Here is a 57,671-nt window from a genome sequence, read left to right as displayed (position 1 = left end):
AGGTTCTTGACGGGAGCGCCACCCGCCGTCTTCCAGCCCTTGCGTTTCCACCCGGGCAGCCACTCCGACGCGCACTTGATGGCGTATTGGGAGTCGGATTCGATCAGCAGCGGATCGTCGCCGGGATGCGCGGTGATCGCTTCGAGCAGCGCCCGCAGCTCGGCGATCTGGTTGGTCCCGGAGGGTTCGCCACCCGATTGGCTGGGACCCTCGTGATTGACCCATGCCCAGCCGATCGCCCCACCGGGGTTGCGGAGGCAGGATCCGTCGGTACTCACGATGATCATGGCTGGGACTTTACGTGCGCGCTCCGACAGCCGCCGGTAGCGGTCGCCTTCACAGTGGATACGCTGCATTCGATGACGGCTTCGCTCGAGGTGGTCGAGACCACCGTGACCGCGCGGCGTCCCCTGGACGTCGCCATGTCGTTGCAGCCGCTGCAGCGCGGGAAGGGCGACCCCTGCCACCGCCGGACGGCCGACGGCGCGATCTGGCGGACGTCGGTGCAGAAGTCGGGCCCGGTCACCTATCGCCTCACCCAGATCGACCGTCATTCGGTGCGCTGCCAGGCGTGGGGTGCGGGTGCTCCCGAGCTGGCTGCGGGGCTGGGCCGACTCGTCGGCGAGCACGACGAGTGCGCGGACTTCGCCCCCGACCATCCGATCCTCGTCGAGGCGCACCGGCGTTTCCCGCACCTGCGGCTCGGCCGTACGGACCGGGTGCTGGAGGCCCTCGTGCCCGCGATCCTCGAGCAGCGGGTGCACGGCATCGCGGCGTTCGCGGCGTGGCGGCATCTCGTGTGGAAGTTCGGCGCGCCTGCTCCCGGACCGGCTCCGGACGGGATGCGACTTCCCCCGACCGCGGACGTGTGGCGGCGGGTTCCGTCGTGGGAGTTCCACCGGGCCAACGTCGACCCCGGCCGATCCCGCGCGATCGTGCGCTGCGCGCAGGTCGCCGACCGGCTCGAGAAGATCGTCGACCTCCCCCGCGAGGAGGCGAACCGCCGGCTGATGTCCATTCCCGGCGTCGGGGTCTGGACGGCGGCCGAGGTGTCGCAGCGCGCGCTGGGCGATCCCGATGCCCTGTCGGTCGGCGACTATCACCTGGCCGCGATGGTCGGGTGGTCGCTGCTCGGGAAGCCCCTGGACGACGCCGGGATGGTGGAGTATCTGGCGCCGCTGCAGCCGCACCGCCAACGCGCCGTGCGACTGCTGGAGGTGAGCGGGCATGCCGTCAAACCCAAGTTCGGCCCCCGCACGACGGTCGTCGACCACAGCTGGCACTGAACGTCATTCACGCACTCCACGTGGCCGCATTCCGCCACCTGTGAACACCTGTTCAAGTGTTCATACGAACAACTAGACTTCGAAGGATCAGCTGCCGGCCGGAGGAGACGCCGTGGAATCCGTGGCAATGCACATGAGCGACGGCCTGATCAACGCACCGACCTCCCTGCTGTTCGTCGTCGTCGCCGTGGCGGGACTGTCGATCGCCGCCTGGCGCGCGCGCTCGGAACTCGACGAACGCACCGCACCGATGGCCGGTCTCGTGGCGGCCTTCATCTTCGCGGTCCAGATGGTCAACTTCCCGATCCTTCCCGGTGTGAGCGGCCACCTTCTCGGCGGCGCACTCGCCGCTGTCCTGGTCGGCCCGTACACCGGCATGCTCTGTATCTCGATCGTGCTGATCGTGCAGGCCCTGCTGTTCGCCGACGGCGGGCTGACAGCGCTGGGGGCGAACATCACCAACATGGCGATCATCGGGGTGGTGGTCGGCTACGGCGTCGCGGTGGCGTTGCGTCCGCTCGTCGTGCGGCAGGAGCGACTGCGCTTCCGCGTCCTCGGCGGGATGTCGTTCGCCGCGGCCCTGTGTGGAACGGTGGCGGCGGCGATGGGCTTCGTGCTCGAGTACGCGATCGGCGGACACGCCACGTCCGGGGAGTCGACCTCGCTGGGCGCGGTGGCCGCCTACATGCTCGGGGCGCACGTGCTGATCGGCATCGGCGAGGGCCTCATCACGGCCGTCACGGTCACGGCCGTCGCGAAGGCGCGCCCCGACCTTGTGTATCTGCTGCGGACGGCACCCCGGCGGGTGGAGGTGCGGGCGTGATCTCCCTCCGCCGCTTCCTGATCGGCTTCGCGCTGGTGGCGCTGCTCGTCGCCGGCGCGGTCTCCTACCTCGCCAGCTCCAGTCCGGATGGTCTCGATGCCGCGACAACGCGCGGATGCGAGACGGTGGAGACCGACAACGGGGAGGCGCTCGTGGGTGACTGCATCGCCCGGAACGCGTCCGCGCATCACCTGTCGGACTCGCCGCTCGCCGACTACACGGTGGGCGGCCGGGCGCATCTCACCGGGGTCGCGGGCGTCATCGGCGCGACCGCGACGTTCGCCGTCGCGGGTGGCCTGTTCTGGCTGCTCGCCCGCGCGCGGCGCAACCGAACGAGCCCCTGACCGTGGGAGCCGGTCACGCCCATCCGCTCTACCTCGACGGCGCCTCCCCCCTGCACCGACTGCCCGCCGAGGTCGAGATCGTCTGCGCCGTCGTCTTCGTCTTCGCGGTGGTCGCGACACCACGCGAGGCGTTCTGGGCGTTCGCCGGCTACCTCGCCGTCCTGATCGTGATCTGGCGGATCGCCGGTATCGCGCTCAGGTGGATCGGGCCGAGGATGCTGATCGAGTTGCCGTTCGTGACACTCGCGGTGCTGCTGCCGTTCGCCGAGGGCGGCGCCCGCGTCACGGTCGCGGGACTGTCGCTGTCCGTCGCGGGCCTCTATGCGGCCTGGGGCATTCTCGTGAAGGGCACTCTCGGCGTCCTCGTCTCGCTGACGCTCGCTGCGACGACACCGGCCCGGGACCTGCCCTTGGGTCTGGCGCGACTGCGCGTGCCCGCGATGCTCACGACGATCGTGGTTCTGATGCTGCGCTACCTCGACCTGCTCACGGCCGAGATCGAGCGGATGCGCACCGCCCGGCTGTCCCGCGGCGACGACCCCCGGACGTTCCGGCAGATCGGCGCCACCGCCCGGGGCGTCGGCGGTGTGTTCGTGCGTTCCTACGAGCGCGGCGAGCGCGTCCACCTGGCGATGCTGTCGCGGGGGTTCGCGGGTTCGGTTCCCACGATCGGGGCGCCCCCGGCGACCGCTGCGGCATGGCGGGCGGGGCTCGTGCCCGCGGTGTGCGCGGTGGGGATCTGTCTCACGGCGTGGGTGCTCCGATGACCGCGGCCGTGCACCTCGAGGGCATCTCGTTCGCGTATCCGGACGGCCGGGCCGCGCTGCACCGGATCGACCTCACGGTGGAACCCGGCGAGCGGGTGGCCGTCCTCGGCCCGAACGGGGCGGGCAAGACCACACTGATGTTGCACCTCAACGGCATTCTGACGGCCACCGAAGGCAGCGTCACGGTGGGCGGGCTGGCGCTGTCGCGGGGTGCGCCGCGGGACACGGTGCGCGAGGTCCGGCGGCGGGTCGGCATCGTCTTCCAGGATCCCGACGACCAGTTGTTCATGCCCACCGTCGCGCAGGACGTCGCGTTCGGTCCGGTCAATTTCGGCGTCACCGGGTCGGCGCTCGACGAGCGGGTGCGCGACGCGCTGGCGGCCGTGGACATGACGGCGCATTCCGATCGCAACCCCGCGCACCTGTCGGTGGGCCAGCGACGCCGGGTCGCGCTGGCGACCGTCCTCGCGTGCGCCCCGAACGTCCTCGTGCTGGACGAGCCCTCGAGCAATCTCGACCCCGTCGCCCGGCGCGAACTGGCCGAGGTTCTGCTGGGTATCGACACCACGCACCTGCTCGTCACGCACGACCTCCCGTACGCCGCCCAGTTGTGCACACGCGCCGTGATCCTCGACGAGGGTTGCCTGGTGGCCGACGGTCCGATCCTGGACTTGCTCGGCGACCCCGCGTTGCTCGCGCGGCATCGCCTCGAGTTGCCGTGGGGTTTCCGGCTTCCCACCGCCGAGCCTCATTCGCCCGGCGAACGATCCGTGACACCGCCGACCGGGTAGCCCACGATGGGGTGACGAAGCTTCGCCCGCACTCCGACCGGAGGTCAGCGATGTCCACACCCGAAGCCGATGCCGCGACGGTGTCCCAGCGCATTTTCGACGCGTCGCTCGGGGCCATCGACCTTCTCGCCGTCCACCTGGGAGACCGCCTCGGCTGGTACCGCAGTCTCGCGTCGGAAGGCCCGGCGACGGCGGACGAACTGGCGGAACGCACCTCCACTCATCCGCGGTACGCGCGCGAGTGGCTCGAGCAGCAGGCCGTGTCGGGACTTCTCACGGTGGACGCCGCGGATCCACCGAAGTTCACGCTTCCGGCCGGTGCCGCCGAAGTGCTCACGGACGAGCAGAGTCTCAACTATCTGGCACCGCTCGCGCGGATCTTCGTCGCCGCGACCACGCAGATGCCCGCACTGCTGGAGGCGTATCGCACCGGCGGCGGCGTGGGGTGGTCCCAGTACGGTGCGGATGCTCGCGAGTCGCAGGCCGATATGAATCGGCCGTGGTACGAGCAGGTTCTTCCCGGCGCGCTGGCGTCGGTTCCCGAGGTGGACGCGTTGCTGGGGGCGCCCGGTGCCACCATCGCCGACGTCGGATGCGGCGGCGCCTGGTCCACGATCGCACTCGCGCGCGCCTACCCGGACGCCACGCTCCACGGCTACGACATCGACACCGCGACCGTCGAACTCGCGAGGTCCAACGTGCGCGAGCGGCCGGATGTCGCCGACCGGATCACGATCACCGAATCGGACGCCGCGGGAATCCCCGAGGGCAGTTGCACCGCGGCCTTCGCGTTCGAGTGCATCCACGACATGCCCGCTCCGGTCGAGGTGCTGTCCGCGGTCCGCAGGGCGCTGGCCCCCGGCGGTGCGATGATCGTGATGGACGAGGCGGTCGACGACGAATTCTCCGCGCCGGGAAGCGACGTCGAGCGACTGATGTACGGCTTCAGTCTCACCGTGTGCCTGCCCGACGGCATGAACCACACTCCGAGCGCGGGCACCGGAACGGTCATGCGCCCGAGCACATTGCGCGGCTATGCCGAGTCCGCCGGTTTCGGCACCATGGACGTCCTGCCGATCGAGGATTTCGGGTTCTTCCGGTTCTACCGGCTGACGGTGTAATCGTCGCACCGACACCCGATACGTACGTATTTTGCGGAAAGGCCGAAAACTGGGGCGTCCGAAGGGGGAAGATGTCTGCAGTAGGCAGGTTACGGACGCTTTCGCCGGTCGGGGCAACTGTGAAGCGCCAGGTCGAACCAGATTTGTCGTTTGTCATCCGCTACTACGCATGGGAAACACCATGAAACTGCATAGAGTGACAGCGCCGGCAGCGCTGCTGATCGCCACCCTGTGTGTCGGAATGGGTACCGCGTACGCCGCCCCCACTCCCGCCGACCAGGCCGTCATCTCGCACACCAGCCTCAGTGCCGACGGCCGATCGGTCGGCACCGCACTCGACGCGGGATATTTCACCCTGTCGAGGACGGCCGCCGCGGTCGACATCTCCAACGATTCCGGAACCACGGTGGCCACGATCCCACTGCGTTACTCGATCGCCGGCGTGCAGTTCGCGATCGATCCGCTCGTCACCGACGGCGGCCGGTTCCTGAGCCTGACGCCCACGACGACCCCGGTCGCGGGAACACTCGCCCTCACCCCGGTCGACAGGGATTCCGCGTACGCCAACATGATGACGCAGCTCGAGATCGGCTGGGTGAACGGCGGCGGGACCGCGACCGCGATCGGCGCGGGCATCGGATTCGTCGCCGGGTGCATCTTCCTCATCCTCGGCGGATGTCTCCCCGGTGCCGCGGTAGGCGCAGCGATCGGCGCCGTCACCGGTATCAGCAACGCGAACCCCGCTGCGACACCGGCGGTTTACGAATTCCTCGGAACCCTGTAGCGGGGCTTCCGTTCCGACCTCGAGCGACGATTCCGGGAGGACTATGGGTAAGTTCGCACACGGGGAGCATCACCGCGCACCCACATATGCATGTAGCCGTTCCGGTTTTCCAGCGAATATGGTCCACGCACAACGATGTTCGGTGCTCTCAGGTGGGGACCGTGTTCGTCCTACGACATGGTGGGAATTTCCATGAAACTCTTGAGAACTCTGGCATTGTCCATATTCGTCGTGTCCGCGATGGCCGTCGGGGCGGGAACGGCGTACGCCGATCCGGCACCGCAGGGAATCGACTGGTCGCAGCCGCTCATGACCCCGGCCGCCGATGGCGGTAGCAGCCAGGTGGCCGAGCAGTTCTTCCCGGAGAACGAGACCAAGCAGGACGCCTTCGACAAGATGACCAACGAGATCAATACCGGCTGGAACAACGCGGGCCTGCAGGGCATGGCGATCGGTTCCAACGTGGGCATGGCCATCGGGTGCGTGTCGATCTTCCCCAACTTCATCGCAGGCTGCATCGTCGGCGCAGTGGTCGGCACCATCGCCGGCGCCGTCATCGGCATCGGCGTGGGTAACCCCAATGCCCAGCCTGCCGTAGAGCAGTTCTTCGCTACACCCTGAGCGAAGAGCGGGCTGCAGCCCCGGCCTCACTCGGGCCGGGGCTGCGGCGTGTCCGCCCACGACTAGTTGATACATGACCAATTAGTGCGCTAACTGATCTGCTCGGTCAGCCGACGACACCCTCTGCACGCCGGTTCGCGATGTCCTCCGCCGACCAGCCCAACTCGCCGAGGATCAGATCGGTGTGCGCGCCGAGCGCGGGCACGTCCCCCATCCGCATCTCCACGTCGGAGAACGTCATCGGCGGCAGCATCGCCCGGATCGGCCCGGCCTCGGTGCCGACGTCACGCCAGCGGTCGCGCTGGTCGAGTTGCGGATGCTCGATCAGCCCGCCCAGGTCGTTGAGTTCCGCCGCCGGGATCCCGGAGTCCGCGAGCGCCTGGTCGAGAGCGGCGCTCGTGAAACGTTGCGTCTCCTCGGCCACCAGGGCGTCCACCTCCGCCCGGTGCTGCACCCGCAGCATGTTGGTCGCGAACCGGGGATGGTCGGCGAGGTCAGGGCGTTTGAACACGTCCGTCACCAGTTGCCGCCAGCCGCGGTCGTTCTGGACACCGATGAGGATCTGTCCGTCCAGGGTGGGATACGAGTCGTACGGGACGATCGCCGCATGACCGAGCCCGACGCGCGGGATCTGCTTGTCGGCGTACATCTTCATGTACATCGGATGGCCCAGCCACTCCGCGGTCGCGTCGAACATCGACACGTCGATCCGCGCTCCCACACCGGTGCGCTGCCGCCGGAACAGGGCACCGAGCACCGACGTCACCGCATACATTCCCGCGGCGATGTCGGAGACCGGGACACCCGTCTTGGTGGCGGTGTCCGGAGTGCCTGTCACCGAGATCATCCCCGTTTCCGCCTGGACCAGCATGTCGTACGCCTTGCGTTCGCGCCGGGGTCCTGCCGACCCGTAGCCCGACATGTTCACGACGATCAGTTCCGGATGCTCGGCGCGCAGTGCGTCGGCGCCGAACCCGAGACGGTCGGCGGCGTCGGGGGCGAGATTCTGGATGAAGACGTCGGCCTTCTCGATCAGCTTCGCGACGGTGTCCCGCCCGACCTCGGACTTCAGGTCGACGCCGATCGACTCCTTCGACCGGTTCAGCCACACGAAGTGCGAGGCCTGCCCGAACACCGCGTCGTCGTAGTTGCGGGCGAAATCGCCCTCCCCCACGCGTTCGATCTTGATGACCCGCGCGCCCATGTCCGCGAGATGGCGGGTGGCGAGCGGAGCGGCCACGGCCTGCTCGAGTGCCACGACGGTGATGCCGTCGAGCGGCAGCAGTCCGGGGTCGTTCTCCATGTCGGGATTCACCTTTCCTCTTCGGCTCCCGTGTGATTGTGATAGTGCGTGGCACCGATGGTGTGCAGCAGTTCGTGCACGGTGTCGTCGGTGAGCCGGTACCGCATCGAACGGCCGTCCCGAGTCGCCGACACCCATCCCTGGTTACGGAGCAGTCGCAGCGCGTGCGAGACGGCGGTCCCGGTCATGTCGAGGGCCGCCGCCAGGTCGCCGACGCAGATGTCGGGGGCGTGGTGCAGGCACAGCAGCAGCCGGAGGCGGTTGCCGTCCGAGAGCAGTTCGAACCGGTTCGCCCAGCCGTCGATGTCGGGGGTGTGCAGTGCCGCCGCCGCACGCCGAACGTCCTCGGGGTTCAGGGCGGGGGTGGCGGCCATCACGCCAGTCTACAAACGCCGCGAGCCCGCCCGGCCCGGCATCCATAGGCGATTCCTCACTGTCCGTTCGGCTCTGTGACTTTGTTTCGGCACGCACACCGGTGGTCGACTGGCACGACACGTCACCCGGTCCCCCGGCGGCGTCGACGACTCATCGAGGAGCCTGATGTGAGCGGTCTGCATCTTCCCCAGCGCGTGCGGCACCATGCCGCGGAACGGCCGGGAGCACCCGCGGTGACGTGCGGTGACACCACGCTGACGTACGCGGAGCTCGACTGGCGGACCAACCGGATCGCAACAGCGCTGTCGGCGTTGACATCCCGGGGCGGCCGGGTCGGGGCACTGCTCCGGATGCGCACCGAAGGCGTCGAGACGTTCGTGGCCGCCGCCAAGTCGGGGCTCGTGTTCGTCCCGCTGAACTGGCGGCTCCCGGCAGCCGAGGCCGCCGCGGTCGCGGCCGATGCCGGGCTCGAGGTGCTGATCGTCGAATCGGAATTCGCCGCCACCGCCGACGCAGTCCGCGACGCGCTCCCGCGGGTGGTCGTGGTGGTCGTCGACGCGGCCGACGGCGACACCCTTCCGCCCGGCGCCTGGTCGTGGGATCGGCTGGTCACGTCGGGCACCGCCACCGACCCGGGGCTCGCGGACGACCCCGCCGCCGAGGTGCTGCAGCTCTACACGTCGGGCACGACCGGGCTTCCGAAGGGTGTGGTCGCGACGCATCGCAACCTGCACAACGAGCCCGACGGCCTGCTCATCTACCACTGGAAACCCGGTTCGGTGGCACTCGACGCCTTGCCGCTGTTCCACATCGCGGGCGCCGGATGGCTGAGCACCTGCCTGTCCGCAGGCGTCCACGTGGTGCTGCTCGGCACATTCGACGCCCGGCAGGTCGCCGAACTGATCGAACGGCACCGGATCACCCACGCCTTCCTGGTTCCCTCGACCATTCAGATGCTCCTCGACGTGCCCGACCTCGAACGCTACGACGTGTCGAGCCTCGAGCTGGTCGCGTACGGTTCGGCGCCGATCACCACCACGCTGCTCCGGCGGGCGATCGATCGCCTCGGCTGCGGATTCGTGCAGCGTTACGGCATGACGGAGACGACGGGCTCGGTCACCGCACTCGCCGCCCGGGACCACAACCCGTCCGGGGACCGCGCGCACCTGCTGCGGTCGGCAGGCAGGCCCATGCCCGGTGTCGAGGTCGAGATCCGGGACGTGGTGACCGGCGCCCGGCTCCCGGCGGGCGAATCCGGGGAAATCGTGTGCCGCTCACGCAACAACGTCGAGGGCTACTGGAAACGGCCGGACGAGACAGCGAACCTTCTCACCCACGACGGTTTCCTGCGCACCGGCGACGCCGGGCACATCGACGCGGAGGGCTATCTGTTCGTCACCGACCGGGTGAAGGACATGATCATCACCGGAGGCGAGAACGTGTACCCGATCGAGGTCGAAACGGTGCTCGCCGAGCACCCGGCGGTGGCCGAAGTCGCGGTGGTCGGTGTGCCGCACCGGACCTGGGGTGAGTCCGTGACGGCGGTCGTCCGGCTCGCCGACCCGTCGGACGCACCGGACGAGCAGGACCTGATCGCGTTCACCGCCACCCGGCTCGCGTCGTACAAGAAGCCGCGCGAGATCGTCTACGTCGCCGAACTTCCGCGGGGCGCGAGCGGCAAGGTCCTCAAACGCGCCCTACGCGAAGGACTCCGCGACACGGAGGTGCCGTCGTGATCGTCACCGAGGACGTCGGTACCGTCCAGCGTGAGGCCTGGGCCCGCGGCGTGCTCCCACCCGTCGAGCAGGTGCGCCCCGGATTGTGGTCGATCCCGGTGCCGATGCCACGAAACCCGTTGCGGTACGTCCTGATCTACGCGCTCACGATCCCCGACGGTCTCGCGCTGATCGACGTCGGCTGGGATTCCGAGGAGTCGTGGCGGGCGCTCGTCGACGGGATCGCGCAGACCGGGCACCACGTCACCGACGTCCGGTACGCCGCCGTCACCCACCTGCATCCCGACCATTTCGGCCTCGCACCCCGGCTGCGGGAGGTCAGCGGGGCGGCACTCGCGATGCACGGCGCGGATGCCGCACTGCTCGGCCACCGTTCGGCGGCGGACACCACCGCCGACGAACACACGTGGAACACCCAGCTCAACCAGCTCGGGGCACCCACCGGCATCCTCGCCGCCGCCCGCGTCGACCTCGTCCGGCTGGGGCCGGGCGAGTCCATGGACGTCGTACTCGGCGACAACACTCCCCTGGGCCTGCCCGGCTGGGATCTGCGCGCAGTCTGGACACCCGGGCACACGCCCGGTCATCTGACGTTCGTCGACGACACCCACGGGCTCATGTTCAGCGGCGACCACATGCTGCCCCGCATCAGTCCCAACATCTCCACCGTCCCCGGCGAACTGGAGAATCCGCTGCACCGGTACCTGCTGTCGCTGCACGCCACCACCACGATGCCCGACGGTGAGGTGCTGCCCGCGCACGAGTACCGGTTCCGGGGGATCGCCGACCGTGCCCGGCAGCTGATGGGTCATCACGAGGAACGCTTCACCGAGATCGTCGCCGCTCTGGCCGTGTGGCCCGAATCGACGGCGTGGGAGATCTCGCAACACATTTCGTGGTCGCGGCCGTTCGACTCCATGTCCGACCGCCTGCTCCGCCTCGCGGTCCGCGAAACCCACGCCCACCTGCTCGTTCTCGCCGACCGCGGAAGCATCCGCTCGCTCGGCGGCCGCCCCGAACGCTGGACCCCTACCTCCCGTAAGGAAGACACCCCATGAGCGTGGTTCTCACCGAATTCGCCGACGGCGTCGCCGTCATCACCCTCAACCGCCCGGAGGCGAAGAACGCCGTCGACCTCGAGGTCGCGAAGGCGCTCGCCGCCGCGATCGACGAATTCGAGGCGCGGCCCGACCTGACCATCGCGATCCTCACCGGCGCCGGGGGAACGTTCTGCGCGGGCATGGATCTGAAGGCGTTCAGCCGCGGCGAACGGCCGTCGCTGCCCGGCCGCGGATTCGGCGGACTCACCGAGGCCCCGCCGACGAAACCGCTGATCGCCGCCGTCGAAGGATGGGCGCTCGCCGGCGGTTGCGAGTTGGCGCTGTCGGCCGACCTGATCGTCGCGGCCCGCGACGCCAAGTTCGGCATCCCCGAGGTCAAGCGGGGGCTCGCCGCGGCCGCCGGCGGTCTGCTGCGACTGCCGAAGGTGCTGCCCTATCCGATCGCGATGGAGATGGCGATCACCGGCGATCCCCTCACCGCCGAGGTCGCGCACGCGCACGGACTCGTCAACCGGCTCACCGAGCCCGGGCAGGCGCTCGACACCGCCCGCGACCTGGCGGCCCGGGTCGCCGCCAACGGTCCCCTCGCCGTCCGGGCCACCAAGCAGGTACTCGCGATGTCGGCCGCCTACACCGACCCCGACGCGTTCGCCGGGCAACGCCGCTTCCTCGATCCGGTGTTCGCCTCCGAGGACGCCCAGGAGGGTGCGCGTGCGTTCGCGGAGAAGCGCCCGCCGGTGTGGCGTGGCCGATAGCCGCATGACCGGCACGGCCCGCGTCACAGCTTCCGTACGATGACGGCGTGGACCTGCATCTCGTCACCTACTTCGTCGCGGTAGTCGATCACGGCGGGATCACCAGGGCCGCGCAGTCCCTCTACATCTCGCAACCGTCCCTTTCGCAGGCGATCCGCACACTCGAACGCCGCCTCGGTGTCACCCTGTTCGACCGCACCGGGCGACGTCTCGAGCTGACCGAGGACGGCCGCACGCTCGACGTCGCCGCCCGGCGCATCCTCGCCGACGTCGAGCGGGCCAAGGCCAAGGTCGCTGCGGTGCGCGAACTCGTATCCGGCCGCGTCGACGTCGTCACGTACGCGGCGTTCTCGATCGATCCGATCGTCGACCTGGTGCGCCGGTTCCGTGAGCAGTACCCCCGGGTGACGGTCCGCGTCATCGACGCCGACGGCCCCACCGGCGTCCTCGGTGCCCTGCGCCGCGGCGAGGCCGAACTCGGGGTGATCGATTTGTCCGTCGACCACAGTGCACTGCACTCGGTCCCCATCGGCGATCAGGAACTGGTACTGGCCCTGCCGAACGCCCTCGCCGACACTCTCCCCGATCCGGTGCCCCGCTCGGCGGTCCGGGACATTCCCCTGATCCAGGATCTCGGGGACAAGAGCGACGCGGCCCTGATCACGGATCTGGTGGGTGATCCCGCGAACGTGGTCGTCGACTGCACCCACCCGGGCGCCACGTGGGAACTGGTGATGCGCGGCGCGGGGGCCACGGTCCTGCCCCGCCTGGTCGCCGAGGAACAATTGCGCGGGGTCGCGATCCGGTCGATGACGCCGAAACTGACCCGGCCCGTCGGACTCGTCCAGCGGTCCGGCCCGGGATCACCGGCAGCCTCGGCGTTCGTCTCGATCGCGCAGGCCACCCAGGCCACGGGCACCCGAGAGGGGAACTGACCGCATGGAGTTGCGTCAGGTCGAGTACTTCCTCGCCGTCGTGGAACACGAAGGCATCAACGGGGCCGCCGCGTCGCTCGGCGTCGCACAACCCACCATCTCGCAGGCACTGCGCGGGCTCGAGCGGGAACTGGGCGTGCAATTGTTCCACCGCATCGGCCGCGGCATGGTGCTCAGCGCCGCAGGCCGCAGTTTGGTCGGGCCGAGCAGGCAGATCCTGCGCGACGTCACCGCCGTCGAAGACCTCCTCGCCACCTCCGACGGGGCACTGGCCGGCCGGCTCGATGTCATGGCGTTTCCGGCGCTGGCGATCGGTCCCCTCGTCGACCTCGTCACCGAATTCCGGCGAACCCACCCAAATGTGCTGGTGCGCTTGGGTGAATTGAAAGACGAGGCCCAGGCAGCCTCGCTGATCGAGGACGGGCACTGCGAATTCGTGGTGGCCCACCTCCCGCTCGACGACGCCCGGCTGGACGTCCTCGAACTCGGCGAACAGGAGTACTGGCTCGTATACCCGCCGGGCACCGACCTGCCGGAGGGCCCGGTTCCGCTCGCCGACCTCCCCGACGTCCCGATGGTGTTCGTTCCCCGCGGCCACTCCGTCGCGGACGAGATCGAGGAATCGATCCGCCACGCCGGGGCACGACCGCACCTCGCGGCGCTGTCCGATCACCGCGAGGCGCGGCTTCCCCTGGTACTCGCCGGGATCGGCGGGACCCTGCTGGAACGGTCGATCGCGGAGGCGGCCCGGGACCGCGCCGTGGTCCGCCGGGCGGAGCCGACGTTTGCCCGCACCTTCGGGATCGCGTTCGACCCCGACATGCTCTCCCCCGTCGGGCACGCGTTCGTCGAACTGGTGCGGGCGCACACCTCGAAGACCTGAACACAGCTCATAGGTTTCGCCTCATCCTGTGTGTCCCAGAACGACATTGCGATGGAACGTTTCCGGTGATCGACTGACCGGGAGCGGCACGGCGCCGGCCAACCCGGGCGTCGCCGAGAACCGCGCCCACGTCTGGAGCCGCGCATGAGCATCGAATCCCTCCCCTCCACCGCAGGGGCCGCATCCGCAGAATCCGACGTCCTGGTCGGCCGGGACGGCGCGGTCGCGACGATCACGCTGAACCGGCCCACGCGGCGTAATGCGATGACCCTCGACTCGTGGATCGCCTTGCGCGAGACGCTCGCCGAACTCGCCCTCGACGACGCCACCCGCGTCGTGATCCTCACCGGTGCGGGCAGCGACTTCTGCACCGGCGCAGACCTCGACAAGCGCGCCCCGATGCACCCGCTGACCCGGATGCGGCAGATCAACGCGACGGCGCTCGCGGTCGCGGAGTTCCCCAAACCGCTGATCGCGAAGGTGCGCGGCTACGCCGTCGGAGCCGGCTGGAACCTGGCGCTGCTGTGCGATCTGCTCATCGCCTCGCGCGACGCACAGTTCAGCCAGATCTTCGCCAAACGCGGCCTGTCGGTGGATTTCGGAGGCTCCTGGCTCCTGCCGCGCATGGTGGGACTGCACCGCGCGAAGCGCTTGGTCATGCTCGCCGAGATGCTCGACGCCGAGCAGGCGGACGCGCTGGGACTGGTCAGCGAACTCGTCGAACCGGAAAAACTGGATGCCACGGTCGCCCGGTTCGCCGCCGGCCTCGCGGCGTCGCCGACCGTGGCCGTCATGCAGTCGGCGCGACTGATCGAGGACGGCACGACGTCGTCGCTGCGGGACGCACTCGAGAACGAGTCCCGTTCGCAGGCGGTCAACTTCGCGACCGACGCACCGGCCGCATTGCGCGCCTTCGTGGAAAAGCGTCCCCCCTCCTTCAGCGGGGAATGGCAGGTGCCGCAACCGTCGTAGGAACCGCTAGATGATCGCACCGTCGATCGTGCAGAAGCTGTGGCACAGCCGGGTGACGATCCGCGGCCCGCGTTCGGGATCGAACCACCGATCGATGTGCGCCCAGTGGTGTGGGTGCGTCATGTACGGCCCGGACAGTCCGTCGAGGTCGGCGTACTCCTGCTCCCAGACGTGGGTCCACCGCGCGGCGCCGGCCGACTCGTGCACCCGGCTCAGCTGCGAGGTCCCGATGGTGCGGATGTAGTCCGACATCGCCCGCGTCTCGGATTCGAACTGCTGCACCACCGCCGGGTCGGCGGAATTTTCGACCGAGACGAGGAGCGTCCGGTACACGGCCGGCTCGAAAGCGCGTGGGGCGGGAGTGGGAACGCCCGTGTAGCCGACGCTGTCGACGTGCCCGATCTCGGGGACGGACAGCTGTGCGGCGATGTCGGGTTCGACGGCGCGCCAGTCGGATTCGTCGTCGAAGTGAAGGTGCGCGATCACGTCGCCGCCGTCGATGCCGCCGGGCAGGGTCGGTGCCACGAGGACACGCCGGGCCCGGGAGGCCGCGACGTCCTGCAGCCTGCCTGCCACCGACGCAGCGGCGCTGCCGTCCGAGTCCGCGCCGAGGTGAATCAGCTTGGTCACCTTAAACATCGGTCGCGACCTCCACGTCCGCGGGCGAGCAGGACACCGTGCGTCGCCGGGTGGTGAGAAGCTGGTCGGCGTCCTCCCACCAGCCGAGCACCTCCGCGTCGTGGCGCGCGAGAAGGCTCTGATGCCACCAGGCGCGAGCGCCGCGCACGGTCCAGCTGACACTGACGGTGTTGGACTGGTCCTCGAGCCACACCGGCGGGGAGACGAGCACGCGGTCCAATGTCAGGCCACGCGCAATCGCGCCGGGCGCATAGCGTTCCAGGTAAGCGTCGAGAAAAGCGCGCGCCCGACCGGGCGACACCACCATCTCGTCGACGACGTACACGATCGGCTCGGCCGAAACCATCAGCGCTCCCTCCTTCCCGCTACCAGGACGGTAGGGGACGAAGGGAGCGCGTCACAGGGTTGCGTCCACCCAGCGGGAGCTACGTCGCCGCGGTCGCGAGTTGCTCGCGCAGCTTCGTCTTGAGGATCTTCCCGGCCGCGGAGGTCGGCAACTGCTCGACCACCACGACGTCGCGTACCTTCTTGTACGGCAGCACCCGCTCGGCGACGAACGCGGACACCGCGTCCCCGTCGATCCTCACACCGGGCATCGGCACCACGAACGCCACCGGCTCCTGGCCGACGCTGCCTGCCTCCCTGCCGACGACGGCGGCGGAGGACACGTCCGGGTGCGAGACGAGGATCTCCTCGAGCTCACGCGGATACACGTTGTAGCCCTTGTAGATCAGCATGTCCTTGGTGCGGTCGCAGATGAACAGGTACCCGTCCTCGTCGAGGTAAGCGATGTCGCCGGTGTCGAGCCAGCCGTCGACGAACTGCTGCGCCGTGATCTCCGGGTGGTTCAGGTAGCCGTCCGTGACCTGCGGTCCGCGGACCCACAGCTTGCCGCGGTCGCCGGCCTCCAGTACGGCACCGGAATCGTCCTGGGCGCGGATCTGCACCTCGGTGTCGAAGACCGGCAACCCCACGCTGCCGAGTTTGTAGGCGACGGAGCCGGTCAGCGGTGCGGAGGCGACCAGGCAGGTTCCCTCCGTCAGCCCGTACCCCTCGACCACGCTCGCCGACGGGAACGCCCGGCTCAGCGCCTCGAGGGTCACGTGGTCGATCGGTGCGGCCCCCGAGGAGACCACCCGCACCGAATCGGTGTCCCGGGTCGCGGCGTCGGGATGCGTGGCGACGGCGTGCCACATCGCCGGGCTCCCGGTGATGTACGTGGCGCGGTGCGTCTCGATCAACTCCAGCATCCGCCCGGGCTCGAAGCGTCCGGCGAACACCTGCGTCGCCCCGCACAGCAACAGGAACGACATGTTGATCAGCGCGTGCGCGTGGAACAGCGGCGACACGACGACGGTCGCGCCGGCGCCGGGCACCACCCCGCGGTCGCCGAGACTCTCGATGGGACGCAGTTCGATGCCGCCGACGTCGGTGGCGCAGACCTCGTGACCCGCCCGCCAGGCGATCATCTGGGTGACGTTGGCGAGAACGTTGCGGTGCAGCACCCGCACCCCCTTCGACAAGCCGGTGGTGCCGCCGGTGTACGCGAGGTGGGCCACGTCGTCCCCGGACACTGCCGGGGTGAACGGTGCGGCGGCGTACCCGCGGACGAACTCGTCGAACCCGAACTGGCCGCGACCGACGCCCGCGGGGAGGCCGGCCACCACGATGGTGCGCACGGTGGTGCCGCTCGCCGCCGCGGTGAGGGTGTCCAGTTGCCCGGGCTGGGTGACGGCGGCGACCGCCCCCGTGTCGATGATCTGCGAGCGCAGGCCGGGGCCCGGCTGCAACGGGTTGACCAGGGTGACGGTCGCGCCGGCCCGAAGCGCGCCGTAGTAGGCCACCACGAATTCGATGCAGTTGCCGAGGTGCAGGAGCACCACGTCGCGTTCGGTCACTCCCGCGTCCCGCAGCGCGGCGGCGAACGCTCCCGACCGCTGGTCCAGCTCGCGGTAGGTGCACACCGTGTCGCCGTCGACCACTGCGGCCTTGTCGCCGTACAGGTTCGCCATGCCGGACGGGAACGCCGCCAACGTCAGTTCGGGGTAATGCAATACCGGTGCAGCAGAATTCACGTTGGGTCCTTAGTTAGTCAGCGAGGTGCCATGCGGATGGCGCCGTCCAGGCGGATGGTCTCGCCGTTGAGGTAGCCGTTCTCGAGGATCTGGCAGGCGAGCTGTCCGAACTCGCTCGGCTTGCCCAGACGCGACGGGTTCGGCACCGACTTCTCCAGCGACGCCCGCACGTCGTCGCGCAGCCGGGCGAGGAGTGGGGTGTCCATGATCCCCGGGGCGATGGTGCACACCCGGATGTTACGGCTGGCGAGGTCCCGGGCCGCGGTGACCGTCATGCCCACGATGCCTGCCTTCGATGCGGTGTAGTTGATCTGGCCGATCTGGCCTTCGAATGCGGCGACGGACGCCGTCAGCACGACCGCACCGCGCTCGCCGTCGATCTCCTCCTGGCGCGCCATCCGCTCCGCCCCGAGCCGCAGGGCGTTGAACGAGCCGACGAGGTTGAGCCGGATCACGAACTCGAAGTCCTCGACGGAGCCTGCCTTGCCGTCGGAGTCGAGGATGCGCATCCGGCGTCCGGCGCCTGCGCAGTGCACGAGGCCGCGCAGTCCGCCGCGGTCGTCGGCGACGTCGAGTGCGGCCGCGAACTGCTCGGAATCGGTCACGTCGGCGGGGGCGAACTGGGCGGCGCTGCCCAATTCCTTCGCGGCCGCCTCGCCATCGGAGTTCGGCAGGTCGATGAGCGTGACCTGAGCGCCCGCGTCGACGAGCCGGCGGGCCGTCGCCAGACCGAGACCGGACGCGCCGCCGGTGACCGCGGTCGAAATTCCCTCGAGTTCCATCGTGCGTGTGTTCCCTTCGAAAGATGTTGCCGGATCAGAGAAGTTCGAGAATGGTGGCGTTGGCGAGGCCACCCGCCTCACACATCGTCTGCAGTCCGTACCGAATGCCGTTGTCCCGCATGTGGTGGACGAGCCGGGTCATGAGGATCGCCCCGGAACCGCCGAGCGGGTGCCCGACCGCGATGGCGCCGCCGAGCGGGTTCAGCCGGTCGGTTGCGGCGCCGGTCTCCGCCTGCCACGCCATCGGGACGGGAGCGAACGCCTCGTTCACCTCGAATGCGCCGATGTCGTCGATCTTCAGTCCCGAGCGGGACAGTGCCTTCTCCGTCGCGGCGATGGGTCCGGTCAGCATGATCACCGGGTCGTCGCCCGCGACGGCGCACGTGTGGATGCGGGCCATCGGGGTCAGGCCCAGTTGGGCGGCCTTCTCGCTCGTCGTGACGAGCAGCGCACCGGCGCCGTCGGAGATCTGCGAGGAGTTGCCGGCGTGGATCACGCCGTCCTCCTTGAAGACGGTCTTCAGCTTGCCGAGCGATTCGAGGGATCCGCCGCGGCGGATCCCCTCGTCGCCTGCGAGGACGTCGGAGAGCGGTGCGAGTTGCCCGTCGAATGCGCCCCGGTCCGCGGCGTCGGCCGCGAGTGCGTGCGATCGCAGCGCGTACTCGTCGAGCGCCTGACGGGACAGCCCCCACTTCTCGGCCATCATCTCGGCGCCGGTGCCCTGGCTGAACCCGCCGACGCCGTACCGGTCGAGGACGGCCGCCGGGAAGTGTTCGCCGTTCGTGCTGGCGCTGCCCATGGGAACCCGGCTCATCGACTCCACACCACCGGCGACGACGATGTCCTCGTGGCCTGCGATGACCGTGGCGGCGGCGAAGCTCACGGCCTGCTGGCTCGATCCGCACGCCCGGGTGAGGGTGGTGCCCGGCACCGATTCGGGCCAGCCGGCGGCGAGCACGGCGGTGCGGGCGACGTTGCCCGCCTGCTCCCCCACCTGGCTGACGCAGCCCCAGACGACGTCGCCGACCTGATCCGGGGAGAGTCCGGTGCGCGCCGCGAGGGCCTCGAGGACGTGCGCCGACAGATTTGCGGGGTGGATTCCGGACAGGGAACCGCCACGCCGCCCGATGGGCGTGCGGACGGCGTCGACGATCACTGCATCGCGCATGGTGTGTTCCTTCGATCTGAGGGGGTGACTCGAATCAATCACGGGCGAAGTCGTCAGCACAACGACTTTCGGCCGATCGCAGCGTTAGTTCGTGCCTATGCCCGCAGCGTCGCCCCGGACCAGTTTCTTGTCGCGCTCGGGGTTCGCGAAGAGCAGCGCCCCGACGGCGCACACGGCGGCGACGAGTCCGAGGGCCTGGAACGCGGTGGCGTACCCTTCGGCGGGCGAGGCGGCCGCGTCGACGATCAGACCCGTCGCGTAGGGGGCGACGAGACCGCCGATCGCCATGACGGCGAGGAAGACGCCCAGCGTGCCGGCGGTCTGGCGGGGCGGGCAGATCTCCGAGATCGCCGCGTTGAGCAGCGGGAACACCGACGCCGCGAAGCCGTAGCCGACGGAAACGACGAGGACGGCTACCGCGGGTGCGGTGATCGACGGGAGGGCCAGCAGGATCGCACCGCAGATCAGCACCCCGACGGCGGGGACGACGACACGGACCACGCGGGACGTCGAGCCGCGCGCGAGCAGGCGGTCGCCGATCACGGACGACAACAGCATCAGGATCAGCCCGGCGATGCTCGGGAACGCGAACATGGAGCCGGCCTGGAGGCGGCTGTACCCGAGGCCCACCTCGAAGTACGACGGCAGCCACGTCAGAACCACGGCGACCAGTGCGTACACGCTCATGACGAGAAGCGCGCCGAAGATGAACGTGCGGGTCCGGAAGATGCGGCCCCACGGCACCGCCGGTTCGCCCGCGTCACCGGCGGCCGCCGAATCGGCGCCCTTGCCGCTGCGGATGTACGGGCCTTCGCTCCAGACGGTCAGCCAGACGACGCACCACAGAACTCCGATGGCGGCCAGTGCGACCAGCGCGTAGCGCCACCCGAACGTGACGGTCACGAACGCGAGAGCAGGCGCGACGGCGATCTTCGCGATCGATGCGGCACCGGCGAGCAGCGCGCTCGGCAGTCCGCGCTTGGCGGGTGCGTGCCACGAGTACGCACCCGTGTGGAGCAGCGCGGAGCTCGGACCTTCCGCGAGCCCGAGCAGCAGGCGACTGACCAGCAGCACCCCGAAACTCGCGACGACCACGAGCGGAAGAATTGCGACGGACCAGGCGATCGCGAGCAGCAGCAGCGCCCATCGCAGCGACATCCAGCGGTTCAGCGCGCCGGCGAAGAAGCCGCCGACGGTGAAGGTCAGGAAGAAGAGGCTGCCCACCAGCCCGATCTGCGAGGCGCTCAGCCCCAGTTCGTGGGCGAGGGGCTGGGCGATGATGCCGAGGACGGCCTTGTCGGCGTAGTTGACGACGTAGAGCAGCACGAGGAGCGCGGTCAGGCCCCAAGCGCGGCTGCGGGACTCGGAACCGATGGCGACGGTCCGGTCGAGGGTGGCAGTGGAGCGGGTCACGTGGTGATCCCTTCGAAGAATGTGGTGGCGTGGGTCACAGTATCTCGATTCATTGAACGGACCGGGAAGCCGTCGATCAATACGTACTCGGCGAAGGCACCGGCTACGTCTGCCTATGAGTCGCCGAGGTGCGGGTGCATTGGACTGCGCTATCCGACAGATAGCCCGAACGCCCCTAGCCGGGCCCCCGCGGATCGGGCATTCTGAATTCCATGAGCCGCCTCGCCCACACTCTCGATCTGACCGAGTTCCAGACCGAGATCGTCGACACCGTACGCACTTTCGTCGATCGCGACATCATCCCGGCCGCACAGGAACTCGAGCACTCCGACACCTACCCCCAGGCCATCGTCGACAAGATGCGCGACATGGGCCTGTTCGGGCTGATGATCCCCGAGGAGTACGGCGGGCTGGGCGAATCCCTGCTCACGTACGCATTGTGCGTCGAGGAGCTCGCCCGCGGCTGGATGAGCGTGTCCGGTGTGATCAACACCCACTTCATCGTCGCGTACATGATCCGTCAGCACGGCACCGACGCCCAGAAGAACCATTACCTGCCGCGGATGGCGACCGGTGAGGTGCGCGGCGCGTTCTCGATGTCCGAGCCCGAGCTGGGTTCCGACGTCGCCGCGATCCGCACCAAGGCCAAGCGCAACGCCGACGGCGACTACGTGATCAACGGCCAGAAGATGTGGCTCACCAACGGCGGCAGCTCGACGCTCGTCGCCGCGCTGGTGCGCACCGAGGAGGGCGCCGCGAAGCCGCACGCCAACCTGACCACCTTCCTGATCGAGAAGCCCGCCGGTTTCGGTGAGGTCCTCCCCGGGCTCACCGTCCCGGGGAAGATCGACAAGATGGGCTACAAGGGCATCGACACCACCGAGTTGCTGTTCGACAACTATCGCGCGGCCGCCGGCGACGTCCTCGGCGGAACCCCGGGCCGCGGGTTCTCGCAGATGATGGACGGCGTCGAGGTCGGCCGGGTCAACGTCTCCGCCCGCGCGTGCGGGGTCGCGATCCGGGCGTTCGAGCTCGCCGCCCGATACGCACAGCAACGCAGCACGTTCGGCACACCGATCGCGGAGCATCAGGCGGTCGCCTTCAGCCTCGCCGAGATGGCGACGAAAGTGGAAGCCGCGCATCTGATGATGGTGAACGCGGCCCGCCTGAAGGACTCCGGGGAACGCAACGACGTCGCCGCGGGCATGGCCAAGTACCTCACCAGCGAGTACTGCTCCGAGGTGACCCAGGCCAGCTTCCGCATCCACGGCGGCTACGGCTACTCGAAGGAATACGAGATCGAGCGCCTGATGCGCGAGGCACCGTTCCTCCTCATCGGCGAGGGCACCAGCGAGATTCAGAAAATGATCATCAGCAAGGGCGTACTGCGCAGTTACGCACTGTAATCCGAAGGAGAAAACCCGTGCAGCGTACGGTGTTCAACGAAGATCACGACGCGTTCCGGAAGACGATCCGCGACTTCATCGCCAAGGAAGTCGCGCCCGTCCACCACGACTGGGAGGGCGAAGGGCATCCGCCGCGCGACTTCTACCGCCGCCTCGGTGAACTCGGCGTGCTGGGCATCCAGGTGCCGGAGGAGTTCGGCGGAGGCGGTGAGAAGAGTTTCAAGTTCGCCGCGGTGGTCGGCGAGGAGACGGCGGCCGCCGGCGTCACGTTCGGCAGTTACTCCGTGCACACCAATCTGATCCTGCCGTACCTGCTCGAGTACGCCAGCGACGAGCAGAAGCAGCGGTGGCTCCCCGGATTCGCGTCCGGCGACATCATGTTCGCGATCGCGATGACCGAGCCGGGCACCGGTTCCGACCTCGCGAACATCGCGACGTCGGCGAAACTGTCGGCGGACGGGTCGCACTACGTTCTCAACGGCGCGAAGACGTTCATCACCGGTGGCGCGCTCGCCGACCGGATCCTCGTGGTGTGCCGCACTGCGCCCAGCACTCCGGAGGACCGCCGGGCCGGTCTCACCATTCTCGTCGTCGACACCACGTCCGAGGGTTTCGCGGTGGGCCGCAAGATCGAGAAGATCGGCCTGAAGGCGTCGGACACCGCCGAACTGTCCTTCACCGACGTGCAGGTGCCGGTGGCGGACCGCCTCGGCGACGAGGGGGCCGGTTTCAGCTACCTCACCCACAACCTCGCGCAGGAACGTCTGTCCATCGCGCTCGGCGGGTCGGCGACCGCGGCCGCGGCGTTGCAGCACGCGATCGCGTACGTCAAGGAACGCAAGGTGTTCGGCAAGCCCGTCGCGGCGTTTCAGAACACCAAGTTCGTGCTCGCCGAGTGCGCCACCGAGGTCGAGGCGATCCAGCTGATGGCCGACCGCGCACTCGAACTGCACGACGCGGGCGAACTGACGGTCGCCGACGCCGCGAAGGCGAAACTGTTCTGCACCGAGGCCGCGGGCCGGGTCATCGACAAGTGCCTGCAACTGCACGGCGGTTACGGCTACGTCCTCGAATACCCCATCGCGCGCCTGTACGCGGACACCCGCGTGTCCCGCATCTACGGCGGGACGAGCGAGGTCATGAAGACGATCATCGCGAAGGATCTCGGCCTCTGACCCCACACACCAACAGTATGGGCGTACTGTTTGAAGGCGTGGACGACATATGGGATCCGGACAAGTACCTCGCCTTCGCGGACCATCGGGGGCGCCCGTTCTACGAGTTGCTGTCGCGTGTCGACGCGCGGTCACCCCGCCGCGTGGTCGACCTCGGCTGCGGCCCGGGGAACCTGACCGTCAGCCTCGCCCAGCGGTGGCCGGACGCCGTCCTGGAGGCGTCCGACAGCTCACCCGAGATGGTCCGGGCCGCGCGTGACCGCGGCCTCGACGCCGCCCGGCTGGACGTCCGCGACTGGACGCCACAGCCCGACACCGACGTCGTCGTCTCCAACGCCGCCCTGCAATGGGTGCCCGAACACCGGGAGTTGCTGCGCCACTGGCCGGCACAACTGCCGTCGGGGGCGTGGATCGCGGTGCAGGTCCCCGGCAACTTCGACGCGCCCTCGCACGCGATCGTCCGGGACCTCGCCGGGACCGAGCGGTGGTCCCGGTGGTTGACGGACGTGCCGTTCCGGGCGGACAACGTCGTCGACGATCCCGTCGGGTACGCGGGCCTGCTCGCGGACGCCGGGTGCGCCGTCGACGCCTGGGAGACCACGTACGTCCAGCAGTTGACCGGGGAGAACCCGGTGCTGGAGTGGATCACCGGAACGGCGCTCCGACCGGTCAAGGATGCCCTCTCGGCGCCGGACTGGGACCGCTTCCGCGAGGAACTCGTCCCGCTCCTCGACGATGCGTATCCCCGGCGACCGGACGGGAGCACGTTCTTCCCGTTCCGGCGCATCTTCGTCGTCGCCCAGGTGCAGTAGAGACCGGCTCAGCCGTGGTGTCTCCGGTACGCGGCGGCCGCTCCGGGGTGCAGCGGCACACCTGCGGTGACGATCAACGACTGACGGTCCAGGAACTGGCTGCCGGTCGCCTGATCCGGCACCAGTTCCGCGGCGTGGTCGATGAGCACCTCGACGATCGCGCCCGCGGCGCCGTCGGACACGGCGGGGTCGGCGAGCAGCAGGTTCGCGAGACCGATCGTCGCGACCGACGTCTGCTGTCCGTACGTGCCGGGCGGAATCAGCACCGGCTCGTAGCGTGGGCCGAACCGCACCCGCAGTAGTTCCAGTTCGGCGGACAGGTCGAGCAGTCGCAGCGGGATCCCGAGATCCGCGAACGACGGTGTCGGCACCCCGCCCGCCCACAGCACCGCGTCGACGGTGCCGTCGCGCAGCGCCTGCCCCGCATCGGTCATCGACAGGTGCAGTCGCGTCACGTCTCCCCGGCCCGCCAGGCCCAGGACATCGAGGATGCGTTCGCCCGTCAGTTCCGCGCCGGAGCCTGTGGCGCCCAGACTGATTCGGGTTCCCCGCAGCTGCGCGGTGCCCGTGATCCCGGAATCGGCGCGCACCGCGAGCTGCATGTAGTTCTCGTACACCTTGCCGAGGGCGGTGAATGCGGCGCCGGCCTCCATCGCCGACACGGCGGCATCGGCGAGGCTCAACGCCAGTTCCGCGTCCCCGGACGCCAGCGCCGCCAGATTCTCCATCGACCCCGCGGTCCGGACCGGGACGATCCGCACCGGCAGTGCGGCACGTTCCGCGGCCGCGGCCGTCAACTGGGCGAACTCCCAGAAGAATCCGCCCTCCTCACCCGCGGCAAGTCGCAGCGGATCGGTACCGCTGTCCGAGCACGCGGCGAGAACCGCACCCGTGGCCGCGGTCGCACCCGCCGCGAGGACGCCGCGCAGCAGTGTTCGTCGCGTGATCACGGTGCCACCGCCGGGAGTGCCAGCGTCACCCGGAGCCCGTGTGGCCGTTCCGCGACGACCGTCAGAGCCCCACCGGCGCCCTCGACCAGTGCGGTCGCGATGGACAGTCCGAGCCCGGTGCCCTGCTGCGCCGCCCCGGACCCGCGGAAGAACCGCGCAGACAGTTTGCCGATCTCGTCCTCGCTCACCCCGACCCCGTCGTCGCTGACCCGGATCTCGATTCCGGCGGCGGACCGTCCCGTGTCGATCCGGACCGTCGCCCCGCGGCCGGCGTACGCGTGCGCGTTGCTGAGCAGGACGTCCAGGACCTGGGACAGGTGACTGTCCCGAAAGTCCGCGACCAGCGGTTCGGCCGGCGGCCGGAACACGAGGGCCATCCCCGATTCCCCGAGAGCCTCCGTCCAGGCGTCGGCACGGTCCGCGACGACGGCACCGACGTCGCACCCGCCGCGCGCGGACTCGTCCTCGCCGGCGTCGGCGGGTGATTCGGCGACGGCGAGCGCGAGCAGTCCGTCCAGGATTCCGCCGAGCCGATCGACCTCCATCCCCGTCCGGCGGTAGGTTTCGGCGCCGGCCTCGGCGACGTGCGGGCCGAGAGAGTCGAGCCGGATGTGCAGGGCCGCGAGGGGGTTTCGGAGTTGATGGGCGGTGTCGGCGATCAGCTGGCGCTGCGCCTGCCCGGACGCCTGGACGGCGCCCGACATGGTGTCGAACGCCTTTGCGAGTTCCTGCACCTCCGGCGGTCCGCTGTATCGACCGGGCGGCCGCCCGGAGTTGCGACCCGTCCGCGGGCGCGGGGACGGGACCGCCTCGGTGAGGGCGCCGACCCTGGCGGTGAGCGCCCCGAGCGGGCGAACGGTCCACCGGGACAGCGCGATCGCGACGGCCGTGACCGCCGCCAGCGCGCCGAGCGCCCCCGCGACGATCACCAGCCACGACGTCCGGATGGATTCCCGTGCGGCGCGGGTGGACACGTGCAGGACGACGGCGCCGTCCACCTGCGCCCCGGTGCCGACGGGCACGGCCGACAGCACCCGGTTCGCCGACCACGGGGTCAGCGAACCGCTGATCCCCTGCTTCTGGTTGCGCAGTCCCGCCGTGATCGCCGCGGCGACGTCGGAGTCGTCCGGCGACAGTCCCGCCCCGGCGCGGACGTTTCCCCTGGCGTCGACGATGAGGACGCCCTCGCCGTACAACTCGTGGTAGCGGGCCACCTCCTCGCGCAGCAGCGTGGTACTTCCGGGGGCCTGGGTCTGCCCGGCGAGGCTCGCGAAATGCGTCGCGTCCGCCTCCCGGCTCAGCCGCAGGGCCTGGGTCCGTCCGGCACTGGTGGCCAGCGCCAGCGGGACCGCGAAGGCCACCACCGCGACGGCCGCGAACACCAGCAGGACGGCGAGCACACGGCGGCGCACGTCACGTGCCCCAGCGGTAGCCGTACCCGCGGATGGTCGAGATGAGGCCGGGGCGGCCCAGTTTCGCGCGCAGCCCCGTCATGTGCACGTCGAGGGTGCGGGAGATGGCCACGTACGCGTCGCCCCACACCGCGTCCATCAACTGCTGACGGCTCACCGCGGCGCCGGGACGGGTGACCAGTACCTCGAGAAGCTCGAACTCCTTGGCTGTCAACGCAACCGGAGCGCCGCCGACCTCCACCTCGCGTGCCGCCAGATCGACCACCACGTCGCCCTCGGTGACCGTCTGCTCTGCCGAACGTCCGGTCGCGCGCCTGCGCTGGGTCACGACGTCGAGCCGCGCAAGCAATTCCGCGAGCCGCGCCGGCTTGACGAGGTAGTCGTCCGCCCCGCCGCGTAGCCCCCGCACCACCGACCGTTCGTCGTCGCGGGCCGTGAGGATCACCACCGGAACGTCGCTGACGGCCCGCAGCTGCCGGAGCACCTGCAGGCCGTCCGCGTCGGGGAGACCGAGGTCGAGGATCACCGCGTCCATACCGCGATGGCCGAGAAGGAGATCGGAACCGCGGCGCATGCGCACCGCCTCGTGGCCGTGGGTTCCCAGCGCCTCCACGAGTGCGTCGCCGACTCCGTCGTCGTCCTCGACCACCGCGATCTGCACGTCACTTCCCTTCGATCAGCTCCGCGAGTCGACCAGCTCGACGTCGTCGTCCGGGGTGTCCGCCCGGCTGGACGTCCGGTCGAGGGGCGAACCGTTCGAAGTCTCACGCATGAAGACGTAGACGACGAGCGAGATGGCGATGCACCCCGTCACGTAGTAGAAGAATAGCGATTCGTGGCCTGCCCGCTTCAGGGCGAGGGCGACGGTCTCGACGGTTCCACCGAAGATCGCCAACGTGAGGGCGTACGGCAACCCGACACCGAGCGCACGGACCTTGGTCGGGAACAGCTCCGTCTTCACGATCGCGTTCACCGACGTGTATCCGGTGACGACGATCAGTCCCAGCATCATCAGCGCGAACGCGACCAGCGGATTCGTCGTCTTCCCGAGCACCGTCATCAGCGGCACGGTGAGGATGGTTCCGCCCACCCCGAAGAAGATGAGCAGCTTCCGGCGGCCGATGCGGTCGGACAGTGCGCCGCCGATCGGCTGCAACACGATGAACACCAGCAGGGCCGCGAAGTTGATCCACGCCACCGTGTCCTTGGAGATGCCGGACGTGTTGATCATGTACTTCTGCATGTACGTGGTGTACGTGTAGAACGCCACGCAACCACCGAGCGTCAGGGCGCAGACCAGCAGGCACTCGCGGGGGTACTGCAGCAGCATCCGCAGCGAACCCTCCTTCGGCCCACTCGCCGTCGCGTCGTCTTCGCGCTTGGCCTCCACCTCTTCGGTGAACGCCTCCGACTCGTCCATCGTGCGACGGAGCCACATCACCGCGACGGCACCGGCGGCGCCGATCAGGAACGGGATCCGCCAGCCCCACGACTGCATGGCCTCCGCCGGCAGTGTCAGCTGCAGAATGATCTGCACACCCAGTGCGATCAGCTGCCCGGCGACGAGCGTGACGTACTGGAAGCTCGAGTAGAACCCGCGCCTGCCCGGCGAAGCGACCTCGGCCAGGTACGTGGCGCTGGTGGCGTACTCGCCGCCGACCGACAGTCCCTGCAGCATCCGGGCGATCACCAGCAGCACCGGCGCCACGATCCCGATGCTCGCATAGGACGGCGTGACGGCGATGACGAGCGAACCCGCCGCCATCACCGTCACCGACAAAGTGAGCGCCGATCGGCGACCGCGGCGGTCCGCGTACCGTCCCATGATCCAGCCGCCGATCGGCCGCATGAGGAACCCGACCGCGAAAACGGCTGCCGTGGACAGCAACTGCGCGGTGGTGTCGCCCTCGGGGAAGAACTCCTTCGCGAAGTACACGCTGAACGCCGCGTAGACGTACCAGTCGTACCATTCGATCAGGTTGCCGACCGAACCCTTCAAAACATTGCCGATGACTCGGCGCTCACCCGTCGATGTGATGCTCACGCGGGACTCCTCTCGATGCCCTGGATCTCTGCGTTCACACCACAGTGGGTCACGTCACATCGATACGGAAGGGCCGCGGAGCCTTCCTAACACTCCCTTAGGAAAGAGCCCCCGTGAGTACTTGTTAACCGCGGGCGGTTAACAAGTACTCACGGCTGGGGTGTCCTCGCCCAGCCGCGGCGGCGCGCTGCGATAGCTCGCCGGGGTGGCGCTGAGCCGGATCGGGTTCGCCACCTGCCGCACCGGCCGGTCCCTGCGCGGGTCGTCGATCTCGACCACCGGGTTCAGCCCGAGCCGCTCGGCGAGCGCCACCGCGTCGGCGATGTCGTTGAGCGGCCCGCACGGGACGCCCTCGTCGGTCAGCTTCTCGAACCACTCGTCCGCCGAGCCCGCGGACAGCGCCGCGGTGATGTCCCGGACCAGTTGCTCGCGGTGCGCCACCCGTTGCGTGTTGGTCGCGTACCGCTCGTCGTCGGCGAGTTCAGGAACACCGAGAACCTCGACGAGAGAGGCGAACTGACGGTTGTTCCCCACCGCGAGTACCAGCGGACGGTCGCCGGTCTCGAACACCTCGTACGGCGCGATGCTGGGGTGCCGGTTTCCCATCGCCTGCGGGACGACACCGGCGCCCACATACCCCGACGTCTGGTTCGCGAGGGCGGACAGCAGCGACGACAGCAGATTCACCTCGACCCGCTGCCCCTCCCCGCTCCGGTCGCGGTGCCGCAGCGCCGCCAGGATCCCGACCGCGGCGTGCAGTCCGGTGATGATGTCGACGACGGCCACCCCGACCTTCGTCGGAACGCCGGGTTCGGGTCCGGTGATGCTCATCAACCCGCCGACGGCCTGGATGAGCAGGTCGTATCCGGGGAGGTTGTTCTGGCCGCCGAACCCGGTCACGGAGCAGTAGACGACGTCGGGATTGATCTCCCGCACGGCGTCGTAGCCGAGCCCGAGCCGGTCCATCGTGCCGGGCAGGAAGTTCTCCACCACCACGTCGGCCCGCGCGGCCAGTTCCCTCGCCTGTTCCAGGTCGACGGGGTCGCGCAGGTCCCACGCGAAGGACCGCTTGTTGCGGTTGACGGACTGGAAGTAGGTGGACTCGTCGCCCACCCACGGCGGACCCCATTGCCGGGTGTCGTCGCCGACGCCGGCGCGCTCGATCTTCACGACCTCGGCGCCGAGATCGGCGAGCAGCATCGTGGCGTACGGCCCGGCGAGCACCCGACCGAAGTCGGCGATCAGCAGGCCGTCCAGGGATGCACTTCTCACCGGAACGCTGCCTCGCCCGTCAGCGCACGGCCGATCACCAGCTGGTGCACCTCGGACGTTCCCTCGTAGGTCAGCACCGACTCGAGGTTGTTGGCGTGACGGATCACGGGGTACTCCAACGTGATTCCGTTGGCTCCGAGAATGGTCCGGCACTCGCGGGCGATGGCGATGGCCTCGCGGACGTTGTTCAGCTTGCCCGTGCTGACCTGCTCGGGGCGGGCCTCGCCGCGATCCTTCAGACGTCCGAGGTGGTAGGCCAGCAGGTGTCCCTTGCCGACCTCGAGGGCCATGTCGGCGATCTTCACCTGAGTGATCTGGTAGGCGGCGAGCGACTTGTCGAACACCTGACGGTCCTGAGCGTAGGAGATCGCGGACTCGAGGCAGTCGCGGGCGGCGCCCATCGCACCGAAGATGATGCCGAAGCGGGCCTCGTTGAGGCAGCCCAGTGGGCCGGACAGCCCCTTGGCCTCGGGCAGCATCGCGGATTCGGGCAGCCGGACGTCCTCGAGCACGAGTTCCGAGGTGACGGACGCGCGCAGCGACATCTTGTGCTTGATCTCGGGCGCGGAGAAGCCGGGGGTGTCGGTGGGCACGACGAATCCGCGGATGCCGTCGTCGGTGCGCGCCCACACGACGGCGACGTCGGCGACGGACCCGTTGGTGATCCACATCTTGGTGCCGTTGAGGATCCAGTCGTCACCGTCCCGCTTGGCGTTGGTGCGCATGCCTGCGGGGTTGGAGCCGAAGTCGGGTTCGGTCAGCCCGAAGCAGCCGATCGCCTTGCCCGCGGCCATGCGCGGCAGCCATTCCTGCTTCTGGTCCTCGCTGCCGTAGTGGTGGATCGCGTACATGGCCAGCGAGCCCTGCACGGACACGAGGCTGCGGATTCCGGAGTCGACGGCCTCGAGTTCCAGGCAGGCCAGGCCGTAGGCGGTGGCGCTCATTCCGGCGCAGCCGTATCCCTCGAGGTGCATACCGAGCACGCCGAGTTCGCCCAGCCCTTCCGCCAGTTCACGCACGGGCAGCGCCGCCGCTTCGAACCATTCGCCGATGTGGGGCCGGATCTTCTCGTCCGCGAATCGGCGCACGGTGTCGCGGATCGCGATCTCCTCGGTGTCGAGCAGCGAGTCGAGGGCGAACAGCTGGGACAGGGTCTGCGAGTCGGACATGTGTTCCTCCACGGGGCCGGTGGGGCTGGTGTGCAAACGTTCGCGAGAACGATTGCACGAATAATTTCGTCACGTAGACTAAGTCGCGTTCCGGCGGACGTCAACCACGAGGCCGCCGGGTCCCCGACCCCGAGCGCGAGGATTGCCCGTGAACCTGCCGGATCGCCCGACCCGCACGTCCGGGCGTCCGCCGACCCTCCGCGAGATCGCCGAACGTGCCGGCGTCCACGTGTCGACGGCGTCGCGGGTGCTCCGGCAACCCGAGCCCGCCGACGGCTGGTCCGACGCCGCACTGCGGGTCCGCGAGGTGGCGGTGGAACTCGGCTACCAGCCCAACCTGTGGGCTGCGAGCCTGCGCACCCGAAAGACCACCACCCTCGGCGTCGTCATGCCACGACTCACCGACGGGGTGGTCGCGACGATGTTCCAGGGCATCGAGGAGACAGCCACGCAGGCCGGCTACTCCGTGCTGCTGTCGAGCCCACCCGACGACCTCGACGCCCAGCGCCGCGCCATCGAGTTCCTCGTCAGCAGGCAGGTCGACGGCCTGCTGCTCAGCAGCCTGCACAGTCCCGGCCGCGAGTTCGTCGACTCGCTGTCGGTGGGGGCACTGCCGATGCTGCAGCTCAATCGGCACGCCGACGTAGGTCTGCCGTTCGTGTCCGGCGACGACCACCGGGGCGGCTACCTCGCCGGACGCCATCTCCTCGACCGCGGTTTCACCGAGATCGCCGCCATCGCCGGCCCCGACCACGCGAGCACCTCCCGCGATCGGCTCGCCGGATTCCGGGACGCGCTGGCCGAGAACGGCATCGAACTGGGACCGGAGCGCGTCGTCCGCTCCGACTTCGACGTGTCCGGCGGTGTCGCCGCCGCCACCGTTCTCCTCGAGTCGGATTCGCGCCCCGAGGCGATCTTCACCGTCAGCGACACAATCGCGATCGGCGTCCTCGGCGTCGCCCGCGACCTCGGGCTGCGGATCCCCGACGACCTCGCGCTCGTCGGGTACAACGACATTCCGGTGGTCGCCCAGCTGCCGGTGCCGCTGACGACCGTCCGGTCACCCGCCCGCCTGATCGGCGCGACGGGGGTGCGTCATCTCCTGTCGCTCATCGCCGGCAACGACGTGGAATCGGTGAAGCTTCCGGTCGAGCTGATCGAGAGGGCGTCGACCGGAATGTAGTCAGAGTGTCGCCCGCAGTTCCCGCTTGAGCAGCTTTCCGCTCTGGTTGCGGGGCAACTCATCCACGAACACCACCTGCTTGGGCACCTTGAACGGCGCGATGCGCTCCTTGACGTGGGCGATCAACCCGTCCGGGGTCACGCCGGACGCGTCCTCCCGCAGCACCACCACCGCAGTGATCGCCTCGATCCACTTGTCGTCCGGCGTCCCGATGACCGCGACCTCGGCCACGTCCGGGTGCGTGTAGACGGCGTCCTCGACCTCGCGCGACGCCACCAGGATGCCGCCGGTGTTGATGACGTCCTTGATGCGGTCGACGACGGTGATGTACCCCTCGGCGTCTCGCGTCACCAGATCACCCGAATGGAACCAGCCGTCGCGGAACGCCTCCGCGGTGGCGTCGGGGTTGTCCCAGTACCCCAGGCACAGCTGGGGCGAACGGTAGAGCACCTCGCCCGGCGTGCCGTCCGGAACGTCGTTGCCGTCCGGATCCACCACCCGGGTCTCGACGAAGAACACGGCCTTGCCGCACGACGACGGCCTCTCCTCGTGCTCGGCGGGCTGCAGCACGGTGGCGAGCGGCCCGATCTCGGATTGTCCGAAGCAGTTGTAGAAGCCGAGGTCGGGGTAGCGTTCGCGCAGCCGGTTCAGCACCGTCACCGGCATGATCGACGCGCCGTACTGCGCCTTCTTCAGCGACGACAGGTCGCGGGTCGCCAGATCCGGATGTCCGGCGAGCGGCACCCACACGGTCGGCGCGAGGAACAGCGAGCCGATGTGATCGGCCTCGATGCGCCGCAGGATCTCCGGAATATCGGGGGTCTGCATCAGATTCACCGAGGCACCCACCGACAGGTACGGCATCATGAACACGTGCATGCCCGCCGAGTGGTACAGCGGCATGCAGATCAGCGGATTGTCACGCTCGTCCAGCGCGAGAGCGATCACGGAGGACACATACTCGTGCACGAGTCCGCCGTGAGTCATCATGGCGCCCTTCGGCTTCGACGTCGTCCCCGACGTGTACAGCAGTTGCGCCAGGTCGGTGGACGCGACCGGCACTTCCACGGCGGGCACGTCGCCGGAGCCGCTGTGGGCGAGCAGGGAATCCTCGGCGTCACGCAACGGCACCACGTGACGCAGGTCCAGCCCGTCCCGGATCGAGTCGAGGGTGCCCCGCAGCGCCGGATCGACCAGCACCGCGGTGCTCCCGGACTGCGACACCAGGTAGGTCAGCTCTTCGCCCTTGAGCGCATAGTTGACGGGGACGTGCACGAGACCCGCACGCGCGCAGGCCAGGAACCCGATCGTGTACGCGTCCGAGTTGGTGCCGTACGCGGCGACGCGCTCACCGGCCGACAGTCCCAGCGACTGCAGGTAGGCGGCGGCGCGGCTGACCGCGTCGTCGAGTTCCCGGTACGTCCACGTGCGGTCCTCGAACGTCAGCGCCCTGCGGTCGGGGAACTTGGCGGCCGAGCGCCGCAGCACTCCGTCGACGGTATCGGTGCGCGCATCCAGACTCATGCACGAAGGTTATAGGACGTCCAACTACCTTGCCAGAGGTTTCGGGCTACCTCCCAGCCGACACCAGCATCGGCGAATGCATGTCGTAGTACGTCACGTCGTCGGTCAGCCGGCCCTCCTCCTCGAACAACGACCTCAGGTCGTCCGGTATCTCCAACTTCTCGTGGGAACGGGCCTCCGCTTCGGACGTGAAGTACACCGCCTCGACGTACCCGCCGTCGCCGTAGGTGCACAGCGTTCCACCGAGGATCTCCGGTCGCAGCTCGTGCACCCGGTCGGCGGACTCGTCCAGCAACTCCCGCATCCGGTGCGCGTCCGTCGTGTGGCCCTCCATGACCTGCACGAACGTCGCGTCGTCCGAACCGCCACCCATCCACTCGGCCACCTCGGGGCAGTCCATGAAGGACACCGGGCCGTCGAAGCACCGCTCGGTCTCCGCCCACCAGGCGCCCTGCTCGGGGCGCTCACTGTTGAGCCGGGCAGCCTCTGCCGATTCGAATCGCGCCAGCGCGATGAACGTTCCGTCGTCGCACAATCCCTGGGTGCATCCGAGGAAGCCCGTCGCCCCCGGACGCACGTCCTCGGTCCAGCGGTCCATGCACCGGACGAGGCCGGCCTCGTCCGACACCTTTCCTTGAATGATTTGGATGAACATCGATGTCACCTCCCGCGGGACCGTCGCCCGCAGTGAGAACATTCTCGGTGGCCGGCCTGTCGCGGTCCACCGTCGGCGGGCGCCGACGGCCCGCGGCCGCAGCCACTGCACCCCTGATCTTTCGCCGGTTCGCTACACCGCGCAATGCAGGCAGGGCCTGTCGCGGAGGGCTATTTGCCCTGCCACTGCGGGGTGCGCTTCTCGACGAACGCCTGCATGCCCTCCTGGGCGTCGCAGGTGACGGCGTTGGTCGCCATCGTCTCGGCCATCGCCTGGTACGCCTCGCCCTGGGGAAGGTCGATCTGGCGGTAGAACGCCTGCTTGCCGATCTTCACGGTGAGCGGGCTGGCCTTCGTGATCTTCGCGGCGAGCGCCCGGGTCTGCGCGTCGAGGTCCTCCGGTGCGACCACCAGGTTCACCAGGCCCCAGTCCGCCGCGGTCTCGGCATCGATCGTTTCGCCGGTGAGCAGCATCTGCAGGGCGCGCTTGCGTCCGATCGCGCGGCTGAGCGCCACCATCGGGGTGGAGCAGAACAGGCCGATCTTCACTCCGGGTGTCCCGAACACGGCGTTCGACGACGCCACCACGAGGTCGCACGACGCGGCGAGCTGACAGCCCGCCGCGACCGCCGCACCCTGCACGGACGCGATGACCGGCTGCGGAATCTCCTGCACGGCCTGCATCATCTCGACGCAGGTGTCGAAGATGGCCTGCTCGTCCTCGAGTGTGCGGCCGATCATCTCCTTCAGGTCGTGACCCGCGGAGAACACCGGTCCTGCAGCCCTGATGACGACGACGCGGGTGGTGTCGTCGTCGCCCAGCTTCCGAAGCGCTGCGGTGACGTCCCGCATGGCCTCGGACGACAGCGGATTGCGCTGTTCGGGGCGGTTCAGGGTGAGGAACGCGACGCCGGTGTCCGGCAAGGCAGTGGTCTCGACGAAGTTCTCGGTCATGACTACTGCCTACCACCCGTGAGTACTTCTTAACCGCCCGCGGTTAAGAAGTACTCACGGGTGGAGCAATGCGGGCCCGCACCTCACCGAAGCCGATGCGGGTGCCGTTGGGGCCCGGTGCGGTGGCGGAGATGGCGATCTCGTCGCCGTCCTCGAGGAACGTGCGCTTCTGGTCCCCCACGACGACCGGATCCTGACCACCCCACGTCAGTTCGATGAACGCTCCGCGCTGGTCCTTCTCGGGTCCGGAGATGGTGCCCGATGCGAACAGGTCGCCCGTGCTGGCGGCGGCGCCGTTGACCGTGGTGTGCGCGAGCATCTGCGCCGGCGACCAGTACATCTGTGCGTACGGCGGCCGCGACACGACGTGCCCGTTCCACTCGACGGCCAGGTCGATGTCCAGACCCCACTTCTCCTCGCCGCGCAGGTACAGCAGCGGCTGCGGATCCTGCGTCGGGGTGTCGATGCGGGCCGCCTCGAGGGCCGCCAGCGGCACCACCCACGGGGAGATGGACGTCGCGAAACTCTTCCCGAGGAACGGGCCGAGCGGAACGTACTCCCAGGCCTGGATGTCGCGGGCGGACCAGTCGTTCACGACGACCGCGCCGAACACGTGGTCCGCGAATCGATCCGGCGTGATGGTCTCCCCCAGCTTCGTCGGGACGCCGACGAGGAAGCCCATCTCGGCCTCGATGTCGAGGCGGCGGGACGGCCCGAAGTCGGGCGCGTCCTGATTCGGGGCCTTGCGCTGCCCGCACGGCCGGACCACATCGGTGCCCGACACGATGACGGTGCTCGACCGCCCGTGGTATCCGACCGGCAGGTGCTTCCAGTTGGGCATCAGCGGCTCGGAGTCGGGGCGGAACAGTCGTCCGAGGTTGGTGGCGTGATTCTCGGACGCGTAGAAGTCGACGTAGTCCGCGATGGCCACCGGCAGGTGCATCGTCACGTCCTCAACCGCGAACACCGCGGTGTCGGCGACGTCGCCCTGGACGAGTTCGGTGACCTGCCGGCGAACCTCGCTCCAGCGGGCCGGGCCCTGCGCCATGAACGCGTTGAGGGTGGGCTGCGCGAAGACGTCGTCACCCAGGGTGACGGCGAGATCCACCACGGAATCTCCCACCCGCACACCGACCCGGGGGGCCGAGTCCGCGGTCGAGAACACACCGTACGGCAGGTTCTCCAACCCGAACAGCGAATCGGCGGGAATGTCGAGGACGGTCATGCGTGGGCTCCTTCATCGGCGGAAGCGTGTTCATCGGCGAGGGCGGACAACGGCACGAGGTGCAGTGCGACGAGATCCTCGAGGGGCTCGAGGATGCTGCACGTGCCGAAGGATCGGAAGGCGGTGCGGACGGCGCCGACGACGTCGGCGGGGAGGTCGCTCAGTTCGCGGGCGATCCGGGTGCTGTCACGTTCGGCGAGGGTCGCGGCCACCCGGTCGGTGTCGGCGCCGTCGAGTGCGTGCCGGGTGGCGAGAAGCACGTTGAGGAAACCGTGCTGCTCGAAACCGGTGCGCGGATCGGTGTTGCGGACGGCGTGGTGCAGTCCGGCCGTGGCCTTGAACGGGACACCTGTCGTGACGGCGGCGCGCACAGCGGACGCGAGTTCCCTCTCGTCCGGGTAGGCCTCGGCGACAACGCCTCCCGTGCGGAACTTCGCCGCGAACGGGCCTCCGACGAGTGCGGCGAGGAAGTCGGCCCGGCGCTCGCCGCGCGGAACCTCGACGAACACCTCACAGCCGGAGGTCAGCTCCGCCGCGGCGTCCAATGCGGCGAAGAACTCCGCGGCCGTCTGTTCGGCGGGCGGCGCGATCTCGAGCGCGACGGCGGTGGCACCGTCGATCTGCGCGAGGCGGTCGAGTGCGGGTTCGAGAGTGGCCGGGCCACCGGGCAGCGTCAGACTCAACTCGATCGCGCCGGCTGACAGTTCGTCCAGTCGTGCGACGGGGAACACGAAGGGGCCGACGAGATCCCCGTACGGCGCCGACAGATACCTGGTGTGCGCGGGCAGAGCGTCGGGTAGCGGCGCGTTTCCGGGTGGAAACAGGGCGGCGTCGTCGCAGAGACCGGAGAAGAGAGCGGGGATCACTGCTTCGGCCCCCGTCCTGCCCAGGTCCACGCGTAGCCCGAGTCCTCGCAGGCCAGTGCGCCCTCGCCGAGTTCGAGCGGACGGAACGTGTCGACCATGACGGCGAGTTCGTCGAAGAACTCGGCCCCGATGCTGCGTTCGTACGCGCCCGGCTGCGGTCCGTGCGCGTGGCCGCCGGGGTGGATCGAGATGGAGCCCTGCCCGATGCCGGAACCCTTGCGCGCCTCGTAGTCGCCGCCGACGTAGAACATGATCTCGTCGGAGTCGACGTTCGAGTGGTAGTACGGCACCGGAATCGACAGCGGGTGGTAGTCGACCTTGCGGGGCACGAAGTTGCAGATGACGAAGTTGTTGCCCTCGAATGCCTGATGCGCCGGCGGCGGCTGGTGCACGCGCCCGGTGATCGGTTCGTAGTCGGAAATGTTGAACGTGTACGGGTACAGGCACCCGTCCCAGCCCACGACGTCGAAGGGATGCTGCGGGTACACCATTCGCGTGCCGACGATCCCGTGCGACGTCCGGTGCTTGACGAGCACCTCGACGTCCGTGCCCTCGGCCTGCAGTGTGTCGGACGGTCCGTGCAGATCGCGCTCGCAGTAGGGTGCGTTCTCGAGCAGCTGACCGAACCGCGACAGGTACCGCTTCGGCGGGACGATGTGGCTGTTGGCCTCCATTGCGTAGGCGCGCAACGGTTCCGGGCCCTGCGGGATCCAGCGGTGCGTGGTCGACATCGGAATCAGGACGTAGTCGCCCTGCTTCGCCTCGAGCGCACCGAACACGGTTTCGACGATGGCGGCACCGGATTCGACGTACACCATCTCGTCGCCGATCGCGTTGCGGTACAGCGGCGACTCCTTGGCGGCGACCACGTAGGAGATGCGGACGTCGGCGTTGCCGAGGATCAGCCGGCGTCCGGTGACCACGTCCGTGTCGGCCCAGACCGTCTCCGGGAAGAGGTCGTGCAACTTCAGGTGGCGCGGCTTGAGCGGGTGATTGGGGGTGGTGCTCTGGTCGGGCAGCTCCCACACCGTGGCGTCGACGATCGCCGACGGGATGTGGCGGTGGTAAAGCAGCGAGGAGTCGGAGGAGAAGCCCTCTTCTCCCATCAACTCCTCGAAGTAGAGCTGACCGTTGTCGTCACGGTGCTGCGTGTGCCGCTTGGGCGGAATGTTGCCCACGTGCCGATAGAACGCCATGACCGGCCTCCCTAGAAGTGCGTGTCCGTAGTAGTAAACACATTAACTAAATTGGGGGCGTGATGGCAAGCACAGATTTTCCGGGAGGCGCAGCAGGGTCAGTTGCGGCCGCGGACGTCGAACTGACTGCGGTTGGTGATCAGCTTGTCGAGCAGCATGACGAGAATGCGCTGCTCCGGCTCGGTGAGGACGCTCGCCCACGCATGCTCGCGCTCGTTCTGCTCACGGTAGATCTCGCCGATCTCGCTGCGCCCCTTCTCCGTGAGCGACAACTGGACCGACCGGCCGTCCCGCTCGTCCGGGGACCGCTCCATCAGACCCCCACTGACCAGCGTTTTCGTCAGATTCGACACGGCGGCTCGACTCATGCCGGTGAGCTTGGCGGCGGTCTTCGACTCGACCGGACCCGCCAGCCACGTCACGAACATCAACCGGAACGCCGACCACGACAGCCCGCGCGGTCGGTGGATCGACGACTCCAGGTCGTATGTCACCACGTTCGACGCGCGGTTCAACGTCAGGAGCACCTGGGTGGCGAGTTCGTGCGTCGAACCGTATTCGGTGCTCAGACGCCTGTTCGCCAGTTCGATGAACGACCAGAAGTCGAGGCTCTCGGGCACCTCGACAGGCACCGGCGCTACGTCATCGGTCATGGGGGAACCCTATCGCGAGCCGGTGGCAGGCCCAGCGCCCGCCACCTCCGCTTTTAGTATATCTATGAACTAGTTGCGCTGACGCACCCGTGAGTACTTATTAACCGCCCGACGTTAATAAGTACTCACGGGCGCGTCAGCGCTCATAGCCCTTCCGCATGTCCTCGACGATGCGCGGGCGGTCGAGGGTCGAGGGCTCGAGTTCGCGGCGGGGACGGTCGCGCGGGAAGATCGCGGACGCGGCGAGGGTCGGTTCGTCGAGGAAGTGGAGTTCGGGGACGTCGCGGGGCAGGCGCAGCGCCGGCGGTTCGGGGCCGCGCCGGGCGAGGACGTACCCCCAGTCCCCGAAGCTCGGCACCAGCACGTGGTACGGCGTGACGGCCAGGCCCGCCGACGCGACGGTCGACGTGGTGCGCCAGAACGCGTCGGGCGTCGAGTAGGGACTGCCCGACTGCACGACCATCAGTCCGCCGGGGTTCAGGGCCGCGGCGGCGAGACCGTAGAACTCGGTGGAGTACAGGCGGCCGAGCGCCGGGGTGTCGGGGTCGGGGAGGTCCACGATGACGGCGTCGAATCCCGAGTCGGGTGCGTCCCGCAGCCACCGGAACGCGTCGTCCAGGACCACGTGCACGCGCGGATCCCGCAGAGCACCCTGGTTCAGCCCGGACAGTCGCGTGTTCGCGAGTTCGATGACCGCCGGGTCGAGTTCCACCTGCACGATCTCCTCGACCCCCGGCAGTCGCAGGACCTCTCGGGCTGCGAGGCCGTCGCCCCCGCCGAGGATCAGTACCCGTTTGGGGTCGTCCGCGATCGCGGGGTACACGAGCGATTCGGTGTACCGGTGTTCGTCGACGCTGGAGAACTGGAGGTCGCCGTCGAGGAAGAGCCGCACGTCTCCGCCGCGTTCGGTGACGACGATCTCCTGGTACTGCGACCTTTCCGCGGCGACGACGGGATCGGTGTAGAGGCGTTGCCGGGACGTGGTCTCGATGCCGTCGGCGCGGACCAGCAGCACGGCGATGCACGCGGCGGCGACGAGCAGCGCCACGACGGCGAGGAGCCGGGTGCGCAGGCTCAGCTGCCAGCGCAGCAGGATCAGCGCCACGACCGCGGCGGCGACGAGATTGATGATGCCGGTGATCGCGGCGCCGCGGATCATCCCGGCGACGGGCAGCAGGACGAACGGCCACAGCAGGCCGCCGACCAGGGCGCCCGCGTAGTCGGCGGCGTTGAGGTTTGCCAGCACCTTTCCGGTGCTCTCAGCGCCGGTGTCGCTGCGGCCCGACTGCAGCAGCGTCATCAGCAACGGCACCTCGGCGCCCACGAGCACACCGATCAGCGCGGTGGCGAGCACCAGAATAATTGCGCTGGAACCGAAGAACGTGAACGTCACGTACAGGGTCACCGCGCTGAACCCGCCGACGAGTCCGAGAACGATCTCGACGACCACGAACGACGCGGCCGCGGTGGACAGCAGCGGTTTGGCGGCGAGGGCACCGACCCCGAGTGCGGCCACGAAACCCGCGACGATCAGCGACGTCTGGGTGATCCCGCCGCCGGTCAGGCTGACCGACAGCGTCAGCAGGGCCAGTTCGTAGATCAACCCGCACGCGGCGCACGCGGCCACAGCGGCGAGCAGGAACGCCCTGGACCGTCCACTGAGAGCGCGGGTGGTGGAGGAATTCGGCTCTGCCGCTGTGGTCGTCACGAGATCAGGTGAGTGCGGCGGCGTTCACGAGGCCGATGGCGAAGAGGCTCGCACCGACCGCCCAGGCGGCACCGCACATCTGCGGGTTCCCGACCAGTCCGACCAACTGGCCGGGCAGCAGCACATTCATCAGTCGCAGCGCGATGACCTGCAGCAGTACCCCGAAGAGGCCGTAGACCGCGGAGTCGGCGAGTCCCTGTGCGAATCCGTCGGAACTGGTGAGGATCGCGGTGACCACGACGACGGCGAGGGCAAGGTGGTTCGACGCCAGGAGGATTGCCGCGTTGGGGTTCTTGTCGACGTACACCTGGTGCCGGAGATTGCCGGGGGTGGCGAGGTCGAGCACGGCGAAGCCGACGCCGAGGACGGCGATGCCGATGACGAAGTACGCCAGGGTGCCGAGCATGCCGACGGCGAGCAGTCCGACGTCGACGCTGCCGATTTCCGTTGCTGCCGCCGTGTAGGTGGTATTCACGCGCTTCTCCCGAGTCGAGTGGTCTCTGTCATTTCGCGCTGCCGGATCCGCCGCTGCCGCCGGCGCCGCCCGCCGGTGAGCCGGGGTGGAAACCGGGCCCCAGATAGGCGAACCCGCCGCTTCGGTAGCGTCCGTCGATGTCTTCGACGCGCACGAGGCTGCCGCCGCCCGGCGCGGCGCTGACCGTGACGATGTCGTCGTCGTAGCGCAGGTATTCGCTGCCGCCGTCCGCCTTCCGAGCCGCCGGGGGCTCCTCCGCGACGATCGACGAGACGGTGGTACCCACCGGGTCTTTCGACGTGTACGTCTTCGCGTCGCCCGCGGTGTTCTGCAGGGCGTACGTGTCGGCGATGTAGTCGCGCACCCCGCCGCCGCACGCGGTCGCGGCCAGCACCAGGAGCAGCATCGGGGCGAGCCGCACGCGTGTCCCGAACCTGCTCACGGCAGCCACCTGCTTCGCGTTTTCACGATCACCCCACCCTTGTCTACCGGATACAGATGCCAGGTCTGCCAGGCCCATCCGCCGGAATGCTCACGCGTCGCCGTGAGCGCGGTCAGCGCGGTGTGATCTCCGGGAAACGCCCCGCAGATCCACCCCTCCACCTCGGTGGCCTGCCGCCGCAGCCAGTCGGCGGTCTGCTCGAGGCGGGCGCGGTCGACGATGTCGGTGGTCGAGTCGAATCGGTACCCGCCCGCGCTGTCGGACACCGGGAGCGGTCTGCCGCCTGCCCGGATCGCGTCGCACGACACCTGCTCGGTGATCCGGCTGCCCGCCGCGGACGCCGTCACCGCGTGCGACGCCCCGAGCACGCCGAGGGTCACCCGCTCGTCGCCGTAGGTGATGGTGAGTTCGGCCAGCGGAAGCGGCGTTTCGGCGTTCACGACGAGACCGAGCGCCTCGGCCGTCACATCCCGGGATTCGATGTCGAGGACGTGCAGTGTCACTGCGGCGGACCGGAATGGATCACGGTGAGCTCGCCCCGGGTGACGGCGCGGCCCGTGGAGACCTCCCACGACTGCGTCCGCGCCCAGCGCTCGAAGGACAGCAGGCCGGTCTTGTCAGCGGTCGCGTAGTCGGCGTAGTCGACGATGCCCTGGGGTGCGGTCCCGGTGGTGCCTTCCGCCGTGAACGAGGCGGTGCCGCGCTCGATCTGCCGGTGCACGACGTCGTCGAGGATCACGTCACCGCCCGGTTCGAGGCCCGTGCCCTCGCGGCGCATCCACAGCGTCATGTCGAGGTTGCCCTCGTCGTTCTCGACGGTGAGCCATCGCTGGCCGGTCGACCCGTCGAGGAGGTGTTCGTGCCAGATGTATCCCTCTTCGTCGAGGGTGATGGTCCCGCGCACGACGTGATCGATTCCGGCGTACGTGATGATGTCGCCGACTCCGATCTTGTACGGGTCGTAGACCTCCGGGTAGTCGGCGAGCGGATCGACCCTGGCAGCAGGCGCCGTGTTCTTTCCGGACCGATTCCGCAGGATCAGCACGATGCCCACGATCACGACAACGATCAGCAGCAGTAACAGCAGCTTGGTCAACGATCTCTCCTGGTCGGCGGATCCGGCGCGGGAGGCCAGTGCCCGGCCCCCACCGGTCAGTCACCTTACTGTGCGCCGGACACCCGCACACCTGGCGATTGCAGAAGCCAGGTTGCAAAGGCTAACCTAACCGAATGCGCGAGTGGTGGGGCGGAGCGCTGTCGTTCACCGAGATTCGCGCGGAATACGCCCAGAAATCAACAGAACCGACAGTGAGGAACCATATGGCCATCCCACCCATTTCGACCTACACGATCCCGGAGATCCACGAGGTCCCCGAATCGAAGGTGACCTGGCGCCTCGACCCCCGGCGCTCCGCACTGCTGGTCCACGACATGCAGAACTACTTCATCGACGCGTACGACGTGCGTGCGGAGCCGATGTCGACCGCGATGGCCAACATGGTCCGGATCCGCGAACTCTGCTCGGAAGCCGGGATTCCCGTGATCTACACGATGCAGCCCGGCGACCAGCATCCGTCGCGTCGCGGAATCCTCGCCGACTTCTGGGGCCCGGGACTGACGTCGGGTCGCGACACCGAGGTGGTCGAGCCGCTCGCCCCCCGCGACGGCGACATCCAGGTGACCAAATGGCGGTATTCGGCCTTCCAGCGCACCGACCTCCGGCAGTTGCTCGGCCATCACGGCCGCGACCAGTTGATCGTGACGGGCGTCTACGCGCACATGGGCTGCATGCTGAGTGCCGCCGAGGCGTTCATGGCGGACGTCCAGCCGTTCCTGGTGTGCGACGCGACTGCGGATTTCAGCCGTGACGAGCACCTCATGGCGCTCACGTATGCCGCGAAGCGCTGCGGTTCGGTGACCACCACGGATGCACTGGTAACCGCACTCTCCCCGCTCGAAGTCGGCTGAGCCGCGGCGGTCGGATCACCACAGTTTATGTGGTTAGGCTAACCTGATACGCCGAGCAGCTGAAAGCCCGAAAGCCCCAAGCCCGAAAGCCGAAAGCATCAGGAGCGCCTGTTAGATGTCCCTTTCGATATCGTCGCCGTCCACCCTGCAGACCGGGGCGGACACCGACGTCAGCTTGACCGCCGCCCAGCGCGAACTGTGGGCCGGGCACCAACTGGACCCGACCCGGTCGGCGTTCACGACGGCCGAATACGTGGAGGTCGCGGCCCCTGTCGACCTCGACGCTCTCGCCGCGGCGATACACACGGTGATCGCGGAGGCCGAGGTGCTCTCGACCCGCTTCGTGGCCGAGCCCGACGCCGATTCGGCCGACGTGATCCAGGTGCACGATCGACATCACGCGCCCGAACTCGAGCGCCTCGATCTCGACCGGGCCGCGGCGGTGGAGTGGATGTGCGAGGACGTGCGCCGACCACTCGACTTCGACACCGCTCCCCTCGTGCGCACGGCACTGATCACGGCCGAATCCGGTGCAATCTGGTACCTTCGCGCCCCGCACGCATTGCTGGACGCGTACGGGTATTCACTGCTCACCCGCCGTGCCGCGGCGCTGTACGCGGCCCGGCTCGCGGGCACCGAGCCCCGACCGGCGAAGTTCCCGCCGCTGCGGGAGCATGTCCGGGCGGCACACGAGTTCGACGCCGCGACCCCCGAGGGCGCGCCGCCTGCCGCCTCGCGTCCGGTCGGATTCAGTGACACGGTACGCAGACCCGTGCCCGATCCGCATCGGCACACGATCGCGATCGACCCCGACGTCGCTCAGAGCCTGCGCGCCGCGGCCGCCACGCAGGCGACCACGTGGGCGGAGGCGGTGTACGCAGCCGCCGCCGCGTACCTGGGCTCCCACACCGGCGCCGAGGAGGTGACGCTCCGCATTCCGGTGCTGGCCCGCAACGGAATCGAGCTGGCGTCGCCCGTGACGGCCACGAACATCGTGCCGCTCCGCATTCCCCTCCACGCACGACCGACGTTCGCCGACGTGACCGGCCGGGTGGCCGCGGCACTGTCCGACACCCGGCCGTTCCAGCGCGTCCGGGACGCCGGGAGCCGCGTCACCGGCGGAGCGGTGGTGAACGTCAAACCGTTCGCCGCCAGAATCGCTTTCGGCCCCACCTCCGGGTCGGTGCACCAACTGGCCACCGGTCCGGTGGAGGACGTGGTGATCTCCGCCTCCGGCGCCGGCGACGAACTCACGCTCGAATGGGCCGGAAACCCCGAGGTCTACACGGACGTCGAGATCCGGAACCACGCACACCGCTTCGCGCACTACCTCCGAAGCATCTCCGTGGCAACGGAACCCGTCGCGGTCGTGGACGTCTGCGCCCCGGACGAACTGCACTTGTGGCGGTCGGCGGCCGGACTCGACCGGACCGGCACGGCAACGGCACTTCCCGACAGCATCGTCTCCGCCGTCCTCGCGCAGGTGCGCACCCACCCGCACCGGGTCGCGGTGAACGATCTGACGTACCGGGAACTCTCGGAGCGCAGCGCCGCCCTGGCGCGCCGGCTGATGTCGGCCGGTGCCGGACGCGGCACGGTCGTGGCCGTCAGCCTCCCCCGCGGCACCGATCTGATCGTCGCCGTCCTCGCGATTCTCCGCAGCGGCGCGACCTACCTGCCGATCGATCCGTCCTCCCCGGCCGAGCGGGCCCGGTTCATCCTGCGGGACGCGCAGCCGACGCTGGGAATCGGATCCGCCGATCTGCTCGGCGACCTCCCCCGCGTCGAGGAGGGCGCGCCGCAATCCGGCGTCGGAGAACTCGAAAACCCGGTGCGCGCCGACGACATCGCGTACATCATCTATACATCCGGATCCACCGGTGTGCCCAAGGGCGTTCCGATTCCGCACCGCAACGTGATGCGCCTGTTCGAGGTGTCCCGGGAATGGTTCACGTTCACCGAGGACGACTGCTGGCCGCTGCTGCATTCGTATGCGTTCGATTTCTCCGTGTGGGAGATCTGGGGCGCACTGCTGCACGGCGGCCGCCTCGTCACGGTCGACGAGACCACCCTCACGTCACCGGCCGACCTCGCCGCCCTTCTCCTCGACGAGGGTGTCACCGTCCTGAACCAGACGCCGTCCGCGTTCGGGCATCTCGTCGACGCTCTCGTCCGCGCGGACTCGTTCGACCGACTGCGGCTGCGGTACGTCGTGTTCGGCGGTGAGGCCCTCGATCCGGCCGTCCTGCGCGCCTGGTTCACCGCCTCGGGTCCGGGTGCGGAAACGACCCTGATCAACATGTACGGCATCACCGAGACCACCGTCCACGTCACCGCCACGAAGGTCACCGGCGCCGACGTCGTGGACATCGGGGCGCCGCTCGGCGACCTGTGCACCTACGTTCTCGGGCCGGGACTGCGCCCGGTGCCGCCCGGCGTCACCGGCGAAATCTACGTCTCCGGGCCCGGACTGTCCCCCGGCTACCTCGGGCGTCCCGACCTGACGTCGGCGCGGTTCGTCGCCGACCCGTTCGCCTCCAGTGGGACGCGCATGTACCGGACCGGCGATCTCGCCCGGTACGACGCGACCGGTGCCCTCCACTACCACGGCCGGATCGACGACCAGATCCAATTGCGCGGCTACCGTGTCGAACTCGGCGAGATCACCGCCACGATGACCGCGGTTCCCGACGTGCAGGCGGCGGTCGCGACGGTGCACGAGCAGGCCGGCGGCGACCAGCGGATCGTCGGATATGTCGTTCCCCGGCCGGGCAGCACGCCCGACACGGTCGAGGAGGACGTGCGGGCACACCTCGTCCGCACGCTGCCCGGGTACATGACGCCGTCCGCGCTGGTGCTGCTCGACCGGTTGCCGTTGACCCACAACGGCAAGGTCGACAAGGACGCGCTGCCCGCCCCTCGTTGGCTCGGACAGTCCGTCGACACACCGCGGACCGACACCGAAGCCCGGATCCTCCCGCTGTTCACGTCGATCCTCGGCGCCGAGCAGGTCGGCGTCCACGACGACTTCTTCGCGCTCGGCGGAAACTCCCTCCTCGCCGCCGCCCTCGTGTCCGCGATCACCGCGGAACTCGGTGTGCCGCTGCGGGTCGCGACGGTTTTCGAGAACCCGACCGTGGCCGCCGTCGCCGCGCAACTGGAGGACGCCGGCGAGCGGGTGCAGGCCGGCAGGCCGTCCCCGCGGGACCTCCCCGAGGGCACGCCGGTGCCGTTGTCCCCCGCGCAGGAACGCCTGTGGTTCCTCGACAGCGCGGCCGGTGGCGGAACGTACCTGCTGGCACTGGCGGTCGATTTCGGGGACGGCCTCGAACCGGATGCGCTGTCCGCGGCGCTCGCGGACGTCGTGACCCGGCATCAGTCGTTGCGGACGGTGTTCCCCCTCGTCGACTCCATGCCCCACCAGGTCGTGCTTCCCGCGGCACACGCGAAGGTCCGGCTCGAACGCGTCGACAACGTCGGCAACATCGAGGGGCACATCGCGGCGATGACGACGGTGGGGCTCGGACTCACCGACCAGCCGCCGCTGCGCGCGGTGCTGTACGAACCGCAGCACACGCTGGTCCTGTTGATGCACCACATCATCGGCGACGAATGGTCGCAGTCGAAGCTGCTGGACGATCTCGCGTTCGCGTACAACGCCCGCCGCGCCGGACGGGCACCGGAGTTCACGCCGCTGCCGCTGCAGTACCCGGACGTCGCCGTGTGGCAGCGCGAACGCATCGGCGCCGGCGACGACGCGACCCCGCTGCTGACCGGCCAGCTCGACTACTGGCGTGAGCAACTCGCCGGGCTGCCGCTCGAACTGGGCTGGCGCACCGACCGCCCGAGACCTGCCCTGCCCACCAATCGCGGCGCGAGCGTGCACCGCACGCTGTCGCCGTCGCTGCACGCGGCCGTCGATGCGCTGGCCGCCGAGCGGCGCGCGAGCTTCTTCATGATCGTCCATGCCGCGGTGGCCGTACTCCTCGAAAGGCTCGGCGCCGGGGAGGACATCGCCCTCGGGGTGCCCGTCGCGGGTCGTAGTCACCCCGACCTCGACGCGATGGTGGGCTGCTTCATCAACACAGTGGTGCTGCGGACCGACGTCTCGGGCGACCCGACGTTCGACCAGTTGCTGGACCGGGTCCGGGCTGTCGACCTCGACGCCGTCGACCACGCCGACGTACCGTTCAACCGCATCGTGGAACTGGTCAATCCCCCACGGTCGTCGGCCCGCCACCCCCTGTTCCAGGTGATGCTCTCGCACTGGAAGCAGGACGCCGCGGCGGAGCAATTCGACGGAACGACCGCGGCCGTGCGGATGCTCGACGCGACGTCCGCGAAATTCGATCTGGCGCTCCGCTTCCAGGAACGTCCGGAGAGCGGCGGCGTCGACGTCACGTTCGAGTACTCCACCGAACTCTTCGACGTCGCAACGGTCGAATCCCTCGCCGACCGACTCGCCGTGGTGATCGAGCGCCTCGTCGCGAATCACGAGCAGCGGATCGGTTTGCTCGACGTCCTGACCCCGCAGGAGCGGGAGCGGGTGCTCGGCGAATGGTCGCACTCGGAGCACTCCATTCCCGCCCGCACGTTCGACGAGTACTTCTCGGAGCAGGTGGCCCGCACCCCCGACGCCGAGGCCCTCGTCGTCGGATCGAGCGTGCGGCCCGCCGTCTCGCTCACCTACCGGCAGCTGGACGAACGCGCGAACCGGATTGCCCACCTGCTGATCTCGCGGGGCGCAGGCCCCGGCGACGTGGTCGCGCTCGCCCTCGACCGATCCGCCGAGCTGATCATCAGTGTCCTCGCCGTGCTGAAGAGCGGTGCCGCATATCTTCCCGTCGACCCCACGTACCCGGCCGACCGGATCGCGCACATGCTCGCCGACGGCGCCCCGATCGCGATTCTCACCTCGTCCGTCGGTGTGCCCGACCGCACGCCGCTGGGCACCGCCGTGCCCGTTCTCGACCTGGACGATCCGGACCTGCAGGCGCTGCTCGACACCCAGCCGGTCGGCACCCCCACGGACGCCGACCGCACCAGGCCGCTGCAACTCGACGACGCCGCGTATCTCATCTACACGTCCGGGTCCACGGGAGTTCCCAAGGGCGTGGTCGTCCCCCACCTCGGCATCGCGGACCTGCTGTCGCTGCAGTCGGACGTGATCGGCATGGACCACACCACGCGTGCGCTGCACTTCTCGTCCATCAGCTTCGACCTCGCGTTCTGGCAGATCATGTGGGGGGTGCTCTCGGGCGGGACGCTGGTGGTCGCGACGGACGCCGACCGCATCCCCGGCGAGCCCCTCGCCCGGGTCATCAACGAATACGACGTGAACTTCGTCGGTGTGCCACCGTCTTTCGCCGCCGCGTTCCCGCCGGAGCATCCCATCCCGGAGGGCGTCGACCTGATGCTCGGCGCCGAGAAGCTCACCCCGCAGCTGATCGAGCGGTACGCACCCGGCCGCCGGCTGTTCAACGCGTACGGACCCACCGAGTGCACGGTCAACGCCACCCTCGCCCTCGTCGAACCGGGACACGAAGGTCCCGTCCCCATCGGCGTCGTCGATCCGGGCAAGCACGCCTACGTCCTGGACCACGCGCTGCGGCCGGTACCCCCGGGCGTGTCCGGCGAGCTGTATCTCGCGGGCGACAGCGTCACCCGCGGATACCGCAACCAGAGCCCCAAGACGGCGGAACGGTTCATCGCCGACCCGTTCGCGGAGCCGGGCAGCCGCATGTACCGGACGTCGGATGTGGTGTGGTGGGGCCGGGACGGTCAGATCTACTTCACCGGCCGGGCCGACTCGCAGGTCAAGGTGCGCGGATTCCGTATCGAACTCAACGAGATCGAGGCCGTGCTGTCCGGTGACCCGGACGTCGAGCACATCGTCGTCGTGGTCCGCGAGGACCGGCCCGGTGATCAGCGGCTGGTCGCGTACGCCACGTCGGTGCCGGGTGGCCGGATCGACCCCGACCAGTTGCACCGCCGCGCCGCCAGCCGGTTGCCGGACTACATGATCCCGGCGGCGTTCATCGCCGTCGACGAGTTCCCCACCCTGCCGAACGGCAAGCTGGACCAGTCTTCGCTCCCCGTTCCGCACCTGTCCCTGCAGGTGTCCGAGCGGGGGCCGCGCACGGCCCGCGAAGAGGTGCTGTGCCAATTGTTCGCGGAGGCCCTCGGCATCGAGCGGGTCGGCATCGACGACAGCTTCTTCGACCTCGGTGGCCACTCGCTGATGGCGGCCGGGTTGATGAGCGCGATCTCGAAGCGGCTGTCCGTCACCGCGACGGTGGCCTCGCTGTTCGCGGCGCCGACCGTGGCCCAGCTGGCGGGCCGTCTCGACGACGATCACGACGCCGACGCACTCGCCGTCCTGCTTCCGTTCCGCACCGAGGGATCCAAGGCGCCGGTGTTCTGCTTCCACCCCGCCGGCGGAATCAGCTGGGGCTATTCAGGCCTGCTGCGGCACATCGACGACGACTACCCGCTGTACGGCGTGCAGGCCTCCAACCTGTCGACGTCCAAGCGGCCGCCGGAAACGCTCGAGGACATGGCCGCCGAATACATCGAGCACATGCGGACCGTGCAGCCGACGGGCCCGTACCACCTCCTCGGATGGTCGCTGGGCGGCGTCGTCGCGCACGCCATCGCGGGCGCGCTGCAGAACCAGGGCGAGGAACTCGGCATGCTCGTCATGCTCGACTCCTTCCCGTCGGACGCGTGGGCCTCGATGCCGACGGAGCAGGACGCGCTCGCCGCGCTGCTCTACATGGTCGGCTACGACCCCGAACCGCTGCTCGCCTCCGACACCGAGCCGCACCGCGGCGGTGGCCTCGACCGGCAGCACGTGATCGACATCTTGCGCGGCGAGGGCAGTGCCCTCGCCGGGATCAACGAGCACACACCGGCCGCGATGATCGACAACTTCGCGAACGCCGTGCGCCTCGAATCCGAACCCTCACAGATCGTCGTGGACTCCGACATGCTCTTCTTCACCGCGGCCAGGAATCCTGCGACCGCGGCGACGTACGACTTGTGGCGGCCCTACCTGACCGGGACCATCGTCAACCACGACCTCGACTGCGAGCACAAGGACATGACTCAGCCGCGGTGGATCGGCGAAGTCGGTTCCGTCGTGAACGAGGCGCTCGCCTCGTTCGGCTCGCCCATGAACCCCATCAACAAAGAACAGGGAGATCGATGAAAACGTCCGGAAGATACTGGCGTAGAGCCGGAATCGTGATGATGGCGGCAACCGCGTTGTTCGCGGGTGCCTGCAGCGAGTCGACGTCCGACTCGACCGACGCGGCGCGATCCGCCACCGGACAGGCCGACGCGTCGGCCTTTCCCGTGTCGATTCCGTCGGCGCTCGGCACCGCCGAGATCCCGGAGGCACCGGAACGCGTCGTCACGCTCGGCTGGGGCAGCGAGGACGCGGCACTGTCGCTCGGCGTCGTGCCCGTCGCCGTCCAGAACATGAAGTCGGACACCGGAACCGACGACGGCCTGCTGCCGTGGTCGCGTGCGAAGCTCGAAGAGCTCGACCCGAACGCGGAACCCGCGTTGCTGACGGCGTCGAGCAAGGAGATGCCGTACGAGCAGATCGCGGCACTCGACCCCGACGTGATCCTGGCCGTGCACTCCGGTGTGAACCAGGAGCAGTTCGACAAGCTGTCGGCGATCGCCCCCACCGTGGCGTACCCGGAGCGTCGCTGGGCGACCAGCTGGGAAGACCAGATCACCACGGTCGGCAAGGCCCTCGGCCGGTCGGCACAGGCCGAGGCGCTGGTGACGCAGACGCAGGACACCCTGGCGCAGGCGAAGTCGCAGCACCCCGAGTTCGCCGGGAAGACGGTGGCCTTCGGCAGCGGCACCGAGCCGGGGTCGTACAACTTCTACTTCGACACCGATCCTCGCCTGAAGATGCTGGCAAGCCTCGGATTCACGGTCGACCCGCTCGCCCAGAAGTTGCGTGAGAGCAGTGACCAGACCAAGTTCGCCGCTCCGGTCAGCATGGAATTGCTGCCGACGTACAACCCGGATGTGCTGCTCGCCTGGTACCTCTCGCCCGAACTGCAGAACGAGGTCCAGTCGAACCCGCTGTTCGCCAGGGTGAAGGCCGTGCGCGACAACGCCTACGTGGGTCTGACCGATCCGCCGCTGGTGTTCGCGTCGAGCTCGCCGAACGTGCTCAGCGTGCCGTGGCTGCTCGACAAGCTGCTCCCGCAGCTGTCGCAGGCCGCGAACAACGCTCAGGCCAGCTAGTTCCCACCTGAGCGCGTCACTGTGCCGCTGCCGAGAGGTCGTCCTCTTCGGCAGCGGCACTGCTGTAGGTGCGCAGTCCCTTCAACGCCACCGCGAGAACCGCCAGCACCACGATGCCGCCGGTTCCGTAGAGGAGGAACGCCTCCCGCGGGCCCACCGCGGCGCCGACGGCGCCCGCGACGAGCGCTCCGGCAGCCGAGCCGGTGGAGATCTGGGCGCCCCACACACCGGCGACGCGTCCGCGGTACTCCTCGGGCGTCTCGGTCTGGATGACCGCGTACCGGAGGATGTCGCCGAGCACGCGCCCGAAACCGTGCGCGGCGAGACCGAGGAACGTGACTGCGATCATCGGGACGGCGCCGACGCCGATCAGCCCGGCCGACGCGATCATGGCCGCGAGAAACACGATCAGGCCCCCGCGCCGCGCGGTTCCCGTCCAGCCGCTCGTGAGTGATCCGGTGAGGGCGCCGACGGCGGGAGCACTGTAGAGCAGCCCGGTGGCGGCCGGCCCGGCGTGCAGCACCTGGCTCGCGTAGGCGGGCAGCAGCACGTTCCAGCCGGTCAGCATCATCGCGCAGAAGCCGACCAACAGCGTCCCGCCGACCACGGAGTCCTTGGCGGCGTAGGTGAAACCGCTGGCGATCGACCGCAGCGGACTCTCGGTGTTCTTGACCGGCGGCGGCAGCGACGGCAGCCTGGCGATGCAGTACGCGGTGATCCCCGAGGACACTGCGGCGAGAACGTAGTTGGTGCCCACGGACGTCGCCGCGATGATCACACCGCCGATGGCGGGTGACGCGACCGTCCCGAGATCGGCCATCACGGTCATCAGAGCACCTGCGGCGGCCATCTTGTCCTTGGGCAGCAGCGACGGGATCACCGCCATCAGTGCGGTCGCGGAGATGCCGCCTGCGAGGCCCTCGATCACGCCGCACAGGTAGATGATCCACAACTGGGGCGTGGGCAGGAACGCGTTGACCGCGAGAATAGCGAAGGCAACCCCTGCTGTGGCCCGTGCAAGCGAGATGACCGGCCTGCGGTCGTACCGGTCGGCGATCACGCCGCCGAACAGGGTGCCGATGAACACCGAGGAGCCCACGACGATGCTCGCCGCGCCCACTGCCAGTGTGGAATTCGTCATGTCGTACACCTGCAGCGGCACCGCCACCAGCAGCAGGCCCAGACCGAAGATGGAGATCGTGCGGGCGATGAAGATGTATCGGAACTCGCGACTCGTCCGGAGAGGCGTCAAGTCGATTGCGTATCGCGATAATCCAGCCATTGTCTTCCATTCACATTCGGTTGCAACAGCTCTCCGTTTCGCCGTTCGCGCGGAGAGCAACTATGCTTAGGCTTCACTAACCCAGCAACCTACCCCATGTGGTCGGACCGGCTCAACGCGCCGGGGTCCGGCCGACGCACCGGAGGATGACAGTGAGTTCCGCTCCCAGCACAGTTCCGACCCGCGACCGAATCCGCGCCGATGTGGCCGACGTCCTCGACGTCCCGGTCACCGACATCGACGACGACGCGAACCTCCTCGACGAGGGAATGGACTCCGTGCGCGTGATGGCGCTGGTCGAACGGTGGCGCGCGGACGGAGTCCAGGTCGATCTCGTCGACCTCGTCGGTGAGCCGACGCTCGACGCCTGGTTCGAGGTCACTTCGGCGCAGTGAGCGATCCCACCGCCTACTCTTGATCCGGCTGGTCGATCCGGGGAGCGACACGGACACGGGAGGACGCGAGGGGCCATGGCACACGAAACCAGCGATACCGGCAAGATGAGCGTGCTGCGGACACCGCGGTTCTGGATAGCTCCCGTGCTCCTGGTCTCCGTCGTCATGTCCCTGCTCGCCGCGTTGTACATGGGCGGCATGCTCAATCCCCCCGAGCACCTCCACCACTTCCCCATCGCCCTCGTCAATCAGGACGAGGGCGACACGGTGCCCAACTCCGATCCGCCGCAGCAGCAGAACTTCGGCAACCAGATCGCCGCAGGCCTCCTCGAGGGCGTCGATCCGAACAAGATCGAACTGCGGCAGATCGGGATCGCGCAGGCCCAGTCCGCACTGGACAACGGGGAGATCTACGGCGCCATCGTCATCCCGAGCGACTTCACGAAACGCACACTCATCCTCGCCCAGGCGAGCGTGATCCCCGGGGACGTCGAACGACCCGTGATCACCATCTACACGAACCCCCGCGCCGGCACGATCAGTGCGAACCTCGTCCAGAACATCGGCGAGATGGCGATGGACAAGGCCAACCAGACGATGGGCGAGCAACTCACCACCCAGGTGACGCAGCAACTCCAGGCGACGGCCCCCGGCCTCCAGCTGTCGGGGGCCAGCCGGCTGGTGCTCGACGACCCCATCGACGTGCGGGTCGTGGCCCACAACCCGCTGCCGGACGGCACCGGTTTCGGCCTGGCGGCGTTCTACTACGCGCTGCTGATCGTCCTGGCGGGATTCACCGGTGCGACCATCGCGAGCACCCTGATCGACGGCATGCTGGGATTCACCCCGACCGAGGTCGGGCCGCTGTACCTGCACAACGAGGCGGTCCCGATCTCCCGTTTCAACACCCTGCTGATCAAGTGGGCGGTGATGGTACTGCTGGCGATGATCGTGTCCGGGCTGTACCTGTGGATCACTTCCGCCCTCGGGCTGCCGATCACCGATCCGCTCGCGCTGTGGGAGTACGGCGCGTTCGCGATCGCCGCCGTCGGGATCACGGCGATGTCCGTGATGGCCGCGTTCGGGAACCTGGGCCTGCTCATCAACCTGATGGTCTTCGTCGTCCTCGCACTCCCCTCGTCCGGGGGCACGATCCCGCTCGAGGCGGCGCCGCGGCTGTACAGCTGGCTCGGTGAGTTCGAGCCGATGCACCAGATCTACATCGGGGTGCGCGCCATCATGTTCTTCGGCGCATCGGGCGACGCCGGCCTCATCCACGCCGTGTGGATGACTTTCGCCGGCCTGCTCATCGGCCTCGTCTTCGGCGCCGTCATCACCCGGTTCTACGACCGCAAGGGTCTGCACCGCCGCCACAAGGCACAGACCGAACCCGACGTGGACGCGGCCGGGGCATGAGTCACGCGGGCGCGGACGACCAGGCCGTACCGAACTGTTCGTACCAGGGATGCGGGGCGGGCACCGCCGCCAGGATCCGCTCGACGAACCGATCGGGGTCGCCGAGTTCGGTGAGTCCGACTCCGCGGCGCTCGTAGTCGGCGAATCTGTCGTGCAGTCCGGCGATCACCTTGTCGGTCACCGTCTGCTCGAACTCTTCGATGGTTGCCATCGGATGCCCCTCCTTCCGGCGAGAAGCGTCTGCGTTCAGTGTAGTGCCGACCTGCGGATTCACCGCCGTCCGGCGGCGGATTATCGCCTGTCGGTGGCGCAGAGCAGACTGGGCCCGTGAGAGTGGTCATGGTTCCCGGCGCCGAGGGTGGCGCGACGACCGTGCGCACCGATGCAGAGGGGGTTCCGGTCGAGTCGCCGCGGCGGCACTCCGACGGCGCGGCCGCGGTCCGCGACATCGAGGCAGCCGAGCACCCCCGCTGGGTCTGGACGAGTACCGCCGCCGTCTATCCGGCGCTGCTGCGGGCCGGGGTGCGGGTGCGGCGCTGCCACGACCTCGCACTCACCCATGCCGTCCTCAGCATGCGCGACGGCGTTCCGGCGCCGCCGGCCGACGAACCCGTCGACGAACGCCCCGGTCTGTTCGACACCGCACCCGCCACGGATCCGGCGCAGGTGGTCACCGATTTCGCGGAACAGCGGAAGACGATCGGTGACGATGCGAAACTCGACCTGCTGGTGGCCGCCGAGTCCGCGGGAGCGCTGGCCGCCGCGGAGATGAGTTTCGACGGGCTGCCGTTCTCCACCGCCGCCCACCGCGCCTTCCTCGAAACGACGCTCGGGCCCCGTCCCGCCGGGTACGACCTGCCGCAGCGCATCCAGGACGTCACCGTCGAGATCGGGGCGGCGTTCGGTCGTCGCATCAACCCGGCGTCCCACGTCGAGGTCGTCGACGCCTTTCGCCGCGAGGGCATCGAACTCGCGTCGACCCGCAAACACCTGCTGCGCGACGTCGATCACCCCGCCGTCCCGCTCCTCCTGCACCATCGGGATCTGTCCAAGCTGTTCAGCACGAACGGTTGGCAGTGGCTGGAGAGCTGGGTCCGCGACGACCGGTTCCGCCCGGTCTATGTCCCCGGCGGCGTGGTGTCCGGCCGCTGGGCGAGCCGCGGCGGCGGCGCACTGCAGATTCCGAAACCGCTGCGGTCGAGCGTGATCGCCGACCCGGGTCACACGTTCGTCATCGCCGACGCCGGCCAACTCGAACCCCGCATACTGGCCGCCATGTCGGGTGACACCCGCATGGTCGCCGCTGCGGGCGCCGACGACCTGTACGCACCGGTCGCGGCGGAGACGTTCGACGGCGACCGCGGCAAGGCCAAGGTCGCGATCCTCGGTGTGCTGTACGGCGCCACCGCCGGCGAGGCCCGTTCCCTGCTCACCCTGCTGCGCACCCGCTTTCCCGTCGCCGTCGAATACGTGGAGAGGGCGGCCCGCGCCGGTGAACGCGGCGAGGTCGTGCACTCGTGGCTCGGCCGCGCCTGCCCGCCGCCGTCACCCGACTTCTGGTCCCACGGCGATGCACGGTCCCGCGGCCGGTTCACCCGAAACTTCGTGGTGCAGGCCACGGCATCCGAGTGGGCGCTGTGCGTGCTCGCCGATCTGCGACGCCGCCTGGCCGACGAACCGGACAGCGAACTGGTCTTCTTCCAGCACGACGAGGTGATGGTGCACACCCGGAATCCGGAGTCCGCGACGCGGCATGTTCTGGGCGCCGTCGACGTAGCCACCCGGTTGCTGTTCGGCGAGACGCGGGTGCGGTTTCCGATGGATGTGGCGGTGCGGGACTGCTACGCCGAAACCTCCGACGGGGCCTGACCCGCGCAAGTTTCCGGTGTCGTGGGTGCGCTCGGCATGGTGTACTGGGACGCACTGCTGGCGGGGGCGGCGAAGGAGAACCCATGACGAAGTTGGATTCGACGGACTCGAGCACGAGCGGCGAGAAGTCGCGCAGATTTCGCTGGCCCGCGTTCACCATCGTGGCCATCGCGATCGTCGCGTTCTTCGCGGGCGGATTCGGGGGGACCTTCCAGGGGAAGCTCACCGAGGTCCAGAAGAACGACAACGCCGCCTACCTGTCGAGTTCCGCCGAATCGACGATCGTCACCAACGAATCGTCCCAGTTCCTCACCGTCGAGACGATCCCCGGTTTCGTGCTGTTCCACAGCGACGCACCGCTCACCGATCAGGACAAAGCGGCCGTCGCTCAGGCGCACGACGCCATCGCGGCCGTCGACGGAGTGGACGCCGAAGGCATGTCGCAGCCGCAGTTCTCGGAGGACGGCACCACGGCGTCGATCTTCGTTCCCCTCGTCGCGAAGGAGGACGGCACGGCGGTCGCCGGTGACGTGCTCGCCGCCACCGAGGAGAACGTCCTCACCGCCGCGAAGGACGCTGCCACCGGGCTCGAGGTGCTCCCCGCCGGTCCCGGCGGTCTGCTGGTGGCGTTCATCGACGCGTTCGCCGGTCTCGACGGCGCCCTGCTGGGCGCGGCCCTGCTCGTGGTGGTCCTCATCCTGCTGGTGGTGTACCGC

At 68.9% G+C, this 57,671-nt stretch carries 54 protein-coding genes (2 of these 54 cut by a window edge); 25 read left to right on the top strand and 29 right to left on the bottom strand.

The features are described from left to right. Nucleotides 1–287 carry the 5' portion of a ribonuclease H gene (locus CJ179_RS18110; protein ID WP_095862428.1) on the bottom strand. It extends 256 nt beyond the left edge of the window, so the window shows 287 of its 543 coding nt (coding positions 1–287); its start codon is at nucleotides 285–287; the stop codon falls past the left edge of the window. 72 nt (nucleotides 288–359) lie between these two features. On the opposite strand from CJ179_RS18110, the gene CJ179_RS18105 reads away from it, so the two are divergent. From CJ179_RS18105 to CJ179_RS18070, 8 genes are all read left to right on the top strand, one after another. Beyond that, nucleotides 360–1,286, top strand: a complete 927-nt coding sequence (locus CJ179_RS18105; protein ID WP_072947186.1) for a DNA-3-methyladenine glycosylase — start codon at nucleotides 360–362, stop codon at nucleotides 1,284–1,286. A 127-nt stretch (nucleotides 1,287–1,413) separates the two neighbouring features. Continuing rightward, nucleotides 1,414–2,109, top strand: coding sequence for an energy-coupling factor ABC transporter permease (locus tag CJ179_RS18100; RefSeq protein ID WP_072947187.1), 696 nt, complete (start codon nucleotides 1,414–1,416; stop codon nucleotides 2,107–2,109). Beyond that, nucleotides 2,106–2,453, top strand: coding sequence for a PDGLE domain-containing protein (locus tag CJ179_RS18095; protein WP_179377609.1), 348 nt, complete (start codon nucleotides 2,106–2,108; stop codon nucleotides 2,451–2,453). Before CJ179_RS18100 ends, CJ179_RS18095 begins: the two co-directional genes overlap by 4 nt. Before the next feature lie 2 nt (nucleotides 2,454–2,455). Continuing rightward, complete coding sequence (cbiQ, locus tag CJ179_RS18090; RefSeq protein WP_072947189.1) at nucleotides 2,456–3,220, top strand: cobalt ECF transporter T component CbiQ; 765 nt, start codon at nucleotides 2,456–2,458, stop codon at nucleotides 3,218–3,220. Further along, on the top strand, nucleotides 3,217–4,011 hold the full coding sequence (locus CJ179_RS18085) for an energy-coupling factor ABC transporter ATP-binding protein (protein WP_095862427.1): 795 nt from the start codon (nucleotides 3,217–3,219) through the stop codon (nucleotides 4,009–4,011). The genes cbiQ and CJ179_RS18085 overlap by 4 nt, the downstream gene beginning before the upstream one ends. Before the next feature lie 50 nt (nucleotides 4,012–4,061). After that, the gene (locus tag CJ179_RS18080) at nucleotides 4,062–5,132 is read left to right on the top strand and encodes a class I SAM-dependent methyltransferase (RefSeq protein WP_072947191.1); all 1,071 of its coding nucleotides are present in this window, start codon (nucleotides 4,062–4,064) and stop codon (nucleotides 5,130–5,132) included. Nucleotides 5,133–5,313: 181 nt separating this feature from the next. Continuing rightward, nucleotides 5,314–5,916 (top strand): hypothetical protein, encoded by a 603-nt coding sequence (locus CJ179_RS18075; protein WP_072947219.1) that lies wholly within the window; start codon nucleotides 5,314–5,316, stop codon nucleotides 5,914–5,916. A gap of 192 nt (nucleotides 5,917–6,108) precedes the next feature. Next, nucleotides 6,109–6,537 carry a hypothetical protein gene (locus tag CJ179_RS18070; protein ID WP_072947192.1) on the top strand — a complete coding sequence of 143 codons (429 nt, stop codon included), beginning with the start codon at nucleotides 6,109–6,111 and terminating at the stop codon, nucleotides 6,535–6,537. A gap of 106 nt (nucleotides 6,538–6,643) precedes the next feature. On the opposite strand, the gene CJ179_RS18065 is transcribed toward CJ179_RS18070, so the two are convergent. Together CJ179_RS18065 and CJ179_RS18060 are read right to left on the bottom strand one after the other, a co-directional pair. Next, on the bottom strand, nucleotides 6,644–7,840 hold the full coding sequence (locus CJ179_RS18065) for a CaiB/BaiF CoA-transferase family protein (RefSeq protein WP_072947220.1): 1,197 nt from the start codon (nucleotides 7,838–7,840) through the stop codon (nucleotides 6,644–6,646). Between the two features lie 8 nt (nucleotides 7,841–7,848). After that, entirely contained in the window at nucleotides 7,849–8,214 is a 366-nt protein-coding gene (locus CJ179_RS18060; RefSeq protein WP_072947193.1) for a helix-turn-helix transcriptional regulator, read from the bottom strand. Between the two features lie 168 nt (nucleotides 8,215–8,382). Here CJ179_RS18060 and CJ179_RS18055 point away from each other — a divergent pair, with 168 nt between their 5' ends. The 6 genes from CJ179_RS18055 (at nucleotide 8,383) to CJ179_RS18030 (ending at nucleotide 14,557) form a co-directional block, all read left to right on the top strand. Continuing rightward, on the top strand, nucleotides 8,383–9,951 hold the full coding sequence (locus tag CJ179_RS18055; protein ID WP_095862426.1) for a long-chain-fatty-acid--CoA ligase: 1,569 nt from the start codon (nucleotides 8,383–8,385) through the stop codon (nucleotides 9,949–9,951). Further along, complete coding sequence (locus CJ179_RS18050; protein ID WP_072947195.1) at nucleotides 9,948–11,009, top strand: MBL fold metallo-hydrolase; 1,062 nt, start codon at nucleotides 9,948–9,950, stop codon at nucleotides 11,007–11,009. Before CJ179_RS18055 ends, CJ179_RS18050 begins: the two co-directional genes overlap by 4 nt. Beyond that, the gene (locus CJ179_RS18045) at nucleotides 11,006–11,767 is read left to right on the top strand and encodes a crotonase/enoyl-CoA hydratase family protein (RefSeq protein WP_095862425.1); all 762 of its coding nucleotides are present in this window, start codon (nucleotides 11,006–11,008) and stop codon (nucleotides 11,765–11,767) included. The genes CJ179_RS18050 and CJ179_RS18045 overlap by 4 nt, the downstream gene beginning before the upstream one ends. A gap of 47 nt (nucleotides 11,768–11,814) precedes the next feature. Continuing rightward, nucleotides 11,815–12,702 carry a LysR family transcriptional regulator gene (locus CJ179_RS18040; RefSeq protein ID WP_072947197.1) on the top strand — a complete coding sequence of 296 codons (888 nt, stop codon included), beginning with the start codon at nucleotides 11,815–11,817 and terminating at the stop codon, nucleotides 12,700–12,702. A gap of 4 nt (nucleotides 12,703–12,706) precedes the next feature. After that, entirely contained in the window at nucleotides 12,707–13,585 is an 879-nt protein-coding gene (locus tag CJ179_RS18035; protein WP_072947198.1) for a LysR family transcriptional regulator, read from the top strand. A gap of 144 nt (nucleotides 13,586–13,729) precedes the next feature. Further along, nucleotides 13,730–14,557: an enoyl-CoA hydratase/isomerase family protein gene (locus tag CJ179_RS18030; protein ID WP_095862424.1), complete on the top strand. Its 828-nt coding sequence runs from the start codon at nucleotides 13,730–13,732 to the stop codon at nucleotides 14,555–14,557. A 6-nt stretch (nucleotides 14,558–14,563) separates the two neighbouring features. Here the strand turns inward: CJ179_RS18030 and CJ179_RS18025 are convergent, their stop codons facing one another. From CJ179_RS18025 to CJ179_RS18000, 6 genes are all read right to left on the bottom strand, one after another. Next, on the bottom strand, nucleotides 14,564–15,196 hold the full coding sequence (locus tag CJ179_RS18025) for a Dabb family protein (RefSeq protein ID WP_179377608.1): 633 nt from the start codon (nucleotides 15,194–15,196) through the stop codon (nucleotides 14,564–14,566). Next, complete coding sequence (locus CJ179_RS18020) at nucleotides 15,189–15,542, bottom strand: hypothetical protein (protein ID WP_072947201.1); 354 nt, start codon at nucleotides 15,540–15,542, stop codon at nucleotides 15,189–15,191. The genes CJ179_RS18025 and CJ179_RS18020 overlap by 8 nt, the downstream gene beginning before the upstream one ends. Before the next feature lie 79 nt (nucleotides 15,543–15,621). Next, nucleotides 15,622–17,271: a class I adenylate-forming enzyme family protein gene (locus tag CJ179_RS18015; protein WP_095862422.1), complete on the bottom strand. Its 1,650-nt coding sequence runs from the start codon at nucleotides 17,269–17,271 to the stop codon at nucleotides 15,622–15,624. A gap of 17 nt (nucleotides 17,272–17,288) precedes the next feature. Next, nucleotides 17,289–18,053 (bottom strand): SDR family NAD(P)-dependent oxidoreductase, encoded by a 765-nt coding sequence (locus CJ179_RS18010; RefSeq protein WP_095862421.1) that lies wholly within the window; start codon nucleotides 18,051–18,053, stop codon nucleotides 17,289–17,291. A 34-nt stretch (nucleotides 18,054–18,087) separates the two neighbouring features. Beyond that, nucleotides 18,088–19,221, bottom strand: coding sequence for a thiolase family protein (locus tag CJ179_RS18005; RefSeq protein WP_095862420.1), 1,134 nt, complete (start codon nucleotides 19,219–19,221; stop codon nucleotides 18,088–18,090). Between the two features lie 84 nt (nucleotides 19,222–19,305). Further along, nucleotides 19,306–20,634, bottom strand: coding sequence for an MFS transporter (locus tag CJ179_RS18000; RefSeq protein WP_072947205.1), 1,329 nt, complete (start codon nucleotides 20,632–20,634; stop codon nucleotides 19,306–19,308). A gap of 212 nt (nucleotides 20,635–20,846) precedes the next feature. Between CJ179_RS18000 and CJ179_RS17990 the strand changes: the two genes are divergently transcribed. Genes CJ179_RS17990 through CJ179_RS17980 form a run of 3 tightly spaced genes read left to right on the top strand, consistent with a single transcriptional unit; the run spans nucleotide 20,847 to nucleotide 24,027 of the window. Then, nucleotides 20,847–22,040, top strand: coding sequence for an acyl-CoA dehydrogenase family protein (locus CJ179_RS17990; RefSeq protein WP_095862419.1), 1,194 nt, complete (start codon nucleotides 20,847–20,849; stop codon nucleotides 22,038–22,040). 17 nt (nucleotides 22,041–22,057) lie between these two features. Beyond that, nucleotides 22,058–23,215, top strand: a complete 1,158-nt coding sequence (locus CJ179_RS17985; protein ID WP_072947207.1) for an acyl-CoA dehydrogenase family protein — start codon at nucleotides 22,058–22,060, stop codon at nucleotides 23,213–23,215. 47 nt (nucleotides 23,216–23,262) lie between these two features. Then, a complete protein-coding gene (locus CJ179_RS17980; protein WP_095862730.1) occupies nucleotides 23,263–24,027 on the top strand; it encodes a trans-aconitate 2-methyltransferase in 765 nt (254 codons plus the stop codon). 8 nt (nucleotides 24,028–24,035) lie between these two features. Here CJ179_RS17980 and CJ179_RS17975 read toward each other — a convergent pair whose 3' ends face one another. The 6 genes from CJ179_RS17975 to CJ179_RS17950 form a co-directional block, all read right to left on the bottom strand. Further along, a complete protein-coding gene (locus CJ179_RS17975; protein WP_095862418.1) occupies nucleotides 24,036–24,977 on the bottom strand; it encodes a TAXI family TRAP transporter solute-binding subunit in 942 nt (313 codons plus the stop codon). Beyond that, on the bottom strand, nucleotides 24,974–26,389 hold the full coding sequence (locus tag CJ179_RS17970) for a HAMP domain-containing sensor histidine kinase (protein ID WP_095862417.1): 1,416 nt from the start codon (nucleotides 26,387–26,389) through the stop codon (nucleotides 24,974–24,976). Before CJ179_RS17970 ends, CJ179_RS17975 begins: the two co-directional genes overlap by 4 nt. Nucleotide 26,390: 1 nt before the next feature. Beyond that, nucleotides 26,391–27,050, bottom strand: a complete 660-nt coding sequence (locus tag CJ179_RS17965) for a response regulator transcription factor (protein ID WP_072947210.1) — start codon at nucleotides 27,048–27,050, stop codon at nucleotides 26,391–26,393. 15 nt (nucleotides 27,051–27,065) lie between these two features. Next, the gene (locus CJ179_RS17960; protein ID WP_095862416.1) at nucleotides 27,066–28,433 is read right to left on the bottom strand and encodes an MFS transporter; all 1,368 of its coding nucleotides are present in this window, start codon (nucleotides 28,431–28,433) and stop codon (nucleotides 27,066–27,068) included. A 138-nt stretch (nucleotides 28,434–28,571) separates the two neighbouring features. After that, entirely contained in the window at nucleotides 28,572–29,705 is a 1,134-nt protein-coding gene (locus CJ179_RS17955) for a CaiB/BaiF CoA-transferase family protein (protein ID WP_095862415.1), read from the bottom strand. Then, nucleotides 29,702–30,874 (bottom strand): acyl-CoA dehydrogenase family protein, encoded by a 1,173-nt coding sequence (locus CJ179_RS17950; protein ID WP_095862414.1) that lies wholly within the window; start codon nucleotides 30,872–30,874, stop codon nucleotides 29,702–29,704. The genes CJ179_RS17955 and CJ179_RS17950 overlap by 4 nt, the downstream gene beginning before the upstream one ends. A gap of 148 nt (nucleotides 30,875–31,022) precedes the next feature. Between CJ179_RS17950 and CJ179_RS17945 the strand changes: the two genes are divergently transcribed. Continuing rightward, nucleotides 31,023–32,057, top strand: coding sequence for a LacI family DNA-binding transcriptional regulator (locus CJ179_RS17945; RefSeq protein WP_095862413.1), 1,035 nt, complete (start codon nucleotides 31,023–31,025; stop codon nucleotides 32,055–32,057). On the opposite strand, the gene CJ179_RS17940 is transcribed toward CJ179_RS17945, so the two are convergent. From CJ179_RS17940 to CJ179_RS17885, 12 genes are all read right to left on the bottom strand, one after another. After that, nucleotides 32,058–33,581: an acyl-CoA synthetase gene (locus CJ179_RS17940; protein ID WP_095862412.1), complete on the bottom strand. Its 1,524-nt coding sequence runs from the start codon at nucleotides 33,579–33,581 to the stop codon at nucleotides 32,058–32,060. It lies immediately after the preceding gene. Between the two features lie 46 nt (nucleotides 33,582–33,627). Beyond that, nucleotides 33,628–34,236, bottom strand: a complete 609-nt coding sequence (locus CJ179_RS17935; protein ID WP_072947808.1) for a hypothetical protein — start codon at nucleotides 34,234–34,236, stop codon at nucleotides 33,628–33,630. 170 nt (nucleotides 34,237–34,406) lie between these two features. Continuing rightward, nucleotides 34,407–35,189, bottom strand: coding sequence for an enoyl-CoA hydratase (locus CJ179_RS17930; protein WP_095862411.1), 783 nt, complete (start codon nucleotides 35,187–35,189; stop codon nucleotides 34,407–34,409). A 43-nt stretch (nucleotides 35,190–35,232) separates the two neighbouring features. Continuing rightward, nucleotides 35,233–36,414, bottom strand: coding sequence for a fumarylacetoacetase (fahA, locus tag CJ179_RS17925; RefSeq protein WP_095862410.1), 1,182 nt, complete (start codon nucleotides 36,412–36,414; stop codon nucleotides 35,233–35,235). Next, the gene (locus tag CJ179_RS17920; RefSeq protein ID WP_095862409.1) at nucleotides 36,411–37,280 is read right to left on the bottom strand and encodes a hypothetical protein; all 870 of its coding nucleotides are present in this window, start codon (nucleotides 37,278–37,280) and stop codon (nucleotides 36,411–36,413) included. The genes fahA and CJ179_RS17920 overlap by 4 nt, the downstream gene beginning before the upstream one ends. After that, nucleotides 37,277–38,476: a homogentisate 1,2-dioxygenase gene (locus CJ179_RS17915; RefSeq protein ID WP_095862408.1), complete on the bottom strand. Its 1,200-nt coding sequence runs from the start codon at nucleotides 38,474–38,476 to the stop codon at nucleotides 37,277–37,279. The genes CJ179_RS17920 and CJ179_RS17915 overlap by 4 nt, the downstream gene beginning before the upstream one ends. 98 nt (nucleotides 38,477–38,574) lie before the next feature. Then, nucleotides 38,575–39,129, bottom strand: coding sequence for a MarR family winged helix-turn-helix transcriptional regulator (locus tag CJ179_RS17910; RefSeq protein ID WP_072947791.1), 555 nt, complete (start codon nucleotides 39,127–39,129; stop codon nucleotides 38,575–38,577). A 136-nt stretch (nucleotides 39,130–39,265) separates the two neighbouring features. Next, nucleotides 39,266–40,837 (bottom strand): polyamine aminopropyltransferase, encoded by a 1,572-nt coding sequence (locus tag CJ179_RS17905; protein ID WP_072947789.1) that lies wholly within the window; start codon nucleotides 40,835–40,837, stop codon nucleotides 39,266–39,268. A gap of 4 nt (nucleotides 40,838–40,841) precedes the next feature. Continuing rightward, nucleotides 40,842–41,312: a DUF350 domain-containing protein gene (locus CJ179_RS17900; protein ID WP_072947786.1), complete on the bottom strand. Its 471-nt coding sequence runs from the start codon at nucleotides 41,310–41,312 to the stop codon at nucleotides 40,842–40,844. A 28-nt stretch (nucleotides 41,313–41,340) separates the two neighbouring features. Next, nucleotides 41,341–41,763, bottom strand: a complete 423-nt coding sequence (locus CJ179_RS17895; RefSeq protein ID WP_072947783.1) for a DUF4247 domain-containing protein — start codon at nucleotides 41,761–41,763, stop codon at nucleotides 41,341–41,343. Further along, entirely contained in the window at nucleotides 41,751–42,257 is a 507-nt protein-coding gene (locus tag CJ179_RS17890; RefSeq protein ID WP_072947780.1) for a DUF2617 family protein, read from the bottom strand. The genes CJ179_RS17895 and CJ179_RS17890 overlap by 13 nt, the downstream gene beginning before the upstream one ends. Further along, nucleotides 42,254–42,850, bottom strand: coding sequence for a DUF4178 domain-containing protein (locus tag CJ179_RS17885; protein WP_072947777.1), 597 nt, complete (start codon nucleotides 42,848–42,850; stop codon nucleotides 42,254–42,256). The genes CJ179_RS17890 and CJ179_RS17885 overlap by 4 nt, the downstream gene beginning before the upstream one ends. Nucleotides 42,851–43,074: 224 nt before the next feature. On the opposite strand from CJ179_RS17885, the gene CJ179_RS17880 reads away from it, so the two are divergent. From CJ179_RS17880 to CJ179_RS17870, 3 genes are all read left to right on the top strand, one after another. Then, nucleotides 43,075–43,722 (top strand): isochorismatase family protein, encoded by a 648-nt coding sequence (locus CJ179_RS17880; protein ID WP_072947774.1) that lies wholly within the window; start codon nucleotides 43,075–43,077, stop codon nucleotides 43,720–43,722. A gap of 115 nt (nucleotides 43,723–43,837) precedes the next feature. Then, nucleotides 43,838–50,932, top strand: coding sequence for a non-ribosomal peptide synthetase (locus tag CJ179_RS17875; RefSeq protein WP_095862407.1), 7,095 nt, complete (start codon nucleotides 43,838–43,840; stop codon nucleotides 50,930–50,932). After that, complete coding sequence (locus tag CJ179_RS17870) at nucleotides 50,929–51,993, top strand: iron-siderophore ABC transporter substrate-binding protein (RefSeq protein WP_095862406.1); 1,065 nt, start codon at nucleotides 50,929–50,931, stop codon at nucleotides 51,991–51,993. Before CJ179_RS17875 ends, CJ179_RS17870 begins: the two co-directional genes overlap by 4 nt. A gap of 16 nt (nucleotides 51,994–52,009) precedes the next feature. Here CJ179_RS17870 and entS read toward each other — a convergent pair whose 3' ends face one another. Next, nucleotides 52,010–53,275 (bottom strand): enterobactin transporter EntS, encoded by a 1,266-nt coding sequence (entS, locus tag CJ179_RS17865; RefSeq protein ID WP_095862405.1) that lies wholly within the window; start codon nucleotides 53,273–53,275, stop codon nucleotides 52,010–52,012. A 146-nt stretch (nucleotides 53,276–53,421) separates the two neighbouring features. Between entS and CJ179_RS17860 the strand changes: the two genes are divergently transcribed. Together CJ179_RS17860 and CJ179_RS17855 are read left to right on the top strand one after the other, a co-directional pair. Continuing rightward, entirely contained in the window at nucleotides 53,422–53,670 is a 249-nt protein-coding gene (locus tag CJ179_RS17860) for a phosphopantetheine-binding protein (protein WP_072947763.1), read from the top strand. Between the two features lie 75 nt (nucleotides 53,671–53,745). Further along, entirely contained in the window at nucleotides 53,746–55,086 is a 1,341-nt protein-coding gene (locus CJ179_RS17855; protein WP_095862404.1) for a YhgE/Pip domain-containing protein, read from the top strand. A gap of 1 nt (nucleotide 55,087) precedes the next feature. Here CJ179_RS17855 and CJ179_RS17850 read toward each other — a convergent pair whose 3' ends face one another. After that, the gene (locus CJ179_RS17850) at nucleotides 55,088–55,297 is read right to left on the bottom strand and encodes a hypothetical protein (RefSeq protein ID WP_072947758.1); all 210 of its coding nucleotides are present in this window, start codon (nucleotides 55,295–55,297) and stop codon (nucleotides 55,088–55,090) included. A gap of 116 nt (nucleotides 55,298–55,413) precedes the next feature. Here CJ179_RS17850 and CJ179_RS17845 point away from each other — a divergent pair, with 116 nt between their 5' ends. Together CJ179_RS17845 and CJ179_RS17840 are read left to right on the top strand one after the other, a co-directional pair. Then, nucleotides 55,414–56,955: a bifunctional 3'-5' exonuclease/DNA polymerase gene (locus CJ179_RS17845; RefSeq protein ID WP_095862403.1), complete on the top strand. Its 1,542-nt coding sequence runs from the start codon at nucleotides 55,414–55,416 to the stop codon at nucleotides 56,953–56,955. An 83-nt stretch (nucleotides 56,956–57,038) separates the two neighbouring features. Further along, nucleotides 57,039–57,671 carry the start of an MMPL family transporter gene (locus CJ179_RS17840; protein WP_095862402.1) on the top strand. 1,590 nt of this gene lie beyond the right edge of the window, so 633 of the gene's 2,223 nt are visible here — the first part of the coding sequence; it begins with the start codon at nucleotides 57,039–57,041; its stop codon lies beyond the right edge, outside the window.

It is taken from the genome of Rhodococcus sp. ACS1, assembly GCF_002300155.1.
Taxonomy (GTDB): domain Bacteria; phylum Actinomycetota; class Actinomycetes; order Mycobacteriales; family Mycobacteriaceae; genus Rhodococcus_F; species Rhodococcus_F koreensis.
This window is presented reverse-complemented; position numbering and strand designations above follow the sequence as displayed.

Coding starts and splice junctions, on each gene's coding strand:
- CJ179_RS17935 (WP_072947808.1), bottom strand. CDS start 34,236: ATGTTCATCCAAATCATTCAAGGAAAGGTGTCGGACGAGGCCGGCCTC.
- CJ179_RS17875 (WP_095862407.1), top strand. CDS start 43,838: ATGTCCCTTTCGATATCGTCGCCGTCCACCCTGCAGACCGGGGCGGAC.
- CJ179_RS18070 (WP_072947192.1), top strand. CDS start 6,109: ATGAAACTCTTGAGAACTCTGGCATTGTCCATATTCGTCGTGTCCGCG.
- entS (WP_095862405.1), bottom strand. CDS start 53,275: ATGGCTGGATTATCGCGATACGCAATCGACTTGACGCCTCTCCGGACG.
- CJ179_RS18010 (WP_095862421.1), bottom strand. CDS start 18,053: ATGGAACTCGAGGGAATTTCGACCGCGGTCACCGGCGGCGCGTCCGGT.
- CJ179_RS17940 (WP_095862412.1), bottom strand. CDS start 33,581: ATGAGTCTGGATGCGCGCACCGATACCGTCGACGGAGTGCTGCGGCGC.
- CJ179_RS18030 (WP_095862424.1), top strand. CDS start 13,730: ATGAGCATCGAATCCCTCCCCTCCACCGCAGGGGCCGCATCCGCAGAA.
- CJ179_RS18065 (WP_072947220.1), bottom strand. CDS start 7,840: ATGGAGAACGACCCCGGACTGCTGCCGCTCGACGGCATCACCGTCGTG.
- CJ179_RS18025 (WP_179377608.1), bottom strand. CDS start 15,196: ATGTTTAAGGTGACCAAGCTGATTCACCTCGGCGCGGACTCGGACGGC.
- CJ179_RS18105 (WP_072947186.1), top strand. CDS start 360: ATGACGGCTTCGCTCGAGGTGGTCGAGACCACCGTGACCGCGCGGCGT.
- fahA (WP_095862410.1), bottom strand. CDS start 36,414: ATGACCGTCCTCGACATTCCCGCCGATTCGCTGTTCGGGTTGGAGAAC.
- CJ179_RS18080 (WP_072947191.1), top strand. CDS start 4,062: ATGTCCACACCCGAAGCCGATGCCGCGACGGTGTCCCAGCGCATTTTC.
- CJ179_RS18005 (WP_095862420.1), bottom strand. CDS start 19,221: ATGCGCGATGCAGTGATCGTCGACGCCGTCCGCACGCCCATCGGGCGG.
- CJ179_RS18060 (WP_072947193.1), bottom strand. CDS start 8,214: ATGGCCGCCACCCCCGCCCTGAACCCCGAGGACGTTCGGCGTGCGGCG.
- CJ179_RS17915 (WP_095862408.1), bottom strand. CDS start 38,476: ATGGCGTTCTATCGGCACGTGGGCAACATTCCGCCCAAGCGGCACACG.
- CJ179_RS18035 (WP_072947198.1), top strand. CDS start 12,707: ATGGAGTTGCGTCAGGTCGAGTACTTCCTCGCCGTCGTGGAACACGAA.
- CJ179_RS18100 (WP_072947187.1), top strand. CDS start 1,414: ATGCACATGAGCGACGGCCTGATCAACGCACCGACCTCCCTGCTGTTC.
- CJ179_RS17950 (WP_095862414.1), bottom strand. CDS start 30,874: ATGTCCGACTCGCAGACCCTGTCCCAGCTGTTCGCCCTCGACTCGCTG.
- CJ179_RS17990 (WP_095862419.1), top strand. CDS start 20,847: ATGAGCCGCCTCGCCCACACTCTCGATCTGACCGAGTTCCAGACCGAG.
- CJ179_RS17910 (WP_072947791.1), bottom strand. CDS start 39,129: ATGACCGATGACGTAGCGCCGGTGCCTGTCGAGGTGCCCGAGAGCCTC.
- CJ179_RS17855 (WP_095862404.1), top strand. CDS start 53,746: ATGGCACACGAAACCAGCGATACCGGCAAGATGAGCGTGCTGCGGACA.
- CJ179_RS18020 (WP_072947201.1), bottom strand. CDS start 15,542: ATGGTTTCGGCCGAGCCGATCGTGTACGTCGTCGACGAGATGGTGGTG.
- CJ179_RS17880 (WP_072947774.1), top strand. CDS start 43,075: ATGGCCATCCCACCCATTTCGACCTACACGATCCCGGAGATCCACGAG.
- CJ179_RS17850 (WP_072947758.1), bottom strand. CDS start 55,297: ATGGCAACCATCGAAGAGTTCGAGCAGACGGTGACCGACAAGGTGATC.
- CJ179_RS18045 (WP_095862425.1), top strand. CDS start 11,006: ATGAGCGTGGTTCTCACCGAATTCGCCGACGGCGTCGCCGTCATCACC.
- CJ179_RS17860 (WP_072947763.1), top strand. CDS start 53,422: ATGACAGTGAGTTCCGCTCCCAGCACAGTTCCGACCCGCGACCGAATC.
- CJ179_RS17930 (WP_095862411.1), bottom strand. CDS start 35,189: ATGACCGAGAACTTCGTCGAGACCACTGCCTTGCCGGACACCGGCGTC.
- CJ179_RS18085 (WP_095862427.1), top strand. CDS start 3,217: ATGACCGCGGCCGTGCACCTCGAGGGCATCTCGTTCGCGTATCCGGAC.
- CJ179_RS18075 (WP_072947219.1), top strand. CDS start 5,314: ATGAAACTGCATAGAGTGACAGCGCCGGCAGCGCTGCTGATCGCCACC.
- CJ179_RS17870 (WP_095862406.1), top strand. CDS start 50,929: ATGAAAACGTCCGGAAGATACTGGCGTAGAGCCGGAATCGTGATGATG.